The organism is Streptosporangium subroseum, from assembly GCF_900188345.1.
GTDB lineage: Bacteria > Actinomycetota > Actinomycetes > Streptosporangiales > Streptosporangiaceae > Streptosporangium > Streptosporangium subroseum.
Window position 1 is genome coordinate 114784 of record NZ_FZOD01000018.1, and the last position, 46177, is coordinate 160960.

Below are 46177 nucleotides of genomic sequence, written 5' to 3' on the forward strand. Positions count from 1 at the left end.
CCCTCTTTTGCGCGGGGCCCTCGGGTCAATGCCTCGGACACCTGGGCGTGCGGTGCCCGTTGCGTGCCGGGCACCTGACGGTTACCTATGACTTCTACGGTTCTTGACATGATCCGTAAGCTCCTGAGCGTGACGCTGGCCGTTCTCGCGACCGGCACCGTCGCCGTTGTGCTGCAGCAACCCGAACCCGCGACGGCCGACCGCCGCGGTTCCGCCCCCATCGTCGTCGGTCACCGGGGCGCCAGCGCCCACCGGCCCGAGCACACGCTGCTCTCCTACGAGACGGCGATCGCGCTCGGTGCCGACTACATCGAGCCCGACCTGGTCTCGACCAAGGACCGCGTGCTGGTCGCCCGGCACGAGAACGAGATCTCCGGCACCACCGACGTCGAGAACCACCCCGAGTTCGCGGCCCGCCGTACGACCAAGACCATCGACGGCCTCGCGATCACCGGCTGGTTCACCGAGGACTTCACCCTCGCCGAGCTGCGGACGCTCAGGGCCGAGGAGCGCATCCCTGACCTGCGTCCTGACAACACCGCCTTCAACGGCCTCGCCCAGATCCCGACCTTCGACGAGGTCGTCAAGCTCGCCCGGCGGAGCGGTGTCGGCGTCTACCCCGAGACCAAGCACCCGAGCTACTTCGACTCCATCGGGCTCTCCCTGGAGGAGCCCCTGCTGGAGGTGCTCCGCAAGAACGGCTGGAGCGGACGGAACGACCCGGTCTTCATCCAGTCGTTCGAGAGCGGCAACCTGCGCGAGCTCAGCAAGAAGACCCGCCTGCCGCTGATGCAGCTGATCAACGCCACCGGCGCGCCGTACGACTGGGCGGCGGCCGGAGACCCGCGCACCTACGACACGATGGTCACCCGCGAGGGGCTGCGCGATGTGGCGAGCTACGCGTACGGCGTCGGCGTCGACACCAAGCGGATCGTCCCCCTCGGCCCCGACGGCCGCACGGTGGCCCCCACCACGCTCATCCAGGACGCCCACCGGGCCGGCCTGAAGGTTCACACCTGGACCGTCAGGAACGAGAACTCCCAGCTCCCGGTGGACTTCCGGCTCGGAAACACGGCCAATCCCGCCTTCCCGCGTGCCACGGGCAACGTGATGGGCTGGCTGGAGAAGCTCTACGGGCTCGGCCTGGACGGCGTCTTCGCCGACGACCCGGGCATGGCCAACGCGGTCAGGGAGCGCGTGTTCACGTAGGGACGTCCCGGCCGGAAGGTCAAGTGCGCGAAGGGGGCGCCCGCCGTGGTGCGGCGGGCGCCCCCTGGGCGGTCAACCCTGTCGACCGGACCAAACGGTATGGCTCCCGCCTGTGGCGGGAGCCATACGCGACGGAGACGGAGACCGGCCCGATCGCTGTCAGGCGACCTCTTCCATCTCCGCGAGCTCGTCCACGGGACGGAGTTCGTCGGCGTAGCTGACCGAGATGCGGCGCATCACGCCGGTGTCGCTGATCGAGTACTGGCCGAGACGCCACAGTGGCGGTGAGTAGGCGTGGATCGAGACGCTGCCGTGCTCGACGCCGCTCAGCCGGTGAATGTGGTCGGGGCCGAAGGAGAAGGACTCATCCTTCGTGATCACGGACTCCAGGTGCTCGCCGCCGATGCGCGGGTTGCACTCCAGCAGTGTTCCGGCCACCACCCGGACCGCGCCGGAGGAGATGTCGTGGTCGTGCCAGCCGGTGTCGTCCTCGGGCCGCCAGCACAGGAGCCAGACGTCGACGTAGGAGTCCCGGTAGAGGGAGGCGTAGTGGCGGTCCCCGTCTTCGGGGAAGTCCACCTGGTCCGCCCAGCGGGACGGGTCGGCGGCCAGGTCGTTGACCAGGTCGAGCAGCTCACGCCGGTCGAGGGCGCGGGCGGGCAGGGTCTCGTAACTCATGAAATCTCCCAACCGGCGGGCTGGGAGCCCGCGTTCGCCCGCGCGGTGAGCGCGGTAAGCGGCTTGTCTCGTTCGCTCGTAGGCCGGCCTCCCGGAGGCGCACAGCTCTCGCGGCCCTTGGACTGGTTCACTTTCGCGACTCCTTTCGGTTCAGCAGACGGCTGGGATTGGTGACCGCGACGGCGTGCCAGGCGGCGTCGCCGAGCGCGGGGTCCGGAGCGGTGGCATAGGGCAGGTCGGAACCGCTGACCACGACGTCGATGCCGAGCTCGCGGACGATCGTGTCGATGGCGCGGGGACCGTAGGAGGAGGTCTCCAGGAACATGCCGGGGTCCACCGGCCCCCGGCTGTCGCCGCCCCGGTTCTTCAGGCGCTCGGAGTGGAGCGGGGCCAGCCCGGCCAGCAGCGAGAAGCAGACCCTGAGCTCGGGGTGGCGGGCGCGGCCGAAGGCGGCGAAGGCGAACCAGGAGGCGTGCATCTGCTGCACGTACGGCACGACGGCGGGCCACCAGCCGGGCCCCTCCGGGTCGGTGGCCGGGCCGGGGTGCACAAAGAGCGGCAGGTCGCGTTCGGTGAGTACGTCGAGCAACGGGGCGATTCGCGCGAGGTCCTCCGCGTTGCGCAGAGCCGTCGCGGGGAGCTGGAGCCCGGCGAATCCCTCTCCGGGGCCTCGGTCGGGATCTCCCTGCCCGGAGCTTCGGCCGAGATCGCGCGCGGCTCCCGGTCCGGGCTCCTGCCACGTCTCCTGGCCGGGGTCGTTCCCGGCTCCCCGCGCGACTCCCTCGTCGAGGGTCTTGGCGAGCCTGCCCGGGTCGATGACGCTGAGGCAGGTCGCCGCCCAGGCGCCGAACGGCGCGGGCAGGGCGCGGGCGTCCTCGTGGTAGGCGTCGATGATCGGCCAGGCGTCCTCGGGCGGCAGCGACTCGATGCCGAGCGGGCTGGACAGCGACACCAGGGCCAGATCGAGCCCCTCGTTCAGCGCGAGCCGCCCGGTGAGGTCGTGGTCGCCGGGATTCACCTCGTAGGGAGGCTCGCCGTCCAGATGGAGGGTCCAGCCGTCGAGACGGGGCGAGGCCGTGCGCCGCCGCAGCGCGTCCACGAATGCGGGCGCCCACAGATGCTGGTGCACATCGATGGCCATCTTCCGTCTCTCCCTTCTCGGCATTCCTGTCCGATCTCCTTCGGTGTATTTCCTACCTAGAATATAGGTAAAACCCCTGACCATGTAACACATACGAGTGACACGGTTCAGTGAACCGTTTCAGTGAACCGCTTCACGTTAGATGTGTCAATGCGTCTTATTCCGTTGATCAGGTGGAGATCACACTCTTGACAGACCGGAGCCATAGGCTGGATGGATGCCTCAGCCCAGGAAACGAGCGACGATTCGTGAGGTGGCGAAGGCCACCGGTCTCTCTCCGGCAGCGGTCTCGTACGCTCTGCGCGGCCTGCAGGTGTCCGAGGAGACCATCGAACGCGTGCGCCAGGCCGCCGACGAGCTCGGTTACGAGGCCGATCCCATCGCCCGCGCGCTGGCCAGCGGCCGGACCGGCATGATCGGCCTTCTCTGCGGCTCCCTCGAAGATCTCTGGCAGCAGGCCCTGGGCGTCGGCATCGGACGGGCGCTCAAGGACAACGACCGCTACGCGCTGATCCTGGACGCCGCCGGTGACCCGGTCCGGGAGCACACGATGGCCCGCCAGCTCCGTGACCAGCGGGTGGACGCGCTGATCGTGCAGCCGGTGAACCCGGCGGCGCCGTTCTGGGCCGAGCTGTGCGAGAGCCTGCCGGTGGTGTCGATCGGCGACGGGCTGGCCGGGGCGCGCACGGCGGGAGAGGTCGTCTTCGACAACCGGTCCGGCGTGACCCTGGCGCTGGAGCACCTGCGCGACCGGGGGCACCGGCGTCTCGTCCTACTCACCTCGACCATGGCCAGCACTCCCGACCGGCCCGCGGACGTGCACGTCCTCGCCGAGGGCGGGCGGCTGGGGCTGGACATCGAGGTGGTCACCGCTCCCCAGGCGCTGACGGCCGCCACGGAGGTCGCCCGCCGGATGCTCGGCGACGGGCACCGGGCCTTCTTCTGCTTCAGCGACTCGATCGCCTACGGGGTGTACGCGGCGGCGGACGAGCAGGGCCTCCGGATCCCCGCCGACGTGTCCGTGATGGGCTACGACAACCATCCCATGTCGGGTCTGCTCACCCCCGGGCTCACCACGGTCGACTGGGACATCGACGGCATCGTCCGCGCCGCCGTCCGTATGGTCGTGGCCGCGGCCGACGGCAACACCCGCCGCCGCCGTATCGTCCAGGCCCCGCAGCTCCGCGCGCGCGGTTCGGTCGGCTGATCCGGCCGTGATCTCCACGGCCTCCACCCGGGGGCGCGGCGGGCGATGGAGCGCGAGTCCGGGCAGCAGCCCGCGTGCCGCGTCGATGTCGCCGTCCAGGGGGCGGTCGGCCATGGCGGGGTCGAGGGGGATGTCGCAGGGGAGCCCGCGCTGGCGCAGAGCCCGCACGGCGGCGACCAGCTCGCAGGCCAGGATGATCTCGAACGGTTCCGTCGCGGCGAGGGTGGAGCGGGCCGCCTGGGGGGTGAAGCTCGCGTGGTCCTCGGTTCCGAGGGAGAGCACGCCGGTGCCGAGGGTGACGGGCACGGCCAGCTGACGCAGGGCGGCCAGGGCGGAATGGGCGACGTATTCGAGGATCATCACCCCGGACAACCCAGGGCGCTCGGCCAGAAACGGGAGCAGGCCCGTATGGGCGGGGTCGGTCAGGGTGGTCAGCCTGGTGGCGCTCAGCGTCGCGGTCTGGACGAGCGCGGCCCGGAGGGCGTCGAGGGCGAGGGCCACCCGCGCGGAGTGGAAGTTGCCGTTGTGCCAGGCCCGGCCGTCCGCGATCAGCGGGTTCTCCGGGGCCGTGTTGAGATCCTCGGTGACGGCCTGTTCCGCGTAGTCCAGGGCGTCGAGGACGGCGCCGTGGACCTGTGGGAAGGCGCGGTAGCCGTAGGGATCCTGGATGTGCCGCGGGCTGGTGGCGCCGACCAGGGCGCGCAGCCCGGCCGCGACCGCGGCCTGGTTCGGCCTGCGCTGTACGGCCTGCGCCAGCGGTTCGAGCGAGGCGTCGACCGCCCGGAAGGAGTGGGCCGCGACGGCCGTGGCGGCGGTCAGCAGGAGTCTCAGGCGGTGGCAGGCCAGGGCCGCGTCCGCGAGGGTCGCCGCGCCCGAACTGATGAAGGGCAGCGCGTCGCCGGAGGCCAGGGCGAATCGGGGCACGTCGCCGGAGTCCGACGGGAGCCGGGGCGTGGCGTCCGCGCTCCGCGCGTGCCCCTCGCCGGAGGCCGGAGTCCAGGGCAGCTCGCCGAGGAGGCAGAGGGCGGTGGTGGCCAGGGCGGTGAGGTCGCCGGTGCCGATGGCGCCGTAGGTGCGGATCGGGGGAGTGAGGCCCCGGTTGACGGCGCTCGCGAGGGCGGGGAGGAGAGCGGGGTCGAGCCCGGAGCCGCCGGTGAGGAGCTGGTTGAGGCGGACGACGAGGGTGGCGCGGGCGCGGGACTCCTCGATCAGCGGGCCGGCGCCGCCCGCGTGGCTGCGGAGCAGGTCGAGCCCGGAGGCCTCGACCGGTACGTCCTTGTTGGCGCCCACGCCGGTGGTCTGACCGTACACCGGTCCGGTGAGCGAACCGGCCGTCCGCCAGGCGAGCTCGGCATGCTGGGTGGAGCCCATCAGGATCCCGGAGCCGTGTGCCGCCCGGTGGACCTGCTCGCAGGTCAGGCGGGCGCCGTCAAGAACAACGATCATCGGGTCAGTCGCCGAGCACCAGGTCGAGCAGCCAGCTGATCACACCGACGATGATCGCGCCCCAGAACGCGGCCCAGAAGCCCTCCACGTGGAAGGACAGGTGGAGCTGGGCGGCGATCCAGCTGGTCAGGAGCAGCAGGCCGGCGTTCACCACCAGGGCGAACAGTCCGAGGGTGAGGATGTAGAACGCGCAGCCAAGCGTCATGATGATCGGCTTGAGGACCGCGTTGACGATTCCGAACACGAAGGCGACCGCGACAAGGGTGACGATCTGCTCGGTGGTGGTCGCGGCGGAGACGGTGATGCCGTCCACGAGTTGTGTCGCCGCCCACAGGGCGGCTGCCACAACCAGGATTTTAATGATGATTTTCACGTTTCGGCATCCTCGCATGGATGGTCGGACGGGCGATAGATCTGCCCTCAAAAGCGGATATAGAAGGTATATACGGACACTAATCACTCTGGAAGCGATCGGGGCGGCCACCTGCCGAAACCGAGGGCGCCCGACCCCGGACAGGTGGTGGTCGCGCAGCCCCAAACCTTAGAAGGCGCGGGCTGCATTTTGTGGGGGATCCAGATGCCCGCCGCCCCCGGCGGGGAAGATTCACCGGAGGGAAACGGCTCCTTCCGGGAGCGCGCACCGTTGAGAGGGTTTGCCATGTCTGATGACGCTGGATCCGCAGGCCGTACGAGAACACGGGAGATCCGGCTCGTCTCACGGCCCGACGGATGGCCGACGCCGGAGAACTTCGAGCTGGCGGTGGTGGAGCTGCCCGACCCTCGGGAGGGGCAGGTCCTCGTCCAGAACCTCTTCATGAGCGTCGACCCCTACATGCGGGGACGCATGAACGACGTCAAGGCCTACAACCCGCCCTTCGAGCTCGGCAAGGCCCTCGAAGGACGGGCGATCGGCAGGGTCGTCGAGTCGCGTTCCCCCGACCTCGCCGCCGGTGATCTCGTTCTGCACGGGTACGGCTGGCGCGAGCGCGCGATCCTCGACGCGAGTGAGGCCCGCAAGGTCGAGGAGATCCCCGGCGTCTCGCTCTCGGCCTATCTCGGGGTGCTCGGCATGCCCGGTCTCACCGCGTACGTGGGCCTGCTCGACATCGCCGCGTTCAAGGAGGGCGAGGCGGTGTTCGTGTCGGGCGCGGCCGGGGCCGTCGGCAGCCTGGTCGGGCAGCTCGCCCGGCTGAGGGGCGCCTCCCGGGTCGTGGGCAGCGCCGGATCGGACGAGAAGGTCGCCCACCTGACCGGGGAGCTCGGCTTCGACGCCGCCTTCAACTACAGGAACGGCCCGGTCCACGAGCAGCTCGCGAAGGCGGCTCCCGACGGGATCGACGTCTACTTCGACAATGTCGGCGGCGAGCACCTGGAGGCGGCCATCGGCGCGCTCAGGAGATACGGCCGGGTCGCGATGTGCGGATCGATCTCCGCCTACAACGCCACCGGCCCCGTGCCGGGCCCGCGGAACCTGAGCCGGGCCGTCGGCGAGCGTCTCACCCTGCGTGGCTTCATCGTGACCGACCATGCCGCGCGCAGGCCCGACATGATCGCCGAGGTGGGAGAGGGGCTGCGTGAGGGAAAGATCACCTTCGAGGAGACCGTCGTCGACGGCCTGGAGAACGCCCCGACGGCCTTCATCGACATGCTCCGCGGGGCCAATGTGGGAAAGATGATCGTCCGGTTGGCTCCCTGATCGCGCATGATCGACGTAATCTCGGGGCAGAAGGGGCCTGAGGGGGTGGGTCAGTTGGAAACGGATGATCTTGAGGCGCTGTCGGCCCAGGAACTACATGAGCGTGCGGTCCACTATGCCGTGCACCACGCGGACTTCGGCTTCCTGTGGGAGTTGCTCAGCATGATCCCCCCGGCGCAGGCGTCCAGTGGAAACGAGGACGAGACGGCAAACGACCTCAGCCGGCTGTCGGCTCTGCTCAGTGACGCGATGGCGTCGGGTCAGGGCGAGCTGGGCGAGGCCCTGCGCCCGTTCTATATCCGCTATCTGTCCAAACATCCCGAGGCCTGAGGTCCCGCTCCGCTCTGACCACCGCCCTGAGCGCGTTCCGCCCCTGTTCCGGCTGCCTGGATAAGGTAATCGGCACAACTACGGGAGGAATGTCATGGCGTCGGTGAGAGTGGAGCGGACCGAGGATGGTTTTGTGGCCCGCAACGACCGTGGAGCCGAGGTCCTCATGGGGACCGGCGACGAGCAGGGCGTGTTCACGCCGGTGGAACTGCTGCTCGTGGCGCTGGGCGGCTGCAACATCGTCACGGTGGAGCCGCTGACGGCCCAGCGCGGTCATCGGATGGTCCGCCTGGCGATGACCGTCCAGGCGGAGAAGATCGAAACGTCGAAGCTCGGGCCGATCACGATCACCTACGACGTGGAACTTCCGGAAGGCGACGAGAAGGCCGCCGAGGTCCTCCGCGCGGTGGCGCAGCGGGTGGAGGAGAAATACTGCACGGTGAGCCGGGCGCTGCGGGAGACGACCGAGATCAACCTCGAGCTACCCTGAGCTTCTGGCCGCGGGACATCTGACGGTCTTGCCGGACCGGTTCGGTGATACCGGGCCAACATTGGGTGTAGGCGCAAAATCAACCGTTGTATGGGCTGCTCGTTACATTTGGCTCGGTAATGTTGAGGCAGGTCAAGGGGGTCTGCGAAGCCCGGGGGGAGCATTGCAGAGACTTTTCACCGGATACAGGACGCGAGGGGGATCGCGTCCCTGAGCGGTGCCGCCGGAGTCTTGGGGGAGACGATGGAGAGGCCCGTGAAGAGGCCGGGGCCGGACAGTTGGGGGACTGTCCGGCCCCGAGTCCGTGTTCAGGGGATTACGTGAAGAGGCCGGGGCCGGACCGTTGAGAGACGGTCCGGCCCCGAGTCCGTATTCGAGGGATTATCTGATGTGCGAGGGCGTCGGCGCTGCTGCTAGAGTTTCCTTCGTTGCAAGCGCCGCTAGCTCAGTTGGTTAGAGCAGCTGACTCTTAATCAGCGGGTCCGGGGTTCGAGTCCCTGGCGGCGCACAACTCAAAGCCCAGGCCGGTTTCTCCGGCCTGGGCTTTGGTCATTCCCGGGTGATCGTCATTCGGCTCCGCGCGAGGTTCGATCGTCACCCGCGAGATCCGGCTTGCCGCAGTTGTGGCTGGTGAGATCGAATCTCGCGTAGTAGCGCACCTCCTGGCCGTGCAGCACGACCCGCACGTCGTCACCGTCGAGGATCTGTTCGTAATGCAGATGCGGGTTGCGCTGCCTGCCGCTCTTGCCCACCGTGCCGATCGGCCGGCCCATCTCGACCCGCTCCCCGTCGCCCACCTGGACCTTGTCCAGGTGGGCGTAGAGCGTGGACCAGCCGTCACCGTGCGAGATGATCACATAGTTGCCGTAGCCCTTGCGGGCGTACTTGACCGCCACCGTGCCACCCCAGCTCGCCACCACGGGCCGGTGCCAGTCGTCCGCTCCGGAGCCCTGGTTGAAGTCGACGGCGAACAGCGGCTTGTGTCCCGGCCTCGTCGCGGCCTGCCACGTCTCCCCGCAGGGAAACGGCATCTCGAAGCCGGGCCGTTCGGCGGGGACGTCCCGATTCACCTCGGCCGGAAGGCCGAGCCCGGACGGCCGCACGGCCTGCCGTCCGAGGTCGAGGTGCTCGCCCGTCTCCGTGGATGCCGTCCATACGCCCGCCGGAGCCCCGGTGCCGCTGATCGCGGCGCTGAGCACTGCCGCCGCGGTGATGACCGCTGGTCGCATACCGGTTCCTCCCTGTCCGTGATGGATGATCGCTGCCCGTCCGCGTGGATGACACGGAGACGGCTACTCAAAGTATTCGCCCCGCTGCGATCCGCTGCCGATCCGGGGTGGGCCGGGACACCGTACGGGCCGGGGCGGCGCGTCGGAGGACACGGGGTGAGAGAGCGAGGCCGTCGGAGCCGGTTCTCCGCGAAGATCAACCGGCCCCGCTCAGGATTCGGCCGTTCGACCCGATCCGAGCCGGCCGCTCCACCGTTCGGACAGCGTGTGCGGGACGCCGATCACGTCGAGGACCTTCCCGGCCACGAAGTCGATCAACTGCTGGACGTCGCGCGCTCCCGCGTAGAAGCCCGGTGACGCGGGCAGGATCACCGCCCCCTCGCCCGCGAGGTCGGCCATCTGCTGCAGCGCGACGCGCCGCAGGGGCGTCTCGCGCGGTACGAGCACCAGCGGACGGCGTTCCTTCAGCGTGACGTCCGCCGCGCGCTGGATCAGATCCTTGCTCATGCCGGTCGCGACGCCGGCGACGACGGCGGTCGTCGCGGGCACGATGATCATCCCGCGGGTCGGGTACGTGCCGCTCGCCGGTCCCGCGGCGAAGTCGGCGGCCTTCCACACGATCATGTCGCCCGGGTCCCGCCCGAGGAAGGCCTTCACGTCGGTCCGCCACCGCGCCTCCCGGAAGGACAGGCCGGTCTCGTCGAGCATCGTCAGGCGAGCCGCCTTGCTGACGACGAGGTCGATCGCCTCCCCCGCGTCGAGCAGCGCCCGGAGGACCGCCGCCGCGTACGGTGTCCCGCTGGCTCCGGTGATTCCGACGACCCACGGCACCCGGGGTGTGATTTGGTGATTCATGACGGGACCCTTCAGGGAGCGACGGGGCGGTGGGCGGCAATGACGATCAAGAGGAACGACCAGGCCCTCCGGCCGCGGGCCGGATCGTCGCCGACGGCGGGAGAACGCGAGATCCTGAGGGTGCTCGGGCGGGCCGAGGACGTCGGCGGCGTCGGCGCGCAGATCCTCGTCTCGGTCGGCACCGCGATCGTCGAAGGCCGGCTGAAGCCCGGAGACGATCTCAACTCGGTCGAGCTCGCACGACGGTTCAACAGCAGCCGCACCCCCGTCCGCGAGGCGCTCATGACCCTCGAACGCGAGGGCCTGGTCGAGATCGCGGCCCGCAGGCGGCCCCGGGTGCGCCGCCTGGAGATCGCCGAGGTCCGTGAGATATACGAGCTGCGATCGGAGCTGTACGGCCTGGTGAGCCGGCGGATCGTCGCCCGGTGCACGGCGGGGGACCTCGAGGTGCTCGGCCGGATCCAGAGCCGCCTTGAGGAGGCCGCGGCCGCCGGGGACCTGGACCGATACTTCTGGCTCGTCGTCGAGTTCCGCAACGAGGAGGCACGGCTCGCCGGGAACGAGACCGTCCGCAACGTCCTCGACTCCCTCGGCATCCGCACCCTCCAACTGCGCCACTTCAGCCTCTCCCTGCCCGGAAGGATCGACACGTCGGTCGACGACCATCGCCGGCTGGTCCGGGCGTACGCCGAGGGAGAGGCCGAGCTGGCGGCCGCCCTCACGCGGTCCATCGTTCGCCGGGGGCTGGCCGCGGTGGAGCGCTCCGGGTGGACCGGTTCACCAGGCTGACCCCGCCGAACGGGCCGGCCCCGAGGAGGATGGTCTCGCGCTCCGATCGGTCCGGCTCCGCGGCGTCGAGCGCCTCGACCGGGTGATCGAGGCCCATCGCGAACGGATAGTCGCTCCCCAGCAGGACATGCCCGGCGCCCGCGAAGTTCACGAGGTGGCGCAGGGCGCCGGCGTCGTGCAGCACCGAGTCGAAGTAGAGCTGGTCCAGGAGCTGACGGGGACCGCGGGTGCCGCGCGGGCGCACCGCCGGCGGGGCCGCGACGAACCCCCGGTCGAGCCTGCCGATCTGGTACGGGATGAAGCCTCCCCCGTGGACCAGCAGCACGCGCAGGCGCGGATGGCGTTCCAGGACCCCTCCGAGCATGAGCGCCGCCGCCGCGAACGTCGTCTCCGACGGATTGCCGACGAGGTTGTAGAGGAACAGACGCCTGACGCGCTCGGGCACGTCGAGCCCGGCGGGGTGCACGATCACCGGGATGTCGAACCCCTCGACGGCATCCCAGAAGACCTCCAGGCTGTTGTCGTCGAGCCCCAGATCGTTGACGCGCGCGCCGATCTGCACCGCCTCGTGGCCGAGGTCGGTGACGGCGCGGCGCAGCTCGCGCACGGCCAGGTCAGGCTGCTGCAACGGCACCGCCGCGGCCGCCCGGAACCGGTCGGGACGGGCCGCCGCCAGCGCGGCCACGGAGTCGTTCTGGATGCCGGCGAGCCATCGTCCGGACGGGCCGTCGAGATCGTAGCCCGACAGGTCCATCCACGACGAGACCAGCTGGACGTCGATCCCCTCGGCGTCCATCCAGGACAGCCGGGCCCGCACGTCGCCGAGCCGGGAGAACAGCGGCTGCCCGGTCAGCCGCCCGGCCACCTCGACCCGGGTGGCCCCCTCGTGGGCGACGAGCCGGACGCCGTGATCGGCGCCCTCGTCGCGTATGCGCTCGATGGCGTCCGCGCCCACGTGGTGGGCGTGGACATCGACGGTTCCGGTGCTCATGAGTGGCTCCTCTCGGCCGCTCGTTCCAGAAGATCTGTCAGCGCGCCGACCACGGCCCCGGGATTCTCCAGGGGGGTGAGGTGCCGGGTCCGGGGCACGACGACGGCGGCGCCGTCCCCGATGCGTTCCGCGAGGTCCTTCGCCATCGCCGGCGGCGTCGCCTGATCGTTCTCCCCGACCAGGACGGCCGCGGGGTGGGCGATCGTGGACGCGGCCCGCCGGCTCATCAGCTCCGGGTTGGCCTCGCGGAACGTGTCCCCGAACCAGCGGGCCAGCTGGGAGGGGACCAGCGACCGCAGATCCCTCTCCCGCGCCGCCGCGACGCGGGTGGCCCAGTTCTGGGCGGCGGCGGTGCCGTACCACGCCGTCGTGTCCACGAACAGCGCCGCACACGTGCGGCCACGGTGCCGGGAGGCGAAGGCCTGCGCGACGCAGCCGCCCATCGAGCACCCGACGACGGCGGCGTCCGCCCAGCCGAGGTGGTCGAGCAGGTCGGCGAGGTCGTCGGCGAACTGCGCGGTCGTGTACGGCCCGCGGGGGCGGCCCGACCGCCCGTGCCCGCGGCAGTCGTAGGCGACCATGTCGGCACGCCCGTCGAGCGCCTCGGTCACGCGGGACCACAGCGACCGGTCCAGGGCCAGGCTGTGCACGAAGACGATCCGGGGGGTCCCCTTCTCGGCCGGATACCTCGTGAACGACAGCGTGACGCCGTCCCGCGTGCGTGCCTCACCGTGGATTGTCTTCGTGGTCATGCGCTCATTCCTCCGGAGTATTTCGTGAACGACGGCGTGACGCCGTCCCGCGTGCGTGCCTCACCGTGGGTCGCTCTCGTGGTCATGTGCTCTCTCCTCCCGAACGCGGTGTCTCTTCGGCGCGGCGAACCGCCCCGGTCATGGCGCGGCGCGAGAACTCGGCGATCATGCGTGTCTTGTACTCCGCGGAGCCCTTGACGTCGCCGTACGGGCGGGTGGAGGCCGCCGCGCGCCGGGCGACCTCGTCGATGAGCACCCCGCCGGCCACCGAACCCCGCAGGTCGGCCAGATCGATCACGACCGGCCCGCCCGTCACCGATCCGACGGCGAGCGAGAGCCGCCGCGCCGCTCCGGCGTCGTCGAGCCGGACGACCGCCCCCACGTTCACGCAGGCGTACTCCCACACTCCGCGCGACAGGAACTTCTCGTACGCCGAGCCGGCACGACCCGAGGGGATCGGGAGCCGGACGTCCTGGATGAGCTCGTCCCCGCCCAGGTCGTTCACCTCCCCGATGCGGAGGGTCCTCGTCGAGGAGACGCTCCGCACCGTCAGGACGGCGCCCGCGGCGGCGAGCGCCACGGGAAGATCGTGACTGTCATCGCCGGCGGCGACGTTTCCGCCGAGCGTGACCAGCCTCCGGATCCGGCCCGTCGCCACCGAGCCGGCCGCCTCCGTCACGATCGGCCACGTCCGGACGAGCCGTTCGTCGGCCTCGATCTCGCCGAGCCGGACGCCGGCGCCGATCGTGACGTGCTCGCCGGACCACAAGATCGTACGGAGTTCGGGAAGCGAGCCGACCGAGACCAGTGAGGTCGCGTCGCGTTTGTGAGGCGGATCGGACGAGGTCTGCGAGATCGCGTCGCGTTCGGGAGATGAGCCGGACGAGGTTGGGTCGCGGCGATGACGATCGTGGCGGCGCAGCGTGTGCCCCACACCTCCGCCGAGCACGGCCGCGCCTTCGGCGGTGAGCAGGTGGAGTGCCTCGTCGAGGGAGCGCGGCGTCAGCAGGACCATCGGATCGGGGGAGACCCCGGGGGACGGAAGGCCCCGGTCGAGGATCGTCATCGCCGATCACCGTCCCGCCGGTCGGTTGCGGACCGGATGCCCCAGAAGATCTTCTCGGCGGTGATCGGCAGCTCGTGGACGCGCACCCCCACGGCGTCGGCCACGGCGCTCGCCACGATCGACGCGACCGGGTCCAGGGCGATCTCGCCGACGCCCTTCGCGCCGAACGGTCCCGTCGGCTCGTACGAGTCGGCGAACTCGACGTGGAGCCTCGGCATGATCTGTGAGGTCGGCAGCTTGTAGTCGACGAAGTTCGGGCGCGTCGGCGCGCCGCCGGCCCAGTCGAAGCGTTCGGTGAGGGCCATCCCGATTCCCTGGGCGATCGCGCCCTCGACCTGACCTTCGGCGAGGGGCGGGTTGAGGACGGTCCCGCAGTCGACCACCGCGGCGAGCTCCAGCACGGTCACGGCGCCGGTGGCGGGGTCGACCTCGACCTCGGCGGCCTCGGCGGCGAAGTTGTAGGCACCGGACTCGTTGCCATACCTGACCCCGTCGGGAAACTCCGACGGGTTGTCGAACGAGCCGAGGCCGACGACCGGTTCGCCGTTCGGCCGGTAGAGCTCGGCGCGCACGACCACCCCGACCGGTAGCCGGACGGGTACGTCCTCGCCCAGTGCGGGCGGAGCGTGCACGAGGCCGTCCTCGACCCGGAGCTCCGACGCCGGCCGTCCGAGCTGTCGCGACGCGGCGGCCAGCAGCCGCTCGCACGCCTGCGCGGCGGCGCGCTTCACCGCGTTGCCGGCGACGTACGTCACGCGGCTCGCCAGCGCGCCCAGCGCGTGCGTCGTCAGGTCGGTGTCGGGGCGCGTGACCGTGACGTCCGCGACCGCGAGCCCGAGCTCCGCGGCCGCGATCTGCGCGAGGGTGGTGCGCGCTCCCGTGCCGATCTCGCCCTCGCCGGTGATGACGACGGCGCGCCCGTCCTCGGTCAGCCGGACGATCGCCGAGCTTCCGTCGTAGTCACCGAAACTGCGCCGGCCGGAGACGTGGACGCTGACCCCCATCGCGAAGCCGCGGTGGGGCGTGGGGTTGGACCGTTTCTCGTACCAGCCGATCGCCGTGGCCGCCTTACGGATGCACTGCTTGAGCTCGCAGCTGCCGATCCTGTGGTTGTGGAGGGAGACGCCGCCCTCCTCGACGGCGTTGAGCAGGAGCAGGTCGGGCATCTCGATGCCGAGCCTGGCCGCCGCGAGGTCCCACGCCTGGCCGACGGCCCAGTCCGCGGAAGGGTTGCCGAAGCCCCGGAACGCGCCCGTGGGAACGAGGTTGGTGTAGACCAGCCGCGAGCGCGCCCGCACCGCTCGGTAGGCGAAGAGCGCGTCGTGCCGTACGGTCGCCGCGCCGAGGACGGCCTGCGACTTGCCGGTGTAGGCGCCGTTGTCGGCGATGAGGTCGAGGTCCTTCGCGGTCACCAGGCCGTCCGAGGTGAAGCCGAGACGGACCCGGCAGCGCATCGGCGTGCGGGGACGGCTCGCGAGGAACTCCTCCTCGCGGGTGTTGAGGAGCTGTACCGGGCGGCCCGCCCTCCTCGCCAGGATCGCGCAGATCACCGAGGTGTTGTCGTCGCCCGACTTGCCGCCGAAGCCGCCGCCGACCTCGGTCTGGATGACGCGCACGCTGCGCGTCGGCAGGCCGAGCGCGGTCGCGTAGCGCTGGCGGGCGAGGAACGGCGTCTGGGTGTTCACCCACAGGGTGACCCGGTCCCGCGACCATTCGGCGGTGCAGCCGATCGTCTCGATCGATCCGTGCCACTGGCGCGCGCTCTGCCAGACGCCCTCGACGATCACGTCGCTGCGCGCGAACCACTCGTCGGCTCCGCCCCGGTCGAACGCGAACTCGTGCGCGACGTTGCCCGGCGCGTCGTCGTGGACGAGCGGCGCGCCCTCGGCGAGCGCCTCGTCCAGGCCGAGTACGGCGGGCAGCACCTCGTACTCCACGGAGATGAGTTCGGCCGCGCGCCGAGCGGTCTCGGCATCGGTCGCCGCGACGGCCGCGACCTCGTCGCCGACGTAGCGGACCCGGCCGATCGCCAGCGGGTAGAGGTCCGGGCGGAACGCCCCCCACCTGATCCGCGCGGTGTCGGCCCCGGTGATGACGGCGTGGACGCCGGGCAGGCGCTCGGCACGCGAGGTGTCGATCCTCACGACGCGGGCACTCGCGTGCGGCGAACGGAGCACGGCCCCGTGAAGCATCCGAGGCAGCCGCACGTCTCCGGCGTAGACGGCCTCGCCGGAGACCTTCTCCGCCGCGTCGATCCGCTCGACCGCGCTTCCGATCGGCGGCGGCAGGACACGTCCGGACGGCAGGCCGGTGACGGGAAGCTCCCTGGTCGGCGTCGGCACCTCTCGGGTGACGTCGACCGGCGTCGGAGCCTTCCCCCTGAAGCCGGCCGTCATCGGCTCCTTCCCTCGGTTGAGATCGGCCGTCATCGGCGCCTCCCCTCGGGGGATGTCGCCGCTCCGGCTCGCGAGTTCCGGACGGCTACGGCCTTCTGGAGTGCCACGGCCTCCCGTGCCGCGTCGAGGATCTTCACGTATCCGGTGCAGCGGCAGTAGTTGCCGTCGACGGTCCGCCGGATCCGTTCGTCGTCAGGTTCCGGCTCCTCGTCGAGCAGCGCCCGGAGCGCCATCACGTGGCCCGGAGTGCAGAAGCCGCACTGCAGGCCCGCGCACTTCACGAACGCGGCCTGGACCGGGTCGAGACCCTCCGGGCCGCCCAGGTCCTCGATCGTCCGCACCTCACGGCCTTCGAGCAGGCCGACCATCCGCAGGCAGGCCGGGACGGCTTCACCGTCGACGATGACCGTGCAGGCCCCGCAGTAGCCGATGGCGCAGCCCGACTTCGTACCCGTGAGGCCGAGGTCGTCGCGCAGCACGTCGAGCAGCGTCGAGGCCGGATCCCGGACGTGGATCTCCACGTCCTCGTGATTGAGCCTGAAGCGCAGGCGGACCATCATGATCTCGCTCTCCGCATCCTCATCGGTATCGGTTCGGGCCACCGGGCGGCGTCGCCGGCCGAGGGGCGTACGAACCATGGCGTGGGGTTCGCCGTCATCGGGAGCCGCCGAGCAGGTCGGGCCAGCGCCGGACGACGTGGTCGACCAGGTCCCGGCCCGCCTCGGCCACGCGGGGGAAATCCGGCAGGCGGGCCCAGGGGCGGCACGCGTCGATCACGGCACGCGTGTTGAACGGCGGGAGGCCGGGCGCGCGGAGCGGGTCGACCCGGCTGCCCCACGTCTGACGCATGATCTCGATGTCCTCGGCCGGATCGGCGCGGGTGCAGACGGCCCACATCACGTCGTTGAGGCTGCGGAAGTCGATGTCGGCGTCCACGACGACCACGAACTTGTTCATGTAGGCGGCGGACGGCAGCTGCGAGGCGAGGTACGCGGCCTGGCGCGCGTGGCCCGCGTACTGCTGGTGGATGGCCACCGCGAGCAGCTGGCGGCCGCCCCCGGCCTCGTGCGCCCACACCCCCTCCACACCCGGCAGGCCTGACCTGACGAGCGCGTCCTGGATCATCGCCGACTTCATCACGCTGCGCATGTAGGAGTAGTCGTGCGGCGGCTTGCCGGGAGGGGCGCCGAGCTGTATCGGGTCATCGCGGTGGTACAGCCGCTCGACGTCCAGGGTGAGCACCGCCTCGGTCCCGCCGCTGTAGTAGCCGGTCCACTCACCGAAAGGACCCTCCGGCTCCCGCCGGTCCGGATACAGCCAGCCCTCGACCGCGAGCTCGCTGCGCGCGGGGATCGGCAGCCCGGTCACCTCGCCGCGGATCACCTCGAACGGCCGCCCCATCACCGCACCGGCGTACTCGAGCTCCGACAGGCCGGTCGGCACCTCGGTGCCGGCGACGACGAGCAGCAGCGGATCGTGCCCGAACGACGCGGTGACGGGAGCACGCCCTTCCCCGGCGAACCAGTCCCGGATGTGCGCGGCCCCGTGCTTGCCCGCCTCGATGTTGACGCTCGCGGCCCGCCCGTCGCTCTGCACCTGCATCCGGTAGGTGCCCGCGTTGAGCGTGCCGGTGGCCGGATCGGTCGTGAACACGGCGCACCCGGTGCCGATGTAGCGACCGCCGTCCGCCTCGTGCCACTTCGGTACGGGGAAGTCGAGCAGGTTCGCGTCACCCGCGACGAGGACGTTCTCGCAGATCGGGCCGGAGCCGACCTCCCGGACGGGGTATCGGGCCGCGTTCGCCATCCATTCGTTCGGGCGGGTGCGCAGCGCCTCGACCAGCCCGCGGTCGTCGAGCGAGGTGCCCAGCCGGAGGGTCATGCCCAGCCTGCGGGCATTCGCCATACTGGCCGTGAGGACGCGCTGTCCCCGTTTGTAGCCCACGATGTCGTCGAACAGCAGCGCCGGCGGTGACGGGCGTCTGTAGTTCACCTCGGAGGCGGCGCCGATCTCCTCGTCCCAGTGGGCGCCGGTGACGGTCCGGACCTCGCCGAGTTCGCCCGCGAGGTCGAGCCAGCTGCGGAGGTCGTTGACCTCTTCAAGGGATGTCACATCCCTTACCCCCTCTTACCTCCTCATCGTTTCGGGACCGTCCGGCCCCGTGCCGGCCTCACGTGCGGAAGGGGTTCACAGGTGCCTTGGCGGGATGCATCCGCTGTGATCCGCCGCAAAGTGTCGACACTTCTATTGAAACAGCACTTGATTTCGATGTCCAGAAATGGTAGGCAAAGGTCGGATCTGTATCGAATGGCAATCCCTACCGTCCTGCTCAGGATCGCGGTGGCCGGGGAATCCTCCGGGGAAACAGGCGGTGCTGATCGTCGCGATAGACCTCGAAGTGTCGACACTTTAAAGGAAATGCATCGAGCCGCGATCTCTATCGGCTGCCTTCGGGCGTGCCGGCGGCCCGCTTATGGGAAAGCCGCCGGCCATCCCGTTCGGTCCGTTCCGGGCCGCGATCTTCCCTCAGACCGCGATCGTCTTGTGCTCGACGTACTGGGCCAGGCCCACGGCCCCGAACTCGCGGCCGATGCCGCTGGACTTGTAGCCCCCGAAGGGCCCCTCGAATCCGGGATCGGCGTTGTTCACCGTGCAGAAACCGGCGCGGATGCGGCGGGCGACCTCCAGGCCGTGTTCGGGGTCGGTGGTCCACACCCCGCCGCCGAGGCCGTACGGGGAGTCGTTGGCGATCCGTACCGCGTCCTCCTCGTCCTCGAAGGGGATGACGACGATCACCGGCCCGAAGATCTCCTCTTGGGCGATGCGCATGGCGTTGTCGACGTCGGCGAACAGCGTGGGCCGCACGTAGAAGCCCCCCTCCAGTCCCTCCGGGACGTCGGAGCCGCCGGTGACGAGGCGGGCGCCCTCCTTGACGCCGAGTTCGATGTAGGACCGGACCCGCTCCTGCTGGTCGGCCCTGACCATCGGCCCGATGAACGTCGACGCGTCCGAGGGATCGCCCACCTTGAGCCCCTCGACCATGATCTTCAACGCCGCGACGATCTCGTCGTAGCGGCTCCGCGGGGCGAGGATGCGGGTATGGGCGACGCAGCTCTCCCCGTTGTTGGCGAAAGACGCCCATTTCAGGCCCTCGACCACCGCCGGGAGATCCGCGTCCTCCAGGATGATCGAGGCGGACTTGCCGCCCAGCTCCAGGCTCACTCGCTTGAGCTGCTGCCCCGCGAGCGACGCGATGCGGCGCCCGACGGCCGTCGATCCGGTGAAGGCGATCTTGTCGATGCCGGGGTGTGACACGAGATACTCGCTGGTCTCACGGTCCGCGGGCAGGATGCTGACCACGCCGTCGGGGAATCCCGCCTCGGCGAAGATCTCACCCAGTACCAGCGCGTCCAGCGCGGTCTCGGGTGATGCCTTGAGGACGACGGTGCAGCCCGCGAGCAGCGCCGGGACCATCTTCACCAGGGCCGACTGGTGCGGGGCGTTCCACGGAATGACCGCGGCGACTACGCCGACCGGTTCGCGGCGCACCACGGTGCCGGACGCACCGGAGGGGTCCAGGCGTTCCTCCCACCCGAAGGACTCGGCGGCCCGCAGGTAGGCGGAGGTCTGCTCGGCGAGAGCGGCGTGCGTCCAGCGGGTGAACCAGATCGCGGAGCCGTTCTCCGAGGTGACCAGGGCGGCGAGTTCGTCGGTCCGCGCCGCGTGCAGTTCGCTGAACCGGGCGATGACGGCCTGGCGCTCGCCCGGGGTCATCCTGGGCCAGGGCCCGCGGTCGAAGGCCTCCCTGGCGGCGGCGACCGCCCGGTCGGCGTCGGCGGGGGAAGCCTGGGCGGCACGCCCGACCAGTGACCGGTCGTGGGGCGAGCGGATGTCGAGCAACTCGGTCGTGGCGGGCTCGGCCCACCGGCCGCCGATGAAGAGCCTGTCGTAGACGATCACTGTGGTTCTCTCTGTCTGGTCATGCCTGGTCGATTGAATTAACTGACCAGTTGGTTGCAACGTTTTCTCATGGAACACCCCCGCACGGTTCGTGTCAACTGACCGGTTGGTTGGGAGTAGGGTGGGGAGATGGCACGGGACGCGGATCGGACCAGGAAGCGACTACTGGAGGCCGCGGGCGTGGAGTTCTCCGCGCTGGGCATCGCGGGAGCCCGGGTGGATCGCATCGCCGAGGCCGCCGGATGCAACAAGGCGATGATCTACGCCTACTTCGGCAACAAGGATCAGCTGTTCGACGCGGTCTTCAGCGCGCACGTCGCGACCTTTCTCGACGAGGTGCCGTTCGACGCCCCCGACCTGCCGGGTTACGCCGGACGGCTGTTCGATCGCTACGAGGATCATCCCGACACCCTGCGCCTGGCCACCTGGTATCGGCTGGAGCGACCTCGGGGAGCCTCCCTGCAGGCCGTCGTCTCGTCCAACCAGGGAAAACTGGAGAAGCTGGAGCACGCCCAGCGGGAGGGCGTTCTGCCGGGTCACTACACCCCGGTCGAGCTCCTGACGCTGGTGCTGTCGATATCCACGGCATGGGCGTCGATGACCCCCGAGCTGGGGGTGAACGCCCCGGCCGATCGCGACCGCCGCAGACACACGGTCGTGGACGCCGTACGCCGGCTGCTCGCCGATGGGGAATCCGCTTCCGCGCCCCCCGTCACCCTTTCCGGGGCCTCTTCCTGACCTCATATTTTTTGCGCACCACAGCCATACCGACAATTCATTGACTGTCGTATGCGTCATGGCCACATTGCGCTGTGTGATCTCCCGCGTGTGGTGCACGGCGTTGGTTCTGAGTTTGGCGACGCTGACCGCGTGCGCCGATAACGACACGTCGTCGTCGAGCGGTGGGTCCTCCGGCGGCACGTCTTCCGTCGGCCAGGGGGCGAGCGGTGAGAACAGCGAGAAACCCGCCGAGGACCTCTGCGGCGACACCGCGGAGAAGGTCAAGCAGAGTGTGACGCGACCCGAGGTGAAAAAGGTCTCGGTGACGACCGGATGTTCCTCCGTACTGGTCAAGACGGCGTTGGCCGACGACAAATCCGCGACCGCTCAGGAGATCTGTGAGGCTGCGGCCAAAGTGGCCTACTCGGCGGACACCGACTCCATCCGCATAATCGGGACATCGGGCAAGGAACTCGCCGTGGGCATCTCGGGCGCGAAATGTCTGGCGGCGCCGTAAAGCGGCGGCACACCCGAGAGACAGCCGCGAAATTGTTTTCGCGTTCTTTTCAGCGGATGGAGTCTGATCGGCGGGGCGGGACCGCTCATTCCGCTGTGTCCGCCGGTACGGCGGTGCCGCACTAAGATCACGTCCCGTGATTTCGGATAGTTTCTGGCGGATTATCAGGACTGGATCAGTAGGTCTAATTCTTGCGGCGGCGGTCGCCGGCCTGGTGCTCGGCGACGCCTGGCTCTGGGTGGCCGTCGAATGGTCGCCGCCGGCCTATGTAGAGTTCTACGCGCCCGACGGGTTTGACACCCTGACGACTGTGGCGCTGCTCGTGGCCGCCCTGGTGAAGGCCGCGCTCCTGTGGCTGATCCTGCGTGCCCCCGCGCCGGGACCGCTGGACCGCCGGGCGAAGGCGCTGCGCCGACTGCTGTATCTGGCGGTGGCGTACACCCTCGTGCTGTGGTACCCGATCGCGATGCTCCCCGACGCGGTCGACGCGGCATTCCAGCTCGCGCTGTGGACCGCGATCTACGTCCTCTACCTGCTCGTCATCCGCTGGCGGTCCCGCATGCTGCGCGCGGCGGCCGGAGCGATGTTCGCGGTCGGGCTGGCCGGGATGGCCAGCGAACTGCTCGACGAGCTCGACCTCCCCGAGCTTGGATCGGGCGACATCGTCGAACTGGGTTTGATGCTGGCTGGGGTGGCGGCGACCATCATCACGATCGTCGGGCAGCGGCGCGACGGCCGGTGGAGCCGCGGCACGCAGGTCGCCGGATGGTTGTCGGTGGGCGTCTACGCGCTGGTGATCCCGCTCAACATTTTCTTCGGAATCTCCAGCGGCAGCCTGGCGATGCTGGTCATGATGGACGCGGTGGGGCTCATCGGCCTCGTGTGGATCGCGGCGACCGCCCGTGAACTGCCCACCGAGGACCGCTCGGCTGACCCTCCGCCCGCCCGCCGGCGCGTGATCCGCGTCGCGGTGGCGGCCGTGGCCGTACTGCCGATCATCGCACTGATCCACCCGGAGCAGACCCCGCACCTCACCTACACCGGCTGGTCGATGGACTGCTACGACCGGCCCAGCTTCGGCGACCTGAAACCCGCGGAACGCGACGCCGCGTTCCTGTGCCGGGCGCGGAGCACAGATGGCGGGGTCCCGCCCATGTTCCCGGACAGCCTGTCGGACCAGCAGATCCTTGCGTCCGGGCGGGCACTGTGCCGTACAAAGGACCGCGACGAGCAGGAGGCGATTCTGACGCGGGCCGGGAGCGCGCGGTCCGCCTGGGGCGCGGACCCGTGGGACCTCGTCTACGTCTGCCCGGAGATCGTCGGCGCGACCCATCCCGAGCTGCTGCGGTCGGCCGCGGAGACGAAGGCGGCGAACACCGCCTACATCGCCGAGAAGAACGCGAAGTGCCGCGACCCGTGGCCCCGGACGAAGGGTGTCGTCCAGGCCACGGCCAACTACTTCCTATTCGCCGACGGCGATCACGGCTATCTGGTCCACGACCCCGAGGACGAAGTGACCGACGAGGCGTCGGAGCAGGCGATCGACAAGATGTACGACGACGGCACACTCATCGGGGTGACCCGCACCTCGGCGCTCATCGGGCACGTCGAGGACGTCATCGATCTATGCCTCACGGTGAAGGCCTTCCGTACCGCGCCGCCACAGCGGACGGCCGGGTGGCAGCAGGTCAACGAGGTACCGATCGTCAGCCGCAGCGGCCGACTCACCGTGCCGGAGATGGGCGGCGGAGAGGTCGGCGCGGGTGCCCCGATGCCGAACCTGGCGATCGCGGGGAAGGGCCGCTACCGGCTCCGCGTCTACGTGCGGGTCGGCGATGCGGGGGAGGAGCACCTGGTCGTCGTGTTCCCGGGCGCGTCGAGGAAGAGGTTCACGCTGAAGCCGTGAGCGGTGGCGGAGCCGGTTTTGGTCCGTTCTCAGGCGACGCACGCCTGCACGTCCGGCAGCAGCCGGGAAGGCCCAAAAGTCGCTCTGACCACATGTGGCCACGGTGTGACGGCGGCGACGATTGGCGTTGACACCGATCAGGCAGCCGCGCAGATTTCGGACGTTCCTGTTTTTCGGGGGACTAGGCGGAGGTTGCAATGAAACGTGCGAGATGGGCCATTCTCGCTATCACGGCACTGGTATTGGGCATGATCGCGGCTCCCCCCGCGGCGGCGGTGCCGAGCCCGCCGGGCGGGAATGACGGCGTACACGTCTATACCGGTGAGCTCACTTCGCAGCAGATGGACACCCTGCTGAAGTCGGGCGTCGACCGGGAGGAGATGCGGCTCGGCAAGTCCGCCGACGGTAAGAAGGTCGTGGTCGAGGCGATCCTCGGCGCGGCCCAGGCCGAGGAGCTCCGCAGGGCCGGCCTCGGCCTGAAGGAACAGCCGCTCGCCGCCGACAAGGACAAGAGGGTCGCGGCCAAGGGGGACGGCGTCTACAAGCCGTACAGCGGCCCGGGCGGGATCCGCGAGCAGATCGTCAAGGCGGCGAACGGCAAGCCGGGCATCGCGAAGGTCGTGGACATCGGCACGACCGTCAACGGTCAGCCCCTCACCGCGATCAAGGTCACCAAGGACGCCCGGCAGCTCAGGGACGGGACGCGCAAGGCCGTTCTCTACATGGCCGCCCAGCACGCCCGTGAGTGGATCACCCCGGAGATGACCCGCAGGCTCCTGCTCCACTTCCTCAACGGCTACGGCACCAACCCCGAGATCACCCAGCTGGTGAACACGACCGAGCTGTGGTTCATCCCCGTGTCCAACCCCGACGGCTACGACCACACCTTCACCGAGGACAACCGGCTCTGGCGCAAGAACCTGCGCGACAACAACGGCGACGGTCAGATCACCTCCGGCGACGGCGTCGACCTGAACCGCAACTTCGAGTACAAGTGGGGCTACGACAACGAGGGCTCCTCGGACAACCCGGCCAGCGAGACCTACCGCGGGGCGAGCCCCCAGTCGGAGCCCGAGACCAGGGCGGTCGACAACCTCGCCAAGAAGGTGAAGTTCACCTACCTGCTCAACTACCACTCGGCCGCCCAGCTCCTGCTCTACGGCGTCGGCTGGCAGCAGGCGACCCCTTCTCCCGACGACCTGATCTTCGAGGCGCTGCTCGGCGACGACGCGACGCCCGCCGTACCCGGTTATGACCCCGACATCTCCGCCGAGCTCTACACCACCAACGGTGAGACCGACGGCCACATGAGCAAGAAGTACGGCGCCCTGGCGATCACCCCGGAGATGGGCACCTGCGAGTCCGCGGTGGCGAGCGTCCCGGACGACGAGTGGACGCAGACCGACTGCGCGGGCGGCTCGGGCTTCACCTTCCCCGACAGCGAGGCGCTGATCCAGGCGGAGTTCGCCAAGAACGTCCCGCTCGCGATCGACCTGGCCAAGTCGGTGAAGACCCCCGACAGCCCGGTCTCCCCGGTGGGCCGTACCGTCCCCGATTTCAAACCCGACACCTTCACCGTCTCCTACGGTGACCCGCAGCCGGTGGCCGTGGTCGCCCGGCGGTCCCTGTCGACCAAGCAGATGCGCTTCCGTATCAACGGGGGTCCCGTACGGCTCCGCGGGCTCACCGAGTGGAAGGGCGGCGAGCGGTACGGCGACGAGAACAACGAGTACTTCGCCGAGTATCGCGCCAAGGTGGAGGGCGCCAGGCCGGGAGACAGGGTCGAGGTCTGGTTCGCCGGGTTCAAGACCGGCACCGGCACCGTGGAGAGCAAGCACTTCACGTACAAGCTGGAGAAGAAGTCCAACGCCAAGGTGCTGGTGGTCGCGAACGAGGACTACACGGGCTTCAACCCCGACTACCCGGCGTCGGTGACCGCGCCGAAGTACGCCGCGCAGTACCGGCAGGCGCTGCAGAGCGCCGGCTACTCCTCCGAGACGTGGGACGTCGACGCCCAGGGCGTGCCGCACCACCTCGGGGTGCTCAGCCACTTCAAGGCGGTGGCCTGGTATCTCGGTGACGACCGGCTCGCGATGGACGCGCAGGACGTGGTCACCCAGACCCCCTTCGGCCCGCTGCCGGACATGGACGTCAAGCGGTCGCAGCAGGACCTGACCATCGCGGTCCGCGACTATCTCAACGAGGGCGGAAAGCTGCTGCACACCGGGGAGACCGCCGCGTACTACGGCTTCTTCGGCACCTCGCTCGGCGGCATCTACTACGGCCTGGACGGCGCGCCGGACGCCGACTGCGTCATCACCAGCCAGGACGGCTTCTTCGAGGAGTGCCTGATCCTCGCCGACGACTTCGCCCAGTACTACCTCGGCGTCAACGGCCGCAACCCGCGCGGCGGGCCGACCGGATTCACCGGAACCGGCACCGGGCTGAACGGCGCGAGCGGGACCTTCGGCGGCCCGGCGACCGTCGCCAACCCGCTGGACGAGGCCGGAAGCCTCCAGGTGACCAGCGACACCCTGCCACCGGCGAGGTTCCCGCAGTTCAAGAGCTCGGCCTCGGCCACCTATGTCGGGGGGAACGGGCCGTTCGACCCGGTAGAGGGCAACTGGTACGTCGCCGGAGAGCACACCGACGACGCCTACATGAGGCTGACGCGTACGGTCGACCTGGCCGCGGTGCCCGCCGCCCAGCAGCCCAAGCTGGAGTTCCAGCTCTCCTATGACACCGAGGAGGGATATGACAACGTCATCGTCGAGGCGCACACGGCCGGCCAGGACAACTGGACGACGCTGCCCGACCTGAACGGCGGGACCGGCACCACGGTTCCGGCCGAGTGCGAGGCCGGGTTCCTGCTGGAGGAGCACCCGTGGCTGCTGCGCTACCTGACGCCGGGCGCCACCTGCGCGGCGACCGGAACCAGCGGTTCGTGGAACAGCTTCACCGGCGACTCCGGCGGCTGGCGGCAGGTGGCCTTCGACCTGTCCGCGTACGCGGGCCAGCGGGTCGAGGTGTCGATCAGCTACGTGACCGACCCCGGCACCGGCGGCGTCGGCGCGTTTGTCGACGACACCAGGGTCACCACCACCGGCGGCACGCTCGGCGCGGAGGGCTTCGAATCCGGCCTCGGCGTCTGGGCGATCCCCGGACCGCCCACGGGCAGCCCGGCGGGCGCCGGTGACTTCGCCAGGGCGCAGGCCGACAAGACGGCCGCCGTGTCGACGAAGGACAGCGTGTTCCTCGGTTTCGGCCTGGAGCAGGTGGCCAGCGCGGCCGAGCGGGCCGCGACCATCAAGAAGATCATGAAGCATCTGATCGGTTAGATCCCGTATCCGATCGGCTGAACCCGCACGAAGGCCGGGCGTCACACCCATGGCGTCCGGCCTTCGCGCGTCCCGCCCCGGGCCTTCGTGCGCCCCGACCCCCGGTCGTCACGCACCTGCCGCCCGCCCTCCGTGCGTCCCGGCCTCGGGCCTTCGCGCGCTCCGGCTCTGCGATCGATCGGGTTTGTACGTTGTCGCGAACGTCGTAGCGCCCTGACCTCTGTCGTTCCCCAGGTCGCGGAGGTGACCGGGGGCGGACGACGTTGCACGGGCGGAGGGTGGCGCCGTGCCTCTCGGGGCCTGGATCCGAATATGTCTCGGTATGTATGGCCTCAGCGGGAGAATTCTTAGTAAGGTTTCCTATTAATAACGTGCTATCCGTCGGCCGTTGGACAGTACCACCTCCCTTTCCCCCCATCAGGAGGAGTCCACGTGCACATGCGACACAAGGTGGCCGCCACGGCCGCCACGCTCATGGTCGGGTCCTTACTGGCTCTGCTGCCGTCCACTCCGGCGATCTCTCACGGAACCCTGTCGAATCCCCCCAGCCGCGTCTACGTCTGCAAGAACGAGAACCCGGAGAACCCCACGTCGGCGGCCTGCAAGGCGGCTGTCGCGGCCGGTGGCACCCAGGCGTTCTACGACTGGAACGAGGTGTCCCGGCTCGATGCGGGCGGGCAGCACCGCCAGATCATCCCGGACGGCAAGCTGTGCAGCGCCGGGCGTGACAAGTATCGCGGACTCGACCTCGCCAGGACCGACTGGCCCGCCACGCGGATCTCTCCGGGACCGCTGACGGTCACCTACCACGCGACCGCACCCCACGCGAACAGCAACTTCGAGTTCTACATCACGAAGCAGAGCTGGAACCCGAGCCAGCCGCTGCGCTGGTCGGACCTGGAGCTCATCAAGACCTTCAACAACCAGAACCCCACCACGTTCACCAACTGGACGATCAACATCCCGCAGCGGAGCGGGCGCCAGCTCATCTACTCGATCTGGCAGCGCATAGTGGGCAGCACCGAGGCCTTCTACACCTGCTCCGACGTGGACTTCGGCGGCGGCACCACCAACCCCAACCCCACCCCGACTCCGACGCCCACCGTGACGCCGACCCCCAGGCCGACCCCGACGCCCACCCCGACGGCCCAGCCGGGCGGGACCTGGAAGGCGGGCACCGCTTATACGGCCGGCTCGCAGGTGACCTACGGCGGTCTGACCTACCGATGCCTGCAGCCGCACACCGCGATAACGGGCTGGGAGCCGCCGAACGTCCCCGCGTTGTGGCAGCGCGTCTGACCCGGCGGGAGCAGACGTGTCCGATCCAGCGGGAGCGACGCGTCTGAATCAGCCGAGGTAAGCGCGACTGGTCCGGCGGGAGCAGCCGTGTCCGATCCGGTGGGAGCGGCACGTCTGAACCGGCGGAAGTAAGCGTGACCGGTCCGGCGAGAGCAGGTGCGTTCGATCCGGTGGGAGCGAGCGCATCCGCTCCGGCGGGAGCGGCGCGTCTGATCCGGCAGGGCCGGGGCGGTCACCACCGCCCCGGCCCGAGCACCACCCCCCAAAGGAGTTGCCCCCATGAAGCGCGCGGTCCCGATCATCCTGGGCGTCTTCCTTCTCACCGGCTGCGGTGCCCACAGCATCCAGGAGCTCAATGGCGGTCACATGGGACACGGCGCCGCCGCGACTGCCGTGTCCGGCGTGGCGATCAGCGCGGATTTCAATCCCGCCGACGTGATGTTCCTGCAGATGATGGCGCCCCACAACAACCAGGGCGTGGAGCTGGCACGGCTGGCGGCGGATCGGGCCACCCGCCAGGAGGTCAAGACGCTGGCCGCGGCGATCGCCGCCACCCAGGAGACGGAGGCGGCGTCGATGTCCGCCTGGCTGAGTGAGTGGAAGCAGCCCGCGACCGCCGCGCCCGACGAGCACGCCGCCCACGGTGGGATGCCGGGGGCGAGCGAGAAGGAGATCGCCGCCGTCGCGAACGCCGCACCGGCCGACTTCGAGGAGAAGCTCCTCAACATGATGATCGCCGAGCAGGACGACGCCATCCAGATGGCCAGGGTGGAGACGGCCACCGGTCTGAACCCCCAGGTCAAGGAGCTGGCCGGGCGGATCGACGCCTCGCGTACGGCACAGATCAAGCAGATGCTGGCGCTCCTCGGTCAGTGACGGATCCGTCCGAGACCTGAGCCGATCTCGCTACTCCCGTGGGCTGAGCGGTGACCGCTGTGAGCTGGGATTTCCCGATGAGGCGGACGCACCTCACCACGACCTTCACGAGACGACGTTTGAGACCTGTGTGAGGGATAGATGATGAAACGTTGGCTCGAAGGAGGGAATCTCATGACCATTGCAGGCGGAATCATTCTCATCATGCTCGGGGCGATTCTTACCTGGGCGGTCGAGTTCGACATCGCAGGCCTCGACATCAACGTCGTCGGCGTCATCCTGATGCTCGGCGGTCTCGCGGGACTGCTGTTCGGCATCTACCGCATCAGCGTCGCCCGTCGAGCCGTCGCACCCACCACGACCATCATCGAGGACCCGGTGACCCAGCGTCGTGTGTACGAGGAGCGTCGTCCCACCGACCCCCCGCTCGTGTGACCCGGACTCATCTCCCGGCGAGAGAGCCTTCATGGGCGTCTTTCGCAGGCACCGCCTGATGGTTTTGTCGCGGATAGGTCCGTTAAGGTCCGGCCGTGACGGGTAGGCGGGCCCCACAGACAGATGCGAATGGAGGATGGAACGTTGAGCAGGGTCGTATCCCGAGGGGCGAGCGCCGTGAGCGGAATGCTCGGTGGTGCCATCGCCGGAGCCGTCTTCAAGCAGGTCTGGAAGTTCGCATCGGGCAAGGACGACGCGCCCCAGGCGACATCCGATGAGTACGGTTGGCGCGAGGTGCTGGTCGCCTCGGCCATCCAAGGTGCGATCTTCGGCGTGGTCAAGGCCGCGATCGACCGGTCCGCGGCTCGGAGCATCCACAGAGCCACCGGTAAGTGATCTCACGCGAACAAGGACTCCGGCCCTGTGAACAGGGCCGGAGTCCTTCCGGGTTTCAGGCCACCCCCGTCTCCAGGCGGGCGCCAGCCCTTTCCCGTCCGCCGCGATACGAGGCGAGCACGTCCGTTTCCGTCTCCGGGTAGGCACCGGCCCTTTCTCGTCCGCCGCGATACGCGGTGAGCACGTCCGTGTACACGGCGGCGGTCTGAGCGGCGATCCTGTTCCAGTCGTAGCGGGATCGCGCCCGGTCGGCGGCGGCGATGCCGTACGCGGCGAGAAGGAAGGGATCGGCCAGCAGCCGGCGCAGGGCGCGGGCGAGGAGGGACGACTGTCGGGGCGGGACGAGCAGGCCGGTGACGCCGGGGACGACCGTGTCCAGATGCCCGCCCACGGCCGAGGCGACCACCGGCACGCCGCAGGCCATGGCCTCCAGCGGCACGATGCCGAACGGCTCGTACCAGGGCACGCTCACCACGATGTCCGCCGAACGCATCAGCGACGGGACGGATGCCCGGTCCACCTTGCCGAGGAACCGGACGCGGTCCGCCACACCGTACCTGCCGGCGACCCGTGCGAGCCGGGTCACCTCCGGATCGGTGACGTCACCGCCGGCGACGACGAGGGTGGCGCCGGGCACCTGGCTCAGGGCCTGGATCGTGGTCTCCACGCCCTTACGCGGCACCGGGCGGCCGATGGCGAGCAGAACCGGGCCGGGGTGGAGGTCCATCCTCGGGCCCGACGGGGTGAAGGCGCTCAGATCGACACCGCAGGGCACGACCCTCACCGAACGCTTGGGCATCCGTATCCGGCCCAGCTCCGTCACCTCGTCGGCGCAGGTCGCGATCACCGCGTCCACCTGGCAGGCGACGGCCGCCTCGGCTTGGATGCGCTCACGCGGGCTGGTGTCGGCCTTGCCCTGGTGACGGCGCTTGACGGTGCCGAGGGCGTGGAAGGTGTGCACGACGGGCACCGAGGTGTCCCGGGCGGCGGCCAGGGTCGCCAGGCCGCTCATCCAGAAGTGGCTGTGTGCGACGTCGGGCGGGTCGGTCTTCCAGCGCCGGGCCAGCCACCGGCCGAACTCGGGCATCCAGGGAAGCAGGTCGTCCTTGGCCATGACCTTGGCGGGTCCCGCCGGGACGTGGACCACGGTGACTCCGGGGGCGAAGGCGGTCTCCTCCGGCTGGAAGGGACATTCACGGCGGGTGTAGACGGTCACTTCGTGTCCCTGCGCGGCGAGCGCGAGGGAGAGGGCGGCGACATGGACGTTCTGGCCACCCGCGTCGGCGCCGCCGACGGTGGCGAGGGGGCTTGCGTGCTCCGACACCATTGCGATTTTCATAGGCACGGCTCCGCTGACATGCGAAACAAACGTGCCTGCGTCCTAGGCATCCAAGTGTTTTTTATCCCCTCTTTGCCGGTCTATAAACGAGTTTGACCTTGGTCTTCTCGGGAAGGCGAAATGTTTTGGAGAACGGAATCCGAGGGACGGAAGGAGTCGAATATGGAAGCTCCGCAGTATGTGGCCGCGCGGGTGAAGAGCGCGCTAGCCGAGGACGAGAGGATCAGTGAGCTCGGCATCCTCGTGGACATCCGGGGAGAGCAGCTCTTCCTGCGCGGCCAGGTGGCCGATGCCAGGCGCCGCGCACTGATCGCCGACGTGGCGGAAGAGGCGGCTCCGGGGCTGACCGTCCGCAACGAGATCACCGTCCTGGACGTCCGGGACCCGTGTGAGGAGGAGAAGCTGTGAGGGAGTTGCGGATCGCAGCGGTCGGAGACGTACACCTGGACGAGAGCCTCAGGGGGTCCTACCGCAAACGACTCCATGACATCGAGGATCGAGCCGACGTGCTGCTGCTCGCCGGTGACCTGACCCGGCACGGCACGCTGGAGGAGGGGCGGGTGGTGGCGGATGAGTTCCGCGACCTGCCGATCCCGGTCGTCGCCGTTCTCGGCAACCACGACCACCACTCCGACCGTCCCGCGGAGATCGCGGCCATGTTGCGAGACGCCGGGATCGCGGTCCTGCACGACGACGCGACCGTGCTCGACATCGACGGGGTACGGCTCGGCGTGGTCGGCGGCAAGGGCTTCGGCGGGGGATACGCGGGCAAGTGCGCCAGTGATTTCGGTGAGCCGGAGATCAAGGCGTTCGTCGGGCACACCAAGCGGATCGCGGATCGCTGGCGGGTCGCTCTGAAGGAGCTCGAGGCCGACCGCCGGGTCGTGCTGTCGCACTACTCACCGGTCAAGGACACCCTCGCGGGGGAGCCGCTGGAGATCTATCCCTTCCTCGGCAGCTACCTGCTGGCGGAGGCGGTGGACGCGGAGGGCGCGGATCTGATCATCCACGGCCACGCGCACGCCGGGACGGAGAAGGGCGTGACTCCCGGCGGTATCCGGGTGCGTAACGTGGCGTTGCCCGTGCTGGGACACGCGTACGGGGTCTACTGCCTCTAGCGTTTTCGGGAGCGTACCGTTCCCCGGCTCTTAGAGCGTGTTTGAGAAGTTTTCAGGTAAGCGGCATGACGGGCACTGGAGGCAGGGCGGGGGCAAGGTGTGCGGGTGCCGTCTCGCCGTGGGTATCCGCCCCCGCGACAAGGCGGACCTCTACGGCCGGAGCGGCCTGCGATCGCGTTCGCTTGGTTAGATCGCGCGGTCGAGGTCGAAGCTCGGTTCAGCGCAGCCCGCACAGCTTGCCGTAGCGCAAAGCCGCATAGCCGGGCGAGCCACCGAGAACGCGAAGCGACGTATCCTTCGCCTGTGGGACTGCGGTTCAAGACGCGCGGGTCGGACTCGGCGTGGGTCGACACCGTGTGGACATGCACGAGCGAGCAGGTCACTGCGATGACGTCCGTCGCAGGGGTGCGTTGGGGCCTGGTGTTCTGGGAACAGGCTGGCCGGGCGTACGCGGGCATCACCGGTCCCGAGACCCGGACTGGCACGGCGCCGGTGCCGGAGGGCGCGACCTTTACGGGCATCGAGTTCGCCGTGGGCACCTCGTTGCGGGCCGTGCCCACGCCGGCGCTGGTCGACGGCGGCATCGGGCTCCCCGACACCACGCGCCGGACGTTCCGGTTGGACGGCGCGCGCTGGGAGACGCCCGGCCCCGACGACGCCGAGGCTCTGGTCGAAAGTCTCGTCCGGGCCGGGATCGTGGTCCGTGACCTGCTCGTCGCCGACGTGCTGCGGGGTCACCGCCCGGCCGTCTCGGGGCGCACGGTCGAACGCCGGTTCCGCGCCGCGACTGGACTGACGCAGGGCGCCGTCCGGCAGATCGAGCGTGCCCGCACGGCGGCGGAGCTGCTGGCTGCCGGCGACCCGGCCGCCGACGTCGTTGCCAAGTTCGACTACTTCGACGAGCCGCACCTGGCCCGGGCATTGCGCTCCTACGTCGGACGCACCGCCAGGCAGCTGCGCGAGGGCGCCGGCGGCGCGATCGCCCTCGACCTGGATCAGCGTTTGACGTCGTAAACCAGCTTCAGGATCCCGTTCGAGTAGCTCTCCGATTCCCGCAGCGTCAGCATGTGCTTGTCTCGGTCGGCCTGGCCGAACAGGCTCTTCCCGGCACCGAGCAGCACGGGAAAGACGAGCAGGTTGTACTGGTCGATCAGACCCGCGTCTGACAGCCGCCGAGCCAGCTCCGCGCTCCCGTGGATGAAGATCGCGCCGCCCTCACCCTCCTTGAGCGCGGCGACGTCCTCGGTCGAGCGCAGGATCGTGATCGGCCCCCACCCGTTGACGATGGCGTCGTCAGACAGCGTGGTCGACACCACATACTTGGGCAGCTCCTTGTAGCCGGCGTGGTCCTCCGAGCCGGGCCAGACCGGCGCGAACGCCTCGTAGCTGCGACGGCCGAACATTAGTGCGGTCGTGTCGGTGAGCTCCTCGCCCTTCAGCGACCAGGCTTCGGGGACGAACTCGAGGTCCTTGAACACCCACCCGCCGCTGCGGTGTTCTTCTTCCGGCCCGCCGCCGGGCGAGTCCACGACGCCGTCGAGCGACATGAAACCGGTGTAGACCAGGTTGCGCATTGTGCTGTCTCCTTATGCTCGGGCGAGCTGCCGGGTCCACGCTAGATCGCGGCTGCGGCGGCCGTCTTGGACGGAAACGACAGCGGGTCCAAAACGCGTATCTGAACACCGCCGCGACCGGCTCGTCGTTAGTCAGTGTGTGAGATGTTGATCAGGTTCAGGTGAAGGTGCGGCGGGCAGGTTGTCCTCGGGTGATCCGACGGAGGACGCCGTTGATGGCGGCCCAGCGGATGACGGCTTCCGAGGTCTTGGGGTGTCGTTCGTAGTCGCGGGCCAGCCGGCGGTGCGCCGTGAGCCAGGCCAGGGTTCTCTCCACGACCCACCGGCGCGGGTGAACGGCGAAGCCACGCTGGTCGGCGGGTTTGCGCACGATCTCGACGGTGGTCTTGAGCGTAGTGTTCGCCCAGTCGACGAACCGGCCGGCGAAGCCTTGATCAGCGAAGACGTGACGGATCGGGCTGCTCAGGTAGGCACCGAGAAGGGCGGTCTTACCACCGTCGCGGTCCTGCCACGAAGCCGCGAGCACGGCGACGGTGATCAGCAGGCCGGCGGTGTCGGTGACGATGAACCGCTTGCGTCCGTTGATCTTCTTGCCGGCGTCGTAGCCGCGGGAGTCTTTGCCGACGGTGTCGGCGCCCTTGACGCTCTGGGAGTCCAGGACCCCTGCCGACGGCTCAGGCTCGCGGCCGTGCGCCACGCGGGCCTTGGCCCGGAGCACGGCGAGCAGTTTCTCGGTGACGCCGGCGTCTTCCCACCGGGTGAAGTACCAGTACACGGTCTGCCATGCCGGCAGATCCGCCGGCACCCTTAAGTAGCCCGCTGCCATGTCGGCATCGATGTGCCGTCTCCGGCTCTCTTTGATGGTTCTGCCCTTTCACGGTCCTGCTCTTCATGGTCGCGACATGAAGAAGCGGGCCGGGTTGAACCCGGCCCGCGAGTCTTCGGGTGAGAATTCGGGGCGACTTAAAGCGACTTGAGGTTGCTTGGGCGGGTTGGGACCCGCACTAGACATTGAAGATACTCACACCCCCGGGACCCACGAGGAAGCCGAGGACGATGAGGACGATCCCCCAGAGGAGGTCGCGACGGGCCAGGATCACGTAGATCCCGGAGATGACGAGAATAACGGCGATGATCCAGAGCAAAGTAGCCATGAGAATCCACTGCCCTCACAATTCACGCCTTAACATCCTGCGTTCGGTACAGATCGGCAATCGGCTGGATGAACCAGAGCCAGGCACTGGTCAGGGCGACCGCACCGGCGAACAGCGCGGCCGGCCAGGCGTTGATGACCGTCTCCGCCACCAGCGCGACCGAGCTGGTCATCGCGATCGAAAGCCCGATGGCACCGGCGATGCCGAGCTCGTTGGCGCGGTGCACCATCTTCTCCTTCAGGCTTGTCCGAAACAGTAGACGGTGCTGCGCGGCCGGGGTGATGAAGCAGACGGAGGCCAGGGCGGCACTCAGCAGGGCGATGAAAAACAGCCAGCGGCCGAGGGTGTCGACTTTGTCGAAGCCCGCCGCGAACGGCAGCGTCAGGAGGAAGGCGAACAGGACCTGTACACCGGTGACCGCCACCCGCAGGCCCTGAAAGAGTTCGCCGAGCTCGCGGTCCACACGTTCCTTGGGGGTCTCACCCGGCTCGGGCTCGTCATTTTGTGTGTGTTCCGGCTGAATCATGGCATTCGTTTACCCGGGTTGGCGTTTGCTATGCCTACCTGCGGGTCTATGGGGTACGCGTGAGCTATGGGAAGCCACAGTCATGAGGTAACCGACGCGATCCTGGAAACGCTCAAGCGAGCGAGCAGTGGGCTGAAGGAGGCCGATGTCGGATTTGCGCTCGCAGGAGGCTGTGCCGCGTACGCACGTGGGGCCGCGCCCTCACTCCACGATGTGGACTTCGTCCTCTCCGAGAAGGACGTTCCAGCCGCTCTGGAAGCACTGCGCGCGCTGGGGTTCGAGACGGTCAAGCCGCCGGAGGACTGGCTGGTCAAGGCGTACGACGAGGGCAGGCTGGTAGATCTGATCTTCTCGATCTGCGACCATCCCGTCACTCCGGAACTCCTGGCGCGGGCCGAGCCGATGAAGGCGTCCGCGGTGATCGTGCCGGTCCTGGAGGCCACCGATCTGGTGATCTCGTGGCTGCTGCCGCTCTCGGAGCACAGTTGCGACTACGGTTCGCTGCTGCCGCAGGTGAGGGCGCTGCGCGAGCAGGTCGACTGGAACCGGGTCGCGGCGGTCGCGGAGGACTCGCCGTACGCGTTCACCTTTCTGACCCTGCTGGAACGGCTCGACGTCGTCCCCGCCCCCGTTGTCCCGAAGGGCGATTCGTCCTGGCCCTGAGTCACTCGGCGTCCGGGCGGGCATCCGGTCATCGGTTGGATGCCCGCCCGGACCTTTTTATGTCTATCGCCGATAATTGTAGTTTTTGGTGTATTTGTCTGTTTTGATTCACCGGGTGGGCGTGATAACCATCGCGAACAGACCGAGGCGAATGGGCCGGGAAAAGCGGAGGGGGCCCCGCCTTGCGGCGGGGCCCCCTCGTGCATCGTGCCGGGTCAGAAAGTGCCCGTGCCCCCATAGGGGAAACGGCCGTAGTACTCGCCGACGCGGTCGCGATAGGCAGACTCCTTGAAGTTCGACTCGTCGAACTCCGGGGCGTCCTTGATCTCCTGCTTGGTGCGTGCGACGTAGACCTTGCGCTCCTGCGGGTCGATCTGGGTCACCGTGCTGGCGGGCAGCATGACCTTCTTACCGAAGATCCACGGTCCGGTGTCGACGACCATGTAGCTCTCGCCGACCTCATAGGTCGCCTCGTCGATGGAACCAATTTTTCCATCTGTGGCTTCCACGTGGTAGCCGGCGAGGTCGAGGCTCTTGTTGACGTCGTAGACATCAGCTCGGTAATTCCACAGCTCAGGCTGCATGGTGTACATCTCCCTTTGGGTTGATTCTCCGGGCTCCAGTCCCGTACCCGAGCGAGGAGGGCTAAACGGAATCAACCCGAAGTTAAAAAAAGTCGGCTCCTGACCTCCTCCGCCTTCGGCGCCGTCTGGCGCGGCAAGGAGGACATTTCGATTGAATCAAGCAAAGGCATCTGAAGAGCGTCGTGCCCGGCATGTGTCGGTTCGCGTACTGACCACGGCCGAGCATCCGGTAGTCTTGTCGAGGTCAAGCGCCGCTAGCTCAGTTGGTTAGAGCAGCTGACTCTTAATCAGCGGGTCCGGGGTTCGAGTCCCTGGCGGCGCACCCATCATCAGGCCGTTGTCCTGCGGAAACTCGCAGGGCAGCGGCTTTTTGTATTTTGCTCCGGGCGTTGCGGGCTCCTCAGGGCCGTCGGCCTGCCCTCGGCGGGCAGATCTTGCTCGCTCCCAGTGCTCCGGTGGCGAGCGCGTGGAAAGCGGCGCAGCCCTCGATCAGCGGTGTCAGGCCGGTGACGTGCGCGCAGGCCCATCGTGCGGTCGCCGAGTCGGCCGAGGGCCGCCGGCTGGGACGTACGGGTGCGCCGCGCGCCGTCAGATGACGGCCGGCTGCTGGGTGGGGGAGAAGATCTCTCCCAGGAGAAACTCCTCCACCACGAGCGTGGCGGCGCCGAGCGCGACCGCGTCCGGCCCGAGCCTGCCGAGCGTGATGGAGACGGTCTTGTACGGCTGGGAGAGCGAGTTCTCGGCGACGGCCTTCTTGATCTTGACCAGCTCGTGCTGGCCCAGGAGAAGTCCGGCCCAGCCGCCGATGACGATCCGCTCGGGGTTGAACAGATTGATCAGGTTCGCCAGGCCCACGCCGAGATAGTCGATCGTCTCGTTGATGACGGGGCCGCCGGATTTCACCAGCTCGGCCAGCGCGGCCTGCTCGTTGGCCATCTCGGCGGTCATTCCGGCACGTTCCAGAATGCCCTCGGCCCCGATGTAGGCCTCCAGGCAGCCGCGGGCACCGCAGCGGCAGGTCCTGCCCGCTACCGCGATCTTCGTGTGTCCCCACTCGCCGGCGCTGCTGTTGACGCCGCGATAGGTGCGCCCGTCGGTGATGATGCTGGCGCCGACCCCCGAGCCGATCAGCACGACGATGACGTGCCGTGATCCGCGGCCGGAGCCGAACCAGAGCTCGGCCTGTGCCAGGGTCTTGGCGCCGTTGTCGATGTAAAGGGGCAGCGAGGTGCCCTCGCGCAGAAGGGCGCTCAGGGGGACGGCGTCCCAGCCGAAGGTCTGGGCGTGGATGAGTGCCTCGGGCCCGCTCTCGACGATGCCGGGGACGCCGATGCCGACCCCCATCACCTGCGCGGGATCGGTGCCGCTGGAGGCCATCACGGCGTCGATGCCGGTCAGTATGTGCCGCACGACCAGCTCGACGTCGTGCTCGCCCGGGCGCAGCGTGAACTCGGACTTGGCCTGCTCGTTCATGTCCAGGTCGAACAGCGCGACCTGCACGTGGGTCTCGCCGACGTCCACTCCGATCACGTGCCCGAAGTTCGGGTTGACGCGGAGCAGCACCCGGGGGCGTCCGCCGTCGGACTCCACCAGGCCCGCCTCGACGATGATGTTCTCGGCGATGAGGTCGCTGGTCACATTGCTGATGGAGGCGGCGCTCAAGCCGGTCAGGCCGCTCAGCTCGTGGCGGGTGGTCAGACCCGCGAAGTAGAGCGTGCGCAACAGCACCGCGCGGTTTCCGCGCCGAAGGTCGCGCACCGTCCTTCGTTCGGGCGTCGCCATCTTTTTCCTTCCCCCGTTACGCGCAACCCCCCGGTTACCTGCGACCATGTTAGATCGGGTCGTGAACTAAGTCATCCCGCCCCTTGTCACAAGTTGATTTCCTATCTTCTCTAAATTAATTTAAGTTTAAAATTAATAGCCCTTCCTTGTCGCGGGCGCCGACCTCACGACGGATCCGCCCGGTCCCGTGGCCCTCGCGCCGTCGATCTCGGCCGGCCCGGCCTCCCCGCGAGACGCACGCACCTCGTGGGATCGCCCCCGCACCTTCCGGCCGCCGGCCGCCGTACAGCGGGGCCGATCGTCGGCCAGATTTTTTGGCTAGGTTGATTGGTACGGTGTGGGCAAATAGAGCCAATTCAGGATGAAGCGGGGTAGCTCGGTGGAGGTTGAGCAGACGGCGCTGCCGGGAATCGGGCTGCGGCACGAGTTCACGACACGATCCGGACGGCGGATCGGCATCGTCTCCCACCGCACCGGCCGTCGCGACCTGGTGATCTATGATCCCGCCGACCCCGATCGCGCGTGCGAGACCGTCAAGCTGAACGATGAGGAGGCCGACGCCCTCGCCGAGCTGCTCGGCGCCCCGCGCATCGTGCAGCGCCTGAACGCCCTGCACCGGGAGGTCGAGGGACTGGTCAGCCTCCAGTTGCCCATCTCGCCGGGCACCCCGTACGCCGGACGGCCGATGGGTGACGCGCGGGTCCGCACCCGCACCGGCGCCTCCATCGTGGCCGTGGTGCGCGAGGGTCAGGTGTTCGCCAGCCCCGCACCCGATTTCGAGCTGGCCGCCGACGACATAGTGGTCGTGGTGGGCAGCCCGGAGAGCACGGCCGCCGTCTCCGAGATCCTGGCCCACGGGTAGGGCATCGGGTGCACATCGCAATTCTTTTCCTGGAGCTCGGTGCTGTCCTGCTGGGGCTCGGCATCCTGGGCGCGCTGGCGCTCCGTGTCGGTATCTCCCCCATTCCCCTCTATCTCATCGCCGGTCTGGCCTTCGGCACCGGCGGCATCATGCCCCTGGCCACCAGCGAGGAGTTCATCTCGGTCGGCGCCGAGCTCGGCGTCATCCTGCTGTTGCTCACGCTCGGCCTGGAGTACAACGCCGACGAACTCGTGACCAGCCTCAAGGGCAACGCCCGCGCGGGCATCATCGACCTGGTGCTCAACGCGGCGCCCGGTGCGATCGCGGCGCTGCTGCTCGGCTGGGGTCCGGTGGCCGCCCTCGCCATGGCCGGGGTCACCTATGCGACGTCTTCGGGCATCGCCGCCAAGGTGCTGTCCGACCTGGGTTGGATCGGTAACCGGGAGACCCCGGTGGTGCTGTCGCTGCTGGTCTTCGAGGACCTGACCATGGCGATCTACCTGCCCATCCTCACGGCGGTGCTGGCCGGACTGAGCTTCGCCAGTGGTGCGATCACCGTGGCGATCGCGCTGGCCACGGTCAGCGTGGTGCTGCTGGTCGCGCTCCGCTACGGCCGGTTCATCGAGGCGTTCGTGGCCAGCCCCAACAACGAGGTGCTGCTGCTGAAGGTCGTCGGCCTCGCACTGCTGGTCGCCGGGGTGGCCCAGCAACTCCAGGTCTCGGCCGCCGTCGGAGCGTTCCTGGTCGGCATCGCGCTGTCGGGGAAGCTGGCCGAGGATGCCCAGGCGCTGCTGACCCCGCTCCGGGACCTGTTCGCCGCGGTGTTCTTCGTCTTCTTCGGCCTGCAGACCGACCCCACCAAGATCCTCCCGGTCGCCGGACTGGCCATCCTGCTCGCCGTGATCAGCATGATCACAAAGCTGCTCACCGGCGCCTACGCCGCCCGCCGGGCGGGTATCGCCAGAGCCGGCCGCGCGCGGGCCGGGATCGCGCTCATCCCGCGCGGCGAATTCAACATCGTGATCGCCGGGCTCGCGGTGACCGCCGGGGTCCATCCCGACCTGGGCCCGCTGGCGGCCGCCTATGTCCTCATCCTCGCGGCGTTCGGCCCGCTGGCCGCCCGGCTCGTCCAGCCCTTCATCACCGCCATCGCCAAACGCGCCTGAACCGACGGCCACCTGCGGTATCACATCTCAAGCGGTCGGGCGGGAGTGCCTCCGCGGAGGCGGCCGAAGTGGTCTCACCTCGGGCGGCCGTCAGCGTGTGATTCCGTCCCGTGCGTTCGGGGCTTCGAGGATGTCCTTCAGAACCTGGAGGTTCTGTGCGACGGCACCGGCTATGCCGCGGGTCGCCAGGCCGCTCAGCACGTTCAGGTTCCCGGCGTGGAGTTCGAACTCGTTGACCAGGTCCGTCGCGGTGGCCGATCCGTCGAGCCTGTAGATCGCGCGTCCCTGGAGAAGGCCGAAGCCGCCCTCTATCACGAGACGGTGGTCGCGCTCGTACTCGATGATCTCGAGTCGTTCCTGCATGGGCCGGGGGAGGCTGCGCAGTTGCTGGTAGACGCTTCCGAGGCGGGCCGGTCCCGGTGTGATCGGCCGGGTCTCGCGGATCGCGTAGTTCCAGGCGGGAAGGTTTCGCAGGTCTGCCAGGTAGTCGAAGACCACGCCGGCCGGACGCTCGATGCGCACGGTGTTGGTGAACCTCACGCGCTTTTCCGTCCGGGAGGACCTGAAGAAGTCTGTAATCATCGTCCGCTCCTTTGGTGAATCCTGGGTGGGTCACAAGAAGTTCTATGTCGTGTCATTAAATTACATGACATATATATGGCCGTCAAGCCTCCTCCCCAGCCGGTCCATCAAGCATCTCGACCGGGATGCCCGGCTCCGCTGCCTCAACGAGCAGGTCAAGGAGCACCGGGCGGTCGATTCGACCTCGAACTCGGCCTCCGTGGCCGGGTCCAGGCCGTTAAAAACTCACTGGTTTTGGACTGCGAGGCCGTGGATCATGGGCGCATGCCGAATAGTGCCCTGGATCGTGCGTGTGAGATGTGGGCGGGCCTTGCCGGCGTGCCCATCGCGTTTCCCCAGCGAGGTGGCGTGAGCGTGGTCACCTCTGCGGAATCGCGGTTGTGTCCGCCGCAGTGGGCGGGCATCGTCGCGCTGGGGGGTGCCGCGATCGCCACGGTGCCCGACAGCCGACTGGTTGAGCCCCTACGTGACACGCTGGTCAACCAGGCCGGGGAGACAATGATCGATCTCGAACGACTCAAGGCGACGCTGGCTGTGGTCGACGTCCTGGGACCGGCGACGCTGGCGTATCTCGATGCCGAGGACTTCGTAACGGTGCACGGGGCCACCGCTGTCGAGAGGCTGCCGGCGGGCCACCATGATGTTCGCGGTCTTCTGGCCGCCGCGGAAGACGCGGACGCGGATGAGAGCGGGCTGGAGGGGATCACCTCGGCGGCCTTTGTCGTGCGCGACGGTCCGGAGGTGATCGCCGCTGCCGGGTATCGATCCTGGCCCGGTTCGGTGGCGCATCTGTGCATCTTGACGGCTTCCCGATATCGGGGCCGTGGCCTTGCCCGGCTTGCGGCCTCGGCGGCGGTCGCGGACGCGCTGGAAAGCCGGTTGGTGCCGCAGTGGAGAGCGCGTCCCGAACCGTCGCGTCGCGTCGCGCGGGCGCTCGGTTTTCGAGAGCTGGGGACGCAGGTCAGCGTCCGACCCGGTCTCTGAAACCCGCAGCTGCACACGATCTCGACAGTCTCTCCTTATGAACACCATCTCGCTGTGCTTGGCTGGCTCCATGATCGAAGTTGGTCGCCTCTCTCCTCCCGACCCGATCGCCTACCTTGACCGGGTCGCCGCGAGCGATTCGGGCCGGGCCTACAAGCGGCAGATGCTGGCGATGCTTGATCTGCACCCTGGACAGACCGTGCTCGATATCGGGTGCGGGCCGGGCACGGACCTCGACGACTTGGCGGCGGGCGTCACTCAAACCGGTTCGGTCATCGGCGTCGACCACAACCCCGTCATGGCTGAGCGGGCGCGAGTCCGCCTGGCCGGACAGTCCATCGTCGACGTCCGCGTCGGCGACGCTCACGCCCTGCCCATCGATGACCGCAGCGTTGATCGAGCCCGCACCGACCGAGTGCTCCAACATGTGGCCGACCCGTCGCAGGTGCTTGCCGAGTTTTGTCGCGTGGCCCGGCCGGGCGCCAGAATCGTCATGGCGGAACCCGACTGGGACACGCTGCTGATCGACCACGACGACCTGACGATGAGTCGTGGTCTCAACCGTTTCATCGCGACGGAGATGGTCCGCAACGCCACCATCGGCCGCAGTCTCGCGAGGCTGTCCGCCCAGGCGGGTCTCATCGTCCGGTCCGTCGTGACGACCGCTCCGGTATTCCGCGACTTCGAGATGGCCGATCAGATCTTGGGGCTGCGCCGCAACGTCGTCAGAGCCATCGACGCGGGCTATCTCGACAGGGGCGCTGAGCGGTGGATCGAAGAGGTCGGTTCGACGCCCTTCCTCGCCGGCGTCATGGTTTTCCTAGTCGTCGCCGAAGCGCCGGCCTGAGTGACCTCTTTCCCGCCACGGAAGTCGTCAACGGGGCGAATGAAAGGGGCGCCGCTCAGGCGACCGAGTGGGTGATGACGCCGGTGTAGGAGCCCGCGACGGCAGAGGCCGGGATGGTGACGACAAGTGTCGGGGCCCAGCTCGTTGAGGTGTCGAACAGTAGCTTTTGTGCGCTGAACGCGGTCACCGGCGTGGACAGGGAGACTTGCTGGGCCGCGGTGGGTTGCCCGGGAGTACGAGTGATGCTGCCCGTTGAGGCGGTGACGGGGCCGGACCAGTACGCGAAACGGTCTTTCGTGATGGTCTCCGCCGACGACCCGCTCCCGGTGGTGAAATCGGTGGCCGAAGCGATCGCCGTCCAGGCGGCAAGAAGCCCTACCCGGGTGTCGACCACGGTCACCGTGCCCAAAGAGGCGCTGATCGTGCCACCTGTGGTACCGCTGCCGAGATCCGCCGAGGTGGGCACGGTGATCGCCAGTGAGTCGGCACGCCAGGCGACTGTCGAGCTTGACGCGGTCCCGGAGGCCGAGGCCGCCGGAGCGCCGAGAGCGAGCAGCAAGACGATCGACGCCGTCAGCGACAGAGGTGCGCGCGCAACGGAGTTGCCCGCATGGCTCTTCCTCACTCCGATTCCTCACAGGTGTCTCGTGGGCGATGCGCGTGGAGCATTTATTCGATGGCGCACAGAAAACCAATGGCAGCCTAGATCGCATACTTCGGGCTGCGCTTGTCAACCTCGCCTGTGGACGGCAAATCCGACGCAAAGCAACGATGGAAACTTCCGCGCCAGGATGAAGCCGGTGCCACCCGCGCCGCAGGTAGGGCCAGAGACGCCGCTCAACCGGGGCCGATGCCCTCGTTCACAGCCGGCCGCGGCCTGCCGGGCGGATCACCGGCTCGACAATTGCCAACAGTCGCTATTTGATCACCAAAAATTTCCAAATGCCCTCTCAGGCAGCTTCCGAAAGCTGATCACTGAGGAGGATGTGATCACCTAGGGACGACCCAGGCAGGGGTGGGAGTCCGATGAAGGAGATCAGCAGTGTTGAAAAGCCGTCTGTGCATCCCACTGGCAGCTCTCGCCAGCGTGGTGGCGGCCATGATGGTAGCCCTGCCCTCGCAGGCCGGCACCTGCCCCGTGTCAACCACGTGTCCCACCACGGTGACCTTCACCGTGACCGCCCCGGACGGGCTGGCGATCACCGTGCCCAACGGTTCGGTCAACGTCGGAGGCGGCACGCCGGGTAACCAGATCAGCGGACAACTCGGCGCGATCACGGTGTCCGACCAGCGCGCCACGCTCGCCGCCACCTGGACGACCTCGGTGATCGCCTCGGTGGGAGGCTTCACCACGGGCGGCGGTACGGCCTCCGAAACCATCCCCGCCACCGCCGCCCTCTACTGGTCCGGCCCCGCGACCGCCACCACCGGCACCGGCACCTTCGTCCCCGGCCAAGCCAACGCGGCGGCCGCGCAGTCGCTGGAGGTATCGCGCACCGCCTTCAGCAAGACAACCGGCTCCGGTAACAACTCCGCCACCTGGAATCCGACCATCGTGATCAACATCCCCGCCCAAGCGGTGGCAGGCACCTACACCGGCACAGTGAGCCACTCCGTTGCCTAGCCCGTTGTTGCGGTGGCCGTTTCACCGGCCCGTCTGCGCAACGCTGCTCGTGCTCCTGCTGCACGCGATGGTCGGTGCTTCAGCGGACGCAGACGCGGGCCGGGATCAGACGCGTCCGGCCGACAAGGCCCTCATCGGCGTCAGGCTGCTGGAGATTCCCGCCAACCGGATGGACGATCCGCGATCGCAGGCCTTCGTCGTCGACCATGTCAATCCCGGCACCAGCTTCACCCGGCGCTTCGAGGTCTACAGCACCTCACCCAAGCCCCAGCACGTGCAGCTGTATGCGAGTGCCGCCGGCATCAAAGGCGGCCGCTTCATCTTCGCGCCGGCCCGCACCCCCAACGAGCTGAGCTCATGGATCACGCTCAACCGCTCTGAGGCCAATCTGCCGGCGCACGGCAGCGCACCGGTGCAGGCCACCATCGCGGTGCCGGCATGGGCGGCCAAAGCAGAGCGATACGCCGTCATCTGGGCACAGGTCTCCTCTGCCGGAGCGGGTCAGAAAGGAAACATCGCGCTCGTCAATCGCGTCGGGATCCGCACCTATCTCGACGTCGGTCCGGGCGGGGAGCCGCCTTCGGACTTCCAGATCGGCCAGATAGTCCCCCGGCGCACCGACGACGGACAGCCTATGATCGTGGCAACCGTCTCGAACACCGGTCAACGCGCCATTGACCTCGATGGACAGCTGTCGCTGTCGGACGGGCCGAGCGCCCTCAGCGGCGGCCCCTTCCAAATCAACCGCGACACGACCTTGGCGCCCGGCGATCATGGAGACATCACCGCGCTGCTGGGCAGAGACCTTCCCGACGGGCCGTGGAAATTCCACCTCACCCTCCATAGCGGCCGCATCAGCCACACGACGACCGGAACGCTCACTTTCCCCGCCAAACCCGGGGCGTGGGGTCTGTCGGCCTCATCAGACTTTCCTCTGAGGCTGACCCTCGCACTCGCCGGGTTGGTGGTCCTCCTCGCCGGGGTGATCCTCCTCATCGGCTTTCGCCGATTCCGCATGCGTCGACGGACCCCGGCCACACGTCATCTCCATGGTGACCTCGCCTGATGGTGACCGGCCGACCGCCGATGATCTGGTGACGCCGACCCGCGTGGAGGGCCAAGCGGACCGCTCAGAGTAAATGGAGGAGCTCCGGAGGGGCGGGTTCGCCTCCTCCGGAGCTCGGGGTGGGGCTTAGGAGGCGTAGACCTCGAATTCGGAGAGCTGACCGGCAGGCCAGCCGCTGTTGGCGGTGAACGTCAAACGCAGATAGCGCCTGCTGGTGGCCGAGAAGGTAATGGTCGCCGTGTTACCGGTGGCGGGATTGAAGGTGTAGGTCGCCGAACCGACCACGCCGGTGAAGGTCGATCCGTCGGTGCTGCCCAAGACGCTGACCGCCTGGGTACGGGTGGCCCAGGCGGTGGCCGGCGGCAGCTTCAAAACGACCCGGCCGACGCTCACCGACGAGCCGAGATCAACGGTGACCGACTGGGGGAAGGCATTGTTGGCCGACTCCCAGTAGGTACTCGCGTTGCCGTCGACGGCGTTGCCCGAGCCGTAGGTCTGAGAATGGCTGGTCTCCGTGGTCGACCTGCCCTGCGCCAGGTTGGTGACGGGCGCCGAGCCGCCGGTGCCGGTCAGGGCCACGCTCA

Annotated in this window: 46 protein-coding genes, 2 tRNA genes and 1 pseudogene; 26 read left to right on the forward strand and 23 right to left on the reverse strand. The window is 68.7% G+C overall.

Features of this window, described 5'->3' with window-relative positions:
- The first annotated feature begins 108 nt into the window (after nucleotides 1-108).
- Nucleotides 109-1209 (forward strand): glycerophosphodiester phosphodiesterase, encoded by a 1101-nt coding sequence (locus CHC08_RS19800; RefSeq protein ID WP_089208810.1) that lies wholly within the window; start codon nucleotides 109-111, stop codon nucleotides 1207-1209.
- A gap of 159 nt (nucleotides 1210-1368) precedes the next feature.
- On the opposite strand, the gene CHC08_RS19805 is transcribed toward CHC08_RS19800, so the two are convergent.
- Both CHC08_RS19805 and CHC08_RS19810 read right to left on the reverse strand, forming a co-directional pair.
- Nucleotides 1369-1887, reverse strand: a complete 519-nt coding sequence (locus tag CHC08_RS19805) for a cysteine dioxygenase (RefSeq protein WP_089208811.1) — start codon at nucleotides 1885-1887, stop codon at nucleotides 1369-1371.
- A gap of 127 nt (nucleotides 1888-2014) precedes the next feature.
- Complete coding sequence (locus CHC08_RS19810; RefSeq protein ID WP_089208812.1) at nucleotides 2015-3028, reverse strand: amidohydrolase family protein; 1014 nt, start codon at nucleotides 3026-3028, stop codon at nucleotides 2015-2017.
- 253 nt (nucleotides 3029-3281) lie between these two features.
- On the opposite strand from CHC08_RS19810, the gene CHC08_RS19815 reads away from it, so the two are divergent.
- Nucleotides 3282-4235: a LacI family DNA-binding transcriptional regulator gene (locus tag CHC08_RS19815; RefSeq protein WP_245878426.1), complete on the forward strand. Its 954-nt coding sequence runs from the start codon at nucleotides 3282-3284 to the stop codon at nucleotides 4233-4235.
- Nucleotides 4236-4391: 156 nt separating this feature from the next.
- Here the strand turns inward: CHC08_RS19815 and CHC08_RS19820 are convergent.
- Together CHC08_RS19820 and CHC08_RS19825 are read right to left on the reverse strand one after the other, a co-directional pair.
- Nucleotides 4392-5681 (reverse strand): annotated as a pseudogene (locus CHC08_RS19820) (aromatic amino acid lyase); the annotation flags it as partial.
- Nucleotides 5682-5685: 4 nt separating this feature from the next.
- Nucleotides 5686-6054: a phage holin family protein gene (locus CHC08_RS19825; protein ID WP_089208814.1), complete on the reverse strand. Its 369-nt coding sequence runs from the start codon at nucleotides 6052-6054 to the stop codon at nucleotides 5686-5688.
- A gap of 285 nt (nucleotides 6055-6339) precedes the next feature.
- On the opposite strand from CHC08_RS19825, the gene CHC08_RS19830 reads away from it, so the two are divergent.
- From CHC08_RS19830 to CHC08_RS19845, 4 genes are all read left to right on the forward strand, one after another.
- Nucleotides 6340-7377, forward strand: coding sequence for an NADP-dependent oxidoreductase (locus tag CHC08_RS19830; protein ID WP_089208815.1), 1038 nt, complete (start codon nucleotides 6340-6342; stop codon nucleotides 7375-7377).
- 45 nt (nucleotides 7378-7422) lie between these two features.
- The gene (locus tag CHC08_RS19835; RefSeq protein ID WP_239513812.1) at nucleotides 7423-7707 is read left to right on the forward strand and encodes a hypothetical protein; all 285 of its coding nucleotides are present in this window, start codon (nucleotides 7423-7425) and stop codon (nucleotides 7705-7707) included.
- A 94-nt stretch (nucleotides 7708-7801) separates the two neighbouring features.
- Nucleotides 7802-8197 carry an OsmC family protein gene (locus CHC08_RS19840; RefSeq protein ID WP_089208817.1) on the forward strand — a complete coding sequence of 132 codons (396 nt, stop codon included), beginning with the start codon at nucleotides 7802-7804 and terminating at the stop codon, nucleotides 8195-8197.
- A 434-nt stretch (nucleotides 8198-8631) separates the two neighbouring features.
- Nucleotides 8632-8705, forward strand: a tRNA-Lys gene (locus tag CHC08_RS19845).
- A 58-nt stretch (nucleotides 8706-8763) separates the two neighbouring features.
- On the opposite strand, the gene CHC08_RS19850 is transcribed toward CHC08_RS19845, so the two are convergent.
- On the reverse strand, nucleotides 8764-9426 hold the full coding sequence (locus CHC08_RS19850) for a M23 family metallopeptidase (protein ID WP_089208818.1): 663 nt from the start codon (nucleotides 9424-9426) through the stop codon (nucleotides 8764-8766).
- A 210-nt stretch (nucleotides 9427-9636) separates the two neighbouring features.
- Nucleotides 9637-10281, reverse strand: a complete 645-nt coding sequence (locus CHC08_RS19855) for a UbiX family flavin prenyltransferase (protein WP_089208819.1) — start codon at nucleotides 10279-10281, stop codon at nucleotides 9637-9639.
- Nucleotides 10282-10320: 39 nt separating this feature from the next.
- Between CHC08_RS19855 and CHC08_RS19860 the strand changes: the two genes are divergently transcribed.
- Nucleotides 10321-11070, forward strand: coding sequence for a GntR family transcriptional regulator (locus CHC08_RS19860; protein WP_089208820.1), 750 nt, complete (start codon nucleotides 10321-10323; stop codon nucleotides 11068-11070).
- Here the strand turns inward: CHC08_RS19860 and CHC08_RS19865 are convergent.
- From CHC08_RS19865 to CHC08_RS19895, 7 genes are all read right to left on the reverse strand, one after another.
- Nucleotides 11000-12061, reverse strand: coding sequence for an amidohydrolase family protein (locus tag CHC08_RS19865; RefSeq protein ID WP_089208821.1), 1062 nt, complete (start codon nucleotides 12059-12061; stop codon nucleotides 11000-11002). The two genes, CHC08_RS19860 and CHC08_RS19865, sit on opposite strands and share 71 nt — an antisense overlap.
- Nucleotides 12058-12813 carry an alpha/beta fold hydrolase gene (locus CHC08_RS19870; RefSeq protein ID WP_089208822.1) on the reverse strand — a complete coding sequence of 252 codons (756 nt, stop codon included), beginning with the start codon at nucleotides 12811-12813 and terminating at the stop codon, nucleotides 12058-12060. Before CHC08_RS19870 ends, CHC08_RS19865 begins: the two co-directional genes overlap by 4 nt.
- 82 nt (nucleotides 12814-12895) lie before the next feature.
- On the reverse strand, nucleotides 12896-13879 hold the full coding sequence (locus CHC08_RS19875) for an FAD binding domain-containing protein (protein WP_089208823.1): 984 nt from the start codon (nucleotides 13877-13879) through the stop codon (nucleotides 12896-12898).
- A complete protein-coding gene (locus CHC08_RS19880; RefSeq protein WP_089208824.1) occupies nucleotides 13876-16308 on the reverse strand; it encodes a xanthine dehydrogenase family protein molybdopterin-binding subunit in 2433 nt (810 codons plus the stop codon). Before CHC08_RS19880 ends, CHC08_RS19875 begins: the two co-directional genes overlap by 4 nt.
- On the reverse strand, nucleotides 16305-16877 hold the full coding sequence (locus CHC08_RS19885) for a (2Fe-2S)-binding protein (RefSeq protein WP_245878427.1): 573 nt from the start codon (nucleotides 16875-16877) through the stop codon (nucleotides 16305-16307). Before CHC08_RS19885 ends, CHC08_RS19880 begins: the two co-directional genes overlap by 4 nt.
- A 52-nt stretch (nucleotides 16878-16929) precedes the next feature.
- A complete protein-coding gene (locus tag CHC08_RS19890) occupies nucleotides 16930-18387 on the reverse strand; it encodes a UbiD family decarboxylase (protein ID WP_089208825.1) in 1458 nt (485 codons plus the stop codon).
- Nucleotides 18388-18801: 414 nt separating this feature from the next.
- On the reverse strand, nucleotides 18802-20235 hold the full coding sequence (locus tag CHC08_RS19895) for an aldehyde dehydrogenase (protein WP_089208826.1): 1434 nt from the start codon (nucleotides 20233-20235) through the stop codon (nucleotides 18802-18804).
- Between the two features lie 129 nt (nucleotides 20236-20364).
- Here CHC08_RS19895 and CHC08_RS19900 point away from each other — a divergent pair, with 129 nt between their 5' ends.
- From CHC08_RS19900 to CHC08_RS19935, 8 genes are all read left to right on the forward strand, one after another.
- Entirely contained in the window at nucleotides 20365-20973 is a 609-nt protein-coding gene (locus CHC08_RS19900; RefSeq protein ID WP_089208827.1) for a TetR family transcriptional regulator, read from the forward strand.
- A 58-nt stretch (nucleotides 20974-21031) separates the two neighbouring features.
- Nucleotides 21032-21472: a hypothetical protein gene (locus CHC08_RS19905; protein WP_143653282.1), complete on the forward strand. Its 441-nt coding sequence runs from the start codon at nucleotides 21032-21034 to the stop codon at nucleotides 21470-21472.
- A gap of 136 nt (nucleotides 21473-21608) precedes the next feature.
- Nucleotides 21609-23378 carry a DUF2339 domain-containing protein gene (locus tag CHC08_RS19910; RefSeq protein ID WP_143653283.1) on the forward strand — a complete coding sequence of 590 codons (1770 nt, stop codon included), beginning with the start codon at nucleotides 21609-21611 and terminating at the stop codon, nucleotides 23376-23378.
- A 248-nt stretch (nucleotides 23379-23626) separates the two neighbouring features.
- Entirely contained in the window at nucleotides 23627-26716 is a 3090-nt protein-coding gene (locus tag CHC08_RS19915; RefSeq protein ID WP_218825380.1) for a M14 family metallopeptidase, read from the forward strand.
- Between the two features lie 438 nt (nucleotides 26717-27154).
- Complete coding sequence (locus CHC08_RS19920) at nucleotides 27155-28015, forward strand: lytic polysaccharide monooxygenase auxiliary activity family 9 protein (protein WP_110702614.1); 861 nt, start codon at nucleotides 27155-27157, stop codon at nucleotides 28013-28015.
- Between the two features lie 279 nt (nucleotides 28016-28294).
- On the forward strand, nucleotides 28295-28891 hold the full coding sequence (locus CHC08_RS19925) for a DUF305 domain-containing protein (protein ID WP_089208831.1): 597 nt from the start codon (nucleotides 28295-28297) through the stop codon (nucleotides 28889-28891).
- A gap of 174 nt (nucleotides 28892-29065) precedes the next feature.
- Nucleotides 29066-29326, forward strand: coding sequence for a DUF6458 family protein (locus CHC08_RS19930; RefSeq protein ID WP_089208832.1), 261 nt, complete (start codon nucleotides 29066-29068; stop codon nucleotides 29324-29326).
- A 144-nt stretch (nucleotides 29327-29470) separates the two neighbouring features.
- Complete coding sequence (locus tag CHC08_RS19935) at nucleotides 29471-29722, forward strand: DUF4235 domain-containing protein (RefSeq protein WP_218825382.1); 252 nt, start codon at nucleotides 29471-29473, stop codon at nucleotides 29720-29722.
- Between the two features lie 55 nt (nucleotides 29723-29777).
- Here CHC08_RS19935 and CHC08_RS19940 read toward each other — a convergent pair whose 3' ends face one another.
- Entirely contained in the window at nucleotides 29778-31061 is a 1284-nt protein-coding gene (locus tag CHC08_RS19940) for a glycosyltransferase (RefSeq protein ID WP_089208834.1), read from the reverse strand.
- Between the two features lie 162 nt (nucleotides 31062-31223).
- Here CHC08_RS19940 and CHC08_RS19945 point away from each other — a divergent pair, with 162 nt between their 5' ends.
- The 3 genes from CHC08_RS19945 (at nucleotide 31224) to CHC08_RS19955 (ending at nucleotide 33193) form a co-directional block, all read left to right on the forward strand.
- Nucleotides 31224-31469 (forward strand): BON domain-containing protein, encoded by a 246-nt coding sequence (locus tag CHC08_RS19945; protein WP_089208835.1) that lies wholly within the window; start codon nucleotides 31224-31226, stop codon nucleotides 31467-31469.
- Nucleotides 31466-32179 (forward strand): metallophosphoesterase family protein, encoded by a 714-nt coding sequence (locus CHC08_RS19950; protein ID WP_204358421.1) that lies wholly within the window; start codon nucleotides 31466-31468, stop codon nucleotides 32177-32179. The genes CHC08_RS19945 and CHC08_RS19950 overlap by 4 nt, the downstream gene beginning before the upstream one ends.
- Nucleotides 32180-32566: 387 nt before the next feature.
- Nucleotides 32567-33193 (forward strand): helix-turn-helix domain-containing protein, encoded by a 627-nt coding sequence (locus CHC08_RS19955; RefSeq protein WP_218825383.1) that lies wholly within the window; start codon nucleotides 32567-32569, stop codon nucleotides 33191-33193.
- On the opposite strand, the gene CHC08_RS19960 is transcribed toward CHC08_RS19955, so the two are convergent.
- From CHC08_RS19960 to CHC08_RS19970, 4 genes are all read right to left on the reverse strand, one after another.
- Nucleotides 33175-33753 carry a dihydrofolate reductase family protein gene (locus tag CHC08_RS19960; protein WP_089208837.1) on the reverse strand — a complete coding sequence of 193 codons (579 nt, stop codon included), beginning with the start codon at nucleotides 33751-33753 and terminating at the stop codon, nucleotides 33175-33177. The genes CHC08_RS19955 and CHC08_RS19960 overlap by 19 nt on opposite strands.
- 157 nt (nucleotides 33754-33910) lie before the next feature.
- Nucleotides 33911-34579: an IS5 family transposase gene (locus tag CHC08_RS19965; RefSeq protein WP_089208838.1), complete on the reverse strand. Its 669-nt coding sequence runs from the start codon at nucleotides 34577-34579 to the stop codon at nucleotides 33911-33913.
- 178 nt (nucleotides 34580-34757) lie between these two features.
- On the reverse strand, nucleotides 34758-34907 hold the full coding sequence (locus tag CHC08_RS49655; protein ID WP_165959640.1) for a GPGG-motif small membrane protein: 150 nt from the start codon (nucleotides 34905-34907) through the stop codon (nucleotides 34758-34760).
- Nucleotides 34908-34929: 22 nt separating this feature from the next.
- Entirely contained in the window at nucleotides 34930-35433 is a 504-nt protein-coding gene (locus CHC08_RS19970) for a DUF6328 family protein (protein ID WP_089208839.1), read from the reverse strand.
- 66 nt (nucleotides 35434-35499) lie between these two features.
- Between CHC08_RS19970 and CHC08_RS19975 the strand changes: the two genes are divergently transcribed.
- On the forward strand, nucleotides 35500-36096 hold the full coding sequence (locus CHC08_RS19975) for a nucleotidyltransferase family protein (protein WP_089208840.1): 597 nt from the start codon (nucleotides 35500-35502) through the stop codon (nucleotides 36094-36096).
- Between the two features lie 215 nt (nucleotides 36097-36311).
- On the opposite strand, the gene CHC08_RS19980 is transcribed toward CHC08_RS19975, so the two are convergent.
- The gene (locus tag CHC08_RS19980) at nucleotides 36312-36680 is read right to left on the reverse strand and encodes a hypothetical protein (protein ID WP_089208859.1); all 369 of its coding nucleotides are present in this window, start codon (nucleotides 36678-36680) and stop codon (nucleotides 36312-36314) included.
- Nucleotides 36681-36928: 248 nt separating this feature from the next.
- On the opposite strand from CHC08_RS19980, the gene CHC08_RS19985 reads away from it, so the two are divergent.
- A tRNA-Lys gene (locus CHC08_RS19985) sits at nucleotides 36929-37002 on the forward strand.
- A 266-nt stretch (nucleotides 37003-37268) separates the two neighbouring features.
- On the opposite strand, the gene CHC08_RS19990 is transcribed toward CHC08_RS19985, so the two are convergent.
- A complete protein-coding gene (locus CHC08_RS19990) occupies nucleotides 37269-38462 on the reverse strand; it encodes an ROK family protein (protein ID WP_089208841.1) in 1194 nt (397 codons plus the stop codon).
- 379 nt (nucleotides 38463-38841) lie between these two features.
- Between CHC08_RS19990 and CHC08_RS19995 the strand changes: the two genes are divergently transcribed.
- Both CHC08_RS19995 and CHC08_RS20000 read left to right on the forward strand, forming a co-directional pair.
- Nucleotides 38842-39324 (forward strand): cation:proton antiporter regulatory subunit, encoded by a 483-nt coding sequence (locus CHC08_RS19995; RefSeq protein ID WP_089208842.1) that lies wholly within the window; start codon nucleotides 38842-38844, stop codon nucleotides 39322-39324.
- Nucleotides 39325-39332: 8 nt separating this feature from the next.
- On the forward strand, nucleotides 39333-40490 hold the full coding sequence (locus CHC08_RS20000) for a cation:proton antiporter (RefSeq protein ID WP_089208843.1): 1158 nt from the start codon (nucleotides 39333-39335) through the stop codon (nucleotides 40488-40490).
- Nucleotides 40491-40580: 90 nt separating this feature from the next.
- Here CHC08_RS20000 and CHC08_RS20005 read toward each other — a convergent pair whose 3' ends face one another.
- Nucleotides 40581-41072 carry an SRPBCC family protein gene (locus CHC08_RS20005; protein ID WP_089208844.1) on the reverse strand — a complete coding sequence of 164 codons (492 nt, stop codon included), beginning with the start codon at nucleotides 41070-41072 and terminating at the stop codon, nucleotides 40581-40583.
- 348 nt (nucleotides 41073-41420) lie between these two features.
- On the opposite strand from CHC08_RS20005, the gene CHC08_RS20010 reads away from it, so the two are divergent.
- Together CHC08_RS20010 and CHC08_RS20015 are read left to right on the forward strand one after the other, a co-directional pair.
- Entirely contained in the window at nucleotides 41421-42056 is a 636-nt protein-coding gene (locus CHC08_RS20010; protein ID WP_218825384.1) for a GNAT family N-acetyltransferase, read from the forward strand.
- Between the two features lie 37 nt (nucleotides 42057-42093).
- Nucleotides 42094-42903, forward strand: coding sequence for a methyltransferase domain-containing protein (locus tag CHC08_RS20015; RefSeq protein ID WP_218825385.1), 810 nt, complete (start codon nucleotides 42094-42096; stop codon nucleotides 42901-42903).
- Between the two features lie 55 nt (nucleotides 42904-42958).
- Here CHC08_RS20015 and CHC08_RS20020 read toward each other — a convergent pair whose 3' ends face one another.
- Nucleotides 42959-43528 (reverse strand): hypothetical protein, encoded by a 570-nt coding sequence (locus tag CHC08_RS20020; RefSeq protein ID WP_089208846.1) that lies wholly within the window; start codon nucleotides 43526-43528, stop codon nucleotides 42959-42961.
- 417 nt (nucleotides 43529-43945) lie between these two features.
- On the opposite strand from CHC08_RS20020, the gene CHC08_RS20025 reads away from it, so the two are divergent.
- Nucleotides 43946-44527 (forward strand): hypothetical protein, encoded by a 582-nt coding sequence (locus CHC08_RS20025; RefSeq protein ID WP_245878429.1) that lies wholly within the window; start codon nucleotides 43946-43948, stop codon nucleotides 44525-44527.
- A 49-nt stretch (nucleotides 44528-44576) separates the two neighbouring features.
- Complete coding sequence (locus CHC08_RS20030; protein ID WP_143653284.1) at nucleotides 44577-45593, forward strand: hypothetical protein; 1017 nt, start codon at nucleotides 44577-44579, stop codon at nucleotides 45591-45593.
- Nucleotides 45594-45719: 126 nt separating this feature from the next.
- On the opposite strand, the gene CHC08_RS20035 is transcribed toward CHC08_RS20030, so the two are convergent.
- The coding region (locus CHC08_RS20035) for a discoidin domain-containing protein (protein WP_143653285.1) at nucleotides 45720-46177 on the reverse strand (458 nt) is incomplete at its 5' end.

Coding starts and splice junctions, on each gene's coding strand:
- CHC08_RS19990 (WP_089208841.1), bottom strand. CDS start 38,462: ATGGCGACGCCCGAACGAAGGACGGTGCGCGACCTTCGGCGCGGAAAC.
- CHC08_RS19940 (WP_089208834.1), bottom strand. CDS start 31,061: ATGAAAATCGCAATGGTGTCGGAGCACGCAAGCCCCCTCGCCACCGTC.
- CHC08_RS19905 (WP_143653282.1), top strand. CDS start 21,032: ATGGCCACATTGCGCTGTGTGATCTCCCGCGTGTGGTGCACGGCGTTG.
- CHC08_RS19915 (WP_218825380.1), top strand. CDS start 23,627: ATGATCGCGGCTCCCCCCGCGGCGGCGGTGCCGAGCCCGCCGGGCGGG.
- CHC08_RS19980 (WP_089208859.1), bottom strand. CDS start 36,680: ATGCAGCCTGAGCTGTGGAATTACCGAGCTGATGTCTACGACGTCAAC.
- CHC08_RS49655 (WP_165959640.1), bottom strand. CDS start 34,907: ATGGCTACTTTGCTCTGGATCATCGCCGTTATTCTCGTCATCTCCGGG.
- CHC08_RS19805 (WP_089208811.1), bottom strand. CDS start 1,887: ATGAGTTACGAGACCCTGCCCGCCCGCGCCCTCGACCGGCGTGAGCTG.
- CHC08_RS20015 (WP_218825385.1), top strand. CDS start 42,094: ATGAACACCATCTCGCTGTGCTTGGCTGGCTCCATGATCGAAGTTGGT.
- CHC08_RS19920 (WP_110702614.1), top strand. CDS start 27,155: ATGCGACACAAGGTGGCCGCCACGGCCGCCACGCTCATGGTCGGGTCC.
- CHC08_RS19860 (WP_089208820.1), top strand. CDS start 10,321: ATGACGATCAAGAGGAACGACCAGGCCCTCCGGCCGCGGGCCGGATCG.
- CHC08_RS19840 (WP_089208817.1), top strand. CDS start 7,802: ATGGCGTCGGTGAGAGTGGAGCGGACCGAGGATGGTTTTGTGGCCCGC.
- CHC08_RS19965 (WP_089208838.1), bottom strand. CDS start 34,579: ATGGCAGCGGGCTACTTAAGGGTGCCGGCGGATCTGCCGGCATGGCAG.
- CHC08_RS19880 (WP_089208824.1), bottom strand. CDS start 16,308: ATGACGGCCGATCTCAACCGAGGGAAGGAGCCGATGACGGCCGGCTTC.
- CHC08_RS19870 (WP_089208822.1), bottom strand. CDS start 12,813: ATGACCACGAAGACAATCCACGGTGAGGCACGCACGCGGGACGGCGTC.
- CHC08_RS19930 (WP_089208832.1), top strand. CDS start 29,066: ATGACCATTGCAGGCGGAATCATTCTCATCATGCTCGGGGCGATTCTT.
- CHC08_RS19975 (WP_089208840.1), top strand. CDS start 35,500: ATGGGAAGCCACAGTCATGAGGTAACCGACGCGATCCTGGAAACGCTC.
- CHC08_RS19900 (WP_089208827.1), top strand. CDS start 20,365: ATGGCACGGGACGCGGATCGGACCAGGAAGCGACTACTGGAGGCCGCG.
- CHC08_RS19875 (WP_089208823.1), bottom strand. CDS start 13,879: ATGACGATCCTCGACCGGGGCCTTCCGTCCCCCGGGGTCTCCCCCGAT.
- CHC08_RS19810 (WP_089208812.1), bottom strand. CDS start 3,028: ATGGCCATCGATGTGCACCAGCATCTGTGGGCGCCCGCATTCGTGGAC.
- CHC08_RS19800 (WP_089208810.1), top strand. CDS start 109: ATGATCCGTAAGCTCCTGAGCGTGACGCTGGCCGTTCTCGCGACCGGC.
- CHC08_RS19925 (WP_089208831.1), top strand. CDS start 28,295: ATGAAGCGCGCGGTCCCGATCATCCTGGGCGTCTTCCTTCTCACCGGC.
- CHC08_RS19960 (WP_089208837.1), bottom strand. CDS start 33,753: ATGCGCAACCTGGTCTACACCGGTTTCATGTCGCTCGACGGCGTCGTG.
- CHC08_RS19955 (WP_218825383.1), top strand. CDS start 32,567: ATGACGTCCGTCGCAGGGGTGCGTTGGGGCCTGGTGTTCTGGGAACAG.
- CHC08_RS19865 (WP_089208821.1), bottom strand. CDS start 12,061: ATGAGCACCGGAACCGTCGATGTCCACGCCCACCACGTGGGCGCGGAC.
- CHC08_RS19945 (WP_089208835.1), top strand. CDS start 31,224: ATGGAAGCTCCGCAGTATGTGGCCGCGCGGGTGAAGAGCGCGCTAGCC.
- CHC08_RS19830 (WP_089208815.1), top strand. CDS start 6,340: ATGTCTGATGACGCTGGATCCGCAGGCCGTACGAGAACACGGGAGATC.
- CHC08_RS19970 (WP_089208839.1), bottom strand. CDS start 35,433: ATGATTCAGCCGGAACACACACAAAATGACGAGCCCGAGCCGGGTGAG.
- CHC08_RS19850 (WP_089208818.1), bottom strand. CDS start 9,426: ATGCGACCAGCGGTCATCACCGCGGCGGCAGTGCTCAGCGCCGCGATC.
- CHC08_RS20005 (WP_089208844.1), bottom strand. CDS start 41,072: ATGATTACAGACTTCTTCAGGTCCTCCCGGACGGAAAAGCGCGTGAGG.
- CHC08_RS19855 (WP_089208819.1), bottom strand. CDS start 10,281: ATGAATCACCAAATCACACCCCGGGTGCCGTGGGTCGTCGGAATCACC.